Origin of the sequence: Pseudomonas sp. AM4(2022), assembly GCF_036346515.1 — a bacterium.
In the GTDB taxonomy this organism is placed as follows: domain Bacteria; phylum Pseudomonadota; class Gammaproteobacteria; order Pseudomonadales; family Pseudomonadaceae; genus Aquipseudomonas; species Aquipseudomonas paracarnis.
On sequence record NZ_JAOTNW010000027.1, the window covers coordinates 1 to 54,415 of the forward strand.

Genomic DNA, 54,415 nt, shown 5'->3' on the forward strand with positions numbered 1-54,415 from the left:
AATGCCGCTGGGGCCAATGGTCCGATGCAGTGGCGCACCTACCGGGCTGCCGTCCGGCGCAACGGCTTGCAGCATCACGGGCGTGTTGCCGATAGGCACGAACTGCGTACTTTCGAACAGATGCACCAGCGTCAGCCCACCCTGGGCTTTGCATTGAGCGACGGTGCGGCTGGGTTTGTCGGAAGAGATCGGCGCGACCAGTGCGACGTCTTCCCCAACCTTGAACACCTGCTCCACGCTAAGTGCCGAACCACTTAAGAAGCTGTCGGCCCACTTATCAAAGGTATTCAGGCAGGTACGGAAATCCGCGAATACGCGCTCAACCTTCGGCGCTTCGGGATCTATGGGCACCAGCACCAGGTTGGCCAGTACCGAGATCAAGAGACAGCCCCATCCACCAGGGCTTTAACGAACACCGCCATCTGCAATCCCTCGCACTGTTTGATCAGGCGAGGGACTTTGCAGCGGTTGTCAGGTAAAAGAAGTCGGCGTTATGCGCGGAAATAGCGAGGAAGTTTCGTCTTAACCTCAGGTAAACCGAAGCTTGGTCGTAGGAGTCGGATTACAGCTGGAACAGTCTTACAACTTCAACTGCCCAATCGCCTTGCTCAACTCCCCGGCCAACGTCGCCAGTTCATTGCTGGTGGTGGCCGACGCCACGGTTTGATGCACGGTGTTTTCGGTCACATCGCGAATGCTCACCACGGCGCGGTTCATTTCTTCGGCGACATGGCTTTGTTGCTCGGCGGCCACGGCGATCTGGGTGTTGCTTTCGCGCATCTGTGCCACGGCGCCGGTAATTTCAGCCAGCGCGAGGCCGGCTTCCTGGGCCTGTTGCACGCAATCATCGGCCTTGAATGAGCTTTCTTGCATGAAGTCCACCGCGTCGCGGGTGCCGGCTTGCAGCGCCGAGACCATGCGGGTGATTTCGTCGGTGGAGCTTTGCACGCGCTTGGCCAGGTTGCGCACTTCGTCGGCGACCACCGCGAAACCGCGGCCCATTTCCCCGGCGCGGGCGGCTTCGATGGCGGCGTTGAGGGCGAGCAGGTTGGTCTGTTCGGCGATGCTGTGGATCACCCCGACCACGCCGTTGATTTTCTGGCTGTCTTCGGCCAGTTTCTGGATCATTTCGGCGGTCTGCTGTACGCCGCTGGACAGCCCGGCGATCGAACGTTGTACCCGGGTGACCACTGCCTGGCCGCTGCCGGCGAGAGTGTCGGCGGACTGCGACAAGTCACGGGTGGCGCCCGCGTGCTGGGCGATGTGGTAGACGGTGGCGGTCATTTCGTTGATGGCGGTGGCGGCTTGGTCGGTTTCGCTTTGCTGGCCCAGCATGCCGTGTTGCACCTCGTTCATGCTGCTGGCCAGGCGTGCGGCGCCGTCGTCCAGTTGCCGGGCGGTGCGTGCCACGGTATTGACCACGCGCTGGTAGCCGGCTTGCATGGCGTTGAAGGCACAGGCCATCTGGCCGACTTCATCCTTGCAGGCCAACGGCACCCGCGCCGACAGGTCGCCGGTTTTTTCAACGTGCAGCATCACATCCTTGAGGGTGTTGAGCTGGCTGAGCAGGAAGCGGATCAACAACTGCGAGGCGCCGAGCATGGCCAGCATCAGCACTGCCACAGCGACGGCGTAGCGGGCGAAACGTTCATTGAACACTTGGCTCAGGCTCGGCGCGTAGGCGAGGACTGCGACTTGCTGGCCGTCGGCCCGGCTGATCACCTCGGCGCCAATCAGCGGGTTTTCACCGAACAACGGCATGTGGTTGAGTTCAGTCCAGCCGTTGGCAGTGCTCAGGGCGGGCAGATCCTGGGGGATCTGGCCTTTGGAAAATGCGAGCCAGTGCTCACCCGTGGGCAAGGTTCTGTCGGCTGGCCAGGCGCTGAGCAAGCGTCCCTGGGCCTGGGCCGATGCCTGCGACGCCTGGCTGCGCGCCTGTTGTTCAAGCTGTACGGCGTACAGCACCAGCAGCAGGGTGGTGATGAAGGCGACCGCATTGACGGCCCAGAATTTGTATTTGAGCGAGATATTGCTAAGCCAGGCACCCATGGAAGGTTTTCTCTGATAGCGGAAACAGTATTGGCAAGGTGCCATTATTGTGCCGCTATTCAGAAAAGCGCTTTTGACATGGGTCAATGGGCCGCATTAATCGATGGCAGGCAAGCCGAAAAAGCGGCGGGCGCAGGCGGTGCTGTGCAGCGCCAGATCCTCCACCGTTTCGTTACGGTGCAGGGCCACTTCGCGCAGTACTTCGGGCAGGTACGCCGGCTCATTGCGACCATTTTTTGGCTTGGGGCGCAGGGTGCGTGGAAGCAGGTAGGGCGCATCGCTTTCCAGCATCAGACGGCCTCGGGGAATTTCCCTGACCAGCGGATGCAGGTGAGTGCCACGGCGTTCGTCGCAGATCCAACCCGTGATGCCAATGTGCAGATCCAGGTCCAGGTAACTGAACAGTGCTGCCTGTTCACCGGTGAAGCAGTGCACCACGGCGGCTGGCAGGTGGTCGCGGTAGTCTTTGAGGATCTCCAGCAGGCGCTGGTTGGCATCGCGCTCATGGAGAAACACCGGCAGTTGCAACTCGACCGCCAGGGCCAGGTGTTCTTCGAGGACTTTTTCCTGCTGTGGGCGAGGGGAGAAGTCCCGATTGAAATCCAGGCCGCATTCACCCACGGCGCGCACTCGGCTGTCGCCCAGCAAGCTGCGCAGGCGTTGGGCGCTGTCGTTGTTCCAGTCGCTGGCAGAGTGGGGGTGAATGCCGGCGGTGCTGAACAGGCGCTGGCCGCTTTCGTCGAGTTTCACACACAGTTGCAGGGCCTGTTCGCTGCCCTCGACGCTGGTGCCGGTGAGTACCAATTGCTGCACGCCAGCGGCGTAAGCGCGTTCGAGAACGGCCGGGTGCCTCTCGTCGAAACTGGGGTTGGTCAGGTTGACGCCAATATCAATGAGTTGCATGGTGCTATCTCCGCCTGCGGCCGGAAAGCATATCAGAGCTGTAGATTGATAAGAAAAACCAAGAACTACAATGCGTTAACGCTGTCTTTGAACGTCGCAAGCGACATTGTGGTGGGCCGATTGCCTGCCACCGTGGCGCCGTTGCACGCCTTGCCAGCGCATAAAGCGCTCTGTTTCTGACCCCCAGCACTGCGTAATTCGCGCAGGCGCTGGCCAGTTTTCTTTCCGGAGAGCGGATGATCCGACCCTCGGCGTTGCTTATGTTGTGCCTGGCGTTGCTGCTGCCCATGGTGGCGGTCGCGCGTCTTGATGGGCCGTTGCAAGTGGCCAAGCCCGGCAAGGTCCGCGACCTGGCGCAAATTCGCTCCAGCCGCACCCTGCGCGTCTTGGTCAACCAGAGCCGCAACAGTTCCGGTGAAGTGCAGGGCCAGGCCATCGGTGTCGAATACCATCGGTTGCGCGCCTTCGAGCAGTACCTCAACGGCCATGCCCGTGATGGGCAGGCCATCAACCTCAAGATCATCCCCAAGGCCAAGGACCAGTTACTCGGTGCGCTGGCCCGTGGTGAAGGTGACCTGGTGGCGCCCGGTGAGTTGCTGGATGTGAAGGGCGTGCACAAGGTCAGCGCCAGCGCCCCGATTGTCAGCGATGTGCCATTGTGGCTGGTGGGCGTCAAGGGTGAGCGACGCTTTACCAAGCTGGAGCAACTGTCGGGTCGCACGGTGACGCTGACCACCGGTAGTGCGGCGGTGGACGCTATCAGTCAGGTCAATCAAAAGCTGGCCCTGCACAAGCGCCCACCGGTGAAAGTGGAATGGGTTGACCCGAGCCTGGCGGTGGAAGATGTCCTGGAGATGGTGCAGGCCGGGATTTTTCACCTGACGATCGTGGAAAAACCGATTGCCCAACGCTGGTCGAAAATCCTGCCCAAGTTGCGCTTTGACAAGCAGGTCGTCATCAGCGAGCCAGGCGACGAGTTCTGGTTTGTGCGTCAAGACGCGTCGATGCTGCGTGCCAGCATCGATCGGTTTCTCAAGACCTATCACACGCCTTCCGACCAGGATGTGGCATTCCAGCGTATCTATCGACGCCTCTACCAGGTCCGTAACCCATTGGCGCGGGCTGACCGTCAGCGCCTGGAAAAACTGCGCCCGGTTTTGCAAAAACATGCGCGTGAGCAAGGTATGGACTGGCTGAACCTGGCGGCGTTGGCGTTTAAGGAGTCTTCCCTGGACCCAGGCGCACGAAACAGCGGCGGCCCTACCGGTCTGATGCAGATCACGCCGTCGGCGGCCCAACGGGTGGGGGTCAACAATATCGAGACGCTCGACAATAATGTGCAAGCCGGGGCACGTTACCTGGCGATGATCCGACGCAAGTTTTTCGCCAGCCCCAAGCTCAATGAGCGTGAGCGCATGGCCTTTATGCTAGCGGCGTACAACATGGGGCCGGAGCGGGTGCAGGGCATGCGCACCGAGGCCAAGCGCCGTGGGCTTAACCCCAATCAGTGGTTCTTCCAGGTTGAACGCATTGCCATGGAGCAGGTAGGGATGGGCGGCGTCAGCTATGTTAATAGCGTCAACAAGTATTATTTGGCGTTCGATCGGGAGCGCGAGTCTCTGGAGCCGCCTGCGGCTAAAATTGCATCGCGTAAATAATCGAATTTTTAGATGTCGATTAGGCAATATTTCGGCTTTTATCATTGCTTAAACTGATTAATATAGCGGCCAACCAACCCCTACCTGAAAAAGGATTTGCCCCATGAGCCCAATGATTACCCGTGTACTGTCCACTCGCGCCGGCTATGGCCTGACTATTCTGCGCATTTTCGTCGGCATCATCTTCGCTGCCCACGGCTCGCAAAAACTCTTCGGCTGGTTTGGCGGTGGTGGCCTCGCGGGCACCGCACAATGGATGGAAAGTATCGGCCTGGCGCCGGGCACGCTGATGGCGCTGCTGTCGGGCGGTACCGAGTTCTTCGCTGGCCTGGCCCTGATCATCGGTTTGCTGGCTCGCCCTGCTGCATTGGGCCTGACCTTCTTGACGCTGGTGGCTATCTTCTCTGTACACATCCACAACGGGCTGTTCATGGCCAACAACGGATATGAGTTCGCACTGGCACTGCTCGGCGGCGCGCTGGCGGTGTTGCTGGAAGGTGCGGGCAAATTGTCTGTCGACCGCGCGATCACTCACTGATCGTTTAGCAAGCTGCACAAAAGGCCCGCTGATGCGGGCCTTTTCGTTGCCCGGGATTCTTGACACTGCCCCACCGGCTTCTCTAGGATGCTGCTCATGCGCCGATTTAAACAGCTAATTGCGGGGCGCCACTGGGACTCAATGCAGCCCGACAGAAGCACGCTTGCTCACGCAGGGCGTTCTTCGAAATACCGCTAAAGCGCTGGTTCGGTGTTGCCTCTCACCTGCCCGCAGACTTTTGAGGCAGAGACACGACACGATGAATGCACTACGCCCCCTCATACGCCTGGCCCCGATCACCGCGGACCTGACTCAACGCAATCCGAAAATCCTTCTAGGCGGCAAGCACCAGCCGACACTGCTGCGCTATCTGGATGGCTGGCCACGCCGTTCCGGTCGGCCTTCGGCGTTCCTGATCCAGTTTGTTGAGGACGGCGATTCCCTGGCCCGTTTTGCCAGCGACAGTTTCGACCTGGCAGTGATTCAGGCTCCGAGTGCCAGCAACGCCCATGAGGTGATCCACCAACTGACGCGCATTGCCCGGCAAGGGCTGATTGCCCGTCGCTGAGCGACTAGTGAAAGGTTGCCAGTGCGAGGAGCCGACGCTTGCGCTGGTACAGGAACAGTAACCCGGCAATCAGGCACAGCAGTAGCGGTAGAGGCGCGACCATCAGCCCTTTGAGCTGTCGCTCGAAACGCTGCACCGGGGCATAGGCCTGCGCCTTGAGTGCATGCAACTCGATGGGCAACTGCAGGCGCTCCTTGTTGAGTACCTGCAACTGCGTATTGGTATCCACCGCCTGGGTGATAAGCTGCGTGTGCGCTGGGTTCAACTCGCGCCATGCTTGCTCTGTCTGCTCAAGTCGTCGCTGGAGCTCAAGCGAGTTTTTCCGATACGCCTGTGCCGCTTCGTCGCGCATGTGATCCAGCCTGTGCAACGGTTGGCGCATGACACGGGGTCGAATGCGCTTGAGTGCTTCGGGCGCCGCCAGGTTATCCAATGTGTTCAATACAAACTGCGCGTTGCCGTTGCGTGCATGGCTGACCGTGTCCGCGAGCAAGTCGGTGTCGGCCACGACCACCATCTGGATCAGTTCTGCTTTTTGCAGCCCAGGCGGCTGGCCCTTGAAGCCGTCGGGAAACGCTGAGTAAGCGGGCCCTTCAACACGCGCAGCGATCACATGACGCTGCCCTGAAGTCGCCGTTTCATCGATCAGTGAGTCGAATGTCGTCGCCGAGCCAAAGCGTTTTGCATCCAGCAGGGCCGATTGCCGTGAACTCAGTAGAAGCGGGGTCAACAGTGAACGGCTCTTGGGGGCCAGGGAAAGCGCGCCGCTGCTTGAGACCATCACGGCGTCCAGCCCCCAGGCGCTGATATCCGTCGTAGTTATGGCCTGTGATGGAAGGTGTAGCCTGGCCGGGTGCAGTACCCGGGGCATTCCCGGGCCGGGCGTGGCTGATGAGGCATAGAGGTTATCGACCAACAGCTTATCCGCGGGCATATGGATGCCCCACGCGTTTAGCAGCCCCTCCATCCTGGCGTTCTCTGACACGGCGTCAGCGCCCATCTCGCTCACGGGGTCGATAAACATCATCAACTGGGTGCCTTTCAATACCGATTGCTCAATGGCATATAGCGCTCGCTCAGGTAAAGCGTGCGGCTGTACGACCATCAATGTCGCGATGGATGACGGAACCTGGGCGATGTTGGCAGCTAATTCCACCACGTTGAATTGCTCGCGCATCAACGCCAGCAACTCGCTGGCCGGTTTGTTTAACGTCAGTCCCGACAGCAGGCCGATAGTGGCACGCTCAGGGTGCCCCAACTTATAGATCAGGTGGCTGATCTCATATTCAAGTAATGGCTCGTGCTCAGGGCGGAACGCTTCGATGCGTTGGGCGCCCTGGCCAGTGCGGGTGCCGATAAGGCCAAGGAATCCTTGTGTGTCATCAAGCCCAAACAAGCTGGCTTTGTAGGCATCTTCAGAAAAGGGCGCGGGATTAATGATATGTAAATTGATCAGGCCGTTTGCCGCTTTTTCGAACGCCTTGAGCACGTCTTCCACGCGCCGGCCATAACGTTCTAATGCCTGGCTTTTTTGCGGCGCATTGAGGGTATTGAAGTAATACAGATCCAGTGGGCTTTCAAGTGACAGCAGCAGTTGCTGCGCCGCTGGCGATAAGGTGTGGATTTTTTCTTCGGAAAAGTCCCAGCGAACAGTGGGCAGTTTGGGTACCCAGACTAGATTGAATGCCAGAAACAGCAGTGATATGACGAGAAGTGTCATACCTGCACGAAAAGCGGATCCCATCAGTGGTTTTCCTTTTCTCAGCTGTTTTTGTAATTGAGTGTGAGGGTGGTCGCAAACAGAAAAGCAACGATCATGCTGATAAAGTACAGGCTGTCCTGCAGTGTGAGCTTGCCGTTATCCATCGCGCTGAAGCGGGCAATGGGATCCAGGGACATCAAACTGTCGATAATCCATATCGGTGCTTGTTGTTCAAGTGCATCCAGTACTGACGAAAGCCCACTGGCGGTCAGCAACAAGCCGAGCGTGAAAAAGAAAATCAGCAGGCGTTGGTTCGCAAGTACACAGATGAAACAACCGACGGAAAGATAACTTCCCGCCAGTAACCAACTGGCCAGGAATTGTGAGGCGATAACGCTATTGTCAGGCGTGCCCAGATAATTCACGGCAATCACCAGGGGGAAGTTAAGCATCAGCGCAATGCCACAGACAGTCCATGCCGCGATGAATTTTCCGATCACCCGTTCCATCGAGGTGACAGGCAAGGCATTCAGGGTGTCGTAAAAGCTGGCGTTGGATTCATCCGACCACAACTGCGTCGATAAAAGGGGGACCAGCAGGAGATAGAGCCAGGGGTGCAGTTCGAAAAAAGCCTGCAAATCACTGCTGTTTCGCTCCATCCATTGGTTGGAATGCAGTCCCAGCGCTGCGCACAGTGCGAGAAAAACCGCCACGCTCAGGTAAGTGCTGGGGGCGCAGGCATAGCTGGCCAGTTGTCGTTTGAAAATGACAGGTAGCAGTCTCAAGGTGTTACCTCTTGGCTCAGATGGTGAACGACATCGTTCAGGCGACCCGGCTCCAGATTCATTGACGTGATGTTCCAGCCGCGATGGGTGATAAGCGCGTTGATCGAGGGAAAGATGGAATGCCCGGGCATGGCCAGTACCGTCACCTTGCCGGGCGCATGCCGGTCTTCCTCGATGCCTGCGACGCCGGGTAATACGGCCAACGCGAGCAAATCCAGGGGGGCGTCTGCCGCGAGGGTGACGGCCTGGAAGTGCCGGGAGCTGCGCTGTAAGTCGGGCAGCGAGGCATCGGCCACCAGGCGACCACCGGCGATAACCAAGGCACGGGTGCAGACGTCCGCCAGATCCTGGTAATGGCGGGAGGCGATGATGATGGTCATTTCCTCGCTCAGGGACTGGATGAGTGCCCGGAACTTGAGGCGTTGATCAGGACAGAGCCCTTCTGTGGGTTCGTCCAGCAGCAGCAGGCTTGGGGAATGCAGGAGCGCCTGGGCCATTGCCACTCTGCGCTTCAAACCAAGGGAAAGGACGTTGATGGGGCAGTCGAGTACGGGCAGCAGTTCCAGTCGTGCGGCTACCTGCGCCACCTGGCTGCGTTTTTCCATCCCGCTCAAACCGCGAATGGCAGCAATGAAATTGAGCATGTTTTTGACGGACATCGTGTGATGGTCGAGGCCGCCTTGGCGTTGATAGCCAATGACCTTTTTGGCTTGAATTGAGTGGGTATGGGTATTGAAGCCTTGAATAATGATTTGCCCGGCAGTCGGCTTGATCGCCCCGGCGATCAAGCTCAACAGCGTTGTTTTTCCCGCACCACTCTCTCCCAGCAAGCCCACACACTCCTGGCGCTGGGCACAGAAGGACAAGTTACTGATTAGGTGTGTTTTGCCCAACTGTTTTGTCAGGTTGCTTATCTCGATCATGGTTTTACCGAATAAGTTTTGCAGGGCGTGTGAGAGGGGCTGGCTGTAGGGGAAAGTGCTTTAAAAAGGGTACGTTCAATATGAAGGCTTGGGAACGCGAAGTATGATTAATAAGAAGAATCCTACGTTCGGCCCGATAATCCGCTGAAACAATTGTTTTGTTTTGAATACTTATTAATGCCCAGATGTTTATCTGATGTTTATATAAGGTTTTCTCTTTTGTAATGAGGCCTGATTGCCATGATGCTTCTACGTACTCTTGTTCTTGAGCGCAACGATGAAGGGAAGCCCGTTAACGGCGCCTTGTTGTGCGGGTTTGCTGTGACGCAAACGGCGTCCAACTTTCTGGTGTATAGCCTGGATGAGGAAGCAGAGCCCGGTCACTCCAGGGTCTATATCGCGGCACTGCGTAAAAAGATTGACCGGTATTTCCTGGGAGGCGTTGATTCCAAAGAGGACCTGCAATTAGCCATGCAAGTCTTCAAACAGATCCTGACGATGGCAGCGGCAGCCGGCTCGAAGACAACGCCGATTGCCGAACCCCAGGTGCCCTTTCATTTCATTGATTTGAAAGGCTGCCGGTTGCCGCCTGCCAGGCCAGAGGATCATCACTCGGTGATCATCAAGAAAGCTTTGGTCATGAAGGTCATCACCTTGGGCATGTCGGCCCCGGCGTTGCCTGCGATCGAAAGCAGCGCAGTGATCGTGCCGTCCATTCGCTTCTCGTCGCAAATGGTTGCGCCGCCGCGAAATCCGCGCTCAGCCACGACTGCGCCGCAGCCTATGGATGAAGACACCGTTGAAGAACCGGCGCGGTCGCTGGTCGCGATACCGCAGGAGCAGGTTGAGCCTAGTGCGTCTCCTGTTCCTGTTGAACAAGATGACAGTCACTTTGAGCCAAACAACCTGCGGTTGGAGCCACCTGAGCCGGAGCCCGAACCCTTGGACCCGCCTGCCCAGTTGGACCATACCTCTTTGCTCGAAATGGACAGTGCGCTGAGCAATCTGGCCAAAGTTGCCCAGGAACTGACGCAAAAAAAATGCGCGGTCCTAGAGAAGGAGCAAATGCTTGAACAGTGGCAGGCGCGATTGCAACAGCAGCAGAGCCAGTTGGAAGAAAAGGGCCGTGAACTTGAGCAGCGCCATACCTATTTGCAGGAGCAGGGGCTGGAGGTCAGCCAGAAGGCCGAAAAGCTGGCGATGATGATGTTGCAGTTGTCGGGTATGCGCCAGCGTATGCAAGGCACGCTGCTTGAATTGGATCAAGTGCTGGAGGGGCATGGGTAAGGTAATGGGGCGTCGGCCTGGATACTTTCCAGGGTTCATTTATCATCATGCCCAGCCAGCCGCTGCCTGGGCATGATGCCCTGGCGTATCGGCACCATTGGACATTGCCTGGGGATGCAAGCGTTTGAGTACCAAGCTGATTACCAAAGAAGGTCATGAAGCGCTGAAAAAAGAGCTGGATTACCTGTGGCGAGAGAAACGCCCGGATACCACACGCAAAGTGACCTGGGCCGCCTCCCTGGGAGATCGCAGTGAAAATGCGGATTACCAGTACAACAAGAAGCTGTTGCGGGAGATCGACCGACGGGTGCGTTACCTGCGCAAACGCCTGGAAGACATGCGTGTGGTGGAGTACATGCCCGAGCAGGAGGGAAAGGTATTTTTCGGTGCATGGGTCGAAATCGAAAACGAACAGGGCCAGACCAAGCGTTTTCGCATCGTGGGTTATGACGAGATTTATGATCGCATGGATTACATCTCCATCGACTCACCCATGGCACGGGCCCTGCTGCGCAAGGAGGTGGACGACGAGGCAATCGTACAAACCCCCAGCGGAGAGGTGTGCTGGTGGATCACCAAGATCGAATATGTGAAAGCCGCCTGATGGCACGTACCCTTGGCTGGGTGCGTGCCATCCGGGTTTCAACCTTCGCGCAATACGGTCAGCGGGCTGGCATTCAGTGCACGACGCGTGCCGAATACCCCGGCAGCGCCAATCAGCACGGCACCGATCACGGGCAGCAGTAACAACCACGGGTGGGGATGCCACGCCAGGTCAAAGGCATAGCGGTACAGCACCCAGGTCACCAGTTCGGTGCCCAGTGCTGCCAGCAAGCCACTGACCGCCCCCAACAGACCGAATTCGATGCGTCGGGCCTTGACCAGCAACTTGCGTTCGGCACCCAAGGCGCGCAGCAATGCACCTTGGCGGATTCGTTCATCCAGGGTGGCCTGCAGGCCAGAGAACAACACTGCCATGCCCGCCGCGAGTACAAACAACAGCACGTATTCGACCGCCAACGTCACTTGGGCGAGGATGCTGCGCAACTGCTCCAGCAGGGCCTCGACCTGCAGGATAGTGACCGCCGGGAAGGCCCGTGACAGGTCGACGATCTGTTGGTCATGGCCGGGAGCCAGATAGAAGCTGGTGAGGTAGGTCGCGGGCAGATCCTTCAAGGTGCCCGGTTGGAAAATCATGAAGAAGTTGGGCTGGAAGTTATCCCAGTTGATGGTGCGCAGGCTGGTGACCCGCGCTTCACGGTTTTCCCCGCCGATGGTGAACAACAGATGGTCGTTGAGCTTGAGCTTCAAGCTCTCGGCCACTTTGGCTTCCACCGACACGCCAGGAACCCCGTCAGTGGGTTGCGCCGACCACCAGGTACCTGCCGTCAGGACGTTACCCGCTGGCAAGTCGGCTGCCCAAGTCAGGCTCAGGTCACGTTGAGTGGCACGGTCGCCACTGGAGTCCTTGCTGACAATCTCCTGCACGGGTTCGCCATTGATGCTGATCAAGCGCCCCGGCACCACCGGGTAGAGCGGCGCTGCTTGTGCCTGTACGTCCAGCAGGCGGGTGCCAAAGGCATCCTTGTCGGCTGGCAGGATATTCAGGGCGAAGTAGTTGGGCGCATCCTTGGGTAACTGGTTTTGCCAGGTGTCGAGCAATTCTCCCCGCAACAGCGCGATCAACCCCATGGACAACAGGATCAAGCCAAAGGCCAGGGATTGGCCTGCAGCCGCCAACGGGTGACGCAACAACTGGCCCAGGCCCAGGCGCCATGGCAGGGAGGCACGAGCCAGTAACCGCCGCAGGCTCTGCAGCAACAACAGCAGCAAGCCGCCCAGGAGCAGCGCAGCAACTACACCGCCGCCGAGTAACGCGAAGGTCAATACCAGGTCCAGGCTCAGGCGCCACATGATCAGGCCCAAGGCAAACAGCGCCGCGCCGTAGACCATCCAAGTGCTTGAAGGAATAGGCAGCAAATCGCGGCGCAATACCCGCAGCGGCGGTACTCGACCCAGTGCGGCCAGCGGCGGGAGGGCGAAGCCGGCGAGGGCGACCAGCCCGGTGCCAATCCCCGCCACGGCCGGTAGCAACCCGCCCGGCGGTACGTCGGCGGGCAGCAGGTCGTGCAGGAAGTAGAACAGGCCAAATTGCGCCAGCCAGCCGAGCAGGGCGCCGGCCAGGCTCGCCAGCAAGCCCAGTACGCTCAGTTGCAGGCTGAACAGCAGCATGGCTTCCCGGCGCGACAAGCCCAGGCAGCGCAACAACGCGCTGGCATCGAAGCGTCGACTGGCGAAGCGGTTGGCCGACAGTGCCACGGCCACGCCAGCCAGCAGCACGGCCACCAGGCTCGCCATGTTCAGGTAGCGTTCGGCCTTGCCCAGCGCGCCGCCGATCTGTTGGTTGCCATCGCGGGAGTCCTGCAGGCGCTGGTTGGCGGCCAGGCCCGGTTTGACCAGGTCGCGATAGGTTTGCAGCGCTGTGCTGCCTTGTGGCGCACGCCATAGTTCGCGGTAGCTCACCCGACTGCCTGGCTGGACCACACCGGTGGCGTCCAGGTCGGCCAGGTTGATCATGACCCTGGGCGTGAGGCTGTAAAAATTGCCGGCGCGGTCGGGCTCATAGGTCAGGATGCGCGCCAGGCGCAGGGTCTTCATGCCGACATCGATGCTGTCGCCGACTTTCAGGTCCAGCGCTGTCAGCAACCGTGCTTCCACCCAGGCTTCACCAGGTTCGGGACCACCGCCCGGGGTTTGCGTACCGAAGGGCTCGGCGCTGCTTTTAAGCTCGCCGCGCAAGGGGTACTGCTCGTTGACCGCCTTGATGCTGGAGAGTTGGATGCCGTTATCGGTGGCGATAACGCTGGAGAACTCCACGATGCGAGCGTGATCCAGGCCCAGTTCGGTCCCAGATTTGATTTGCTCGGGACGGGCCGGCGAGCTGCCTTCGAGCACCAGGTCGGCGCCGAGGAATTCGGTGGCGCGCAGCAGCATGGCGCCGTTGAGGCGCGCACCAAAGTAGCCGATGGAGGTGCTGGCGGCCACGGCCACCAGCAGGGCAAAGAACAGCACGCGCAATTCGCCGGCGCGGGCATCGCGCAGTAACTGACGCATGGCAAGACTGAACAGACGCAACAGCGGCAAACGTGCCATCAAGGCTCCAGGGGCGCGACCATCAGGCCGGCTTCAAGGCGGATCAGGCGTCGGCAACGGTGGGCCAGGCGCTCGTCATGGGTGACCAGTACCAGGGTCGTACCGCTCTCTTTATTCAACTCGAACAGCAGATCGCTGATGCGCTCGCCAGTATGGCTGTCGAGGTTGCCGGTGGGCTCGTCGGCAAACAGCACGTCCGGTTCGGCGGCAAACGCGCGGGCAATCGCCACTCGTTGCTGTTCGCCACCGGAGAGTTGGCGGGGTGAGTGGGTCAGGCGTTTGCCGAGACCGACGCGCTCCAGCAGATGGGTAGCGCGCTCGCGGGCATCTTTGCGACCGTCAAGTTCCAGCGGCAGCATGACGTTTTCCAACGCGTTGAGACTGTCGAGAAGCTGGAAGGATTGGAATACAAATCCCACATGCTCGGCACGGATGCGCGCGCGCTGATCTTCGTCGAGGGTGCTAAGGGCTTGCCCGGCCAGGGTCACTTCGCCGCTGCTGGGCAGGTCGAGGCCGGCCAGCAGGCCTAATAGTGTAGATTTGCCGGAACCGGAGCTGCCGACGATAGCCAGGCTATCGCCCTTGTTCAGTTCCAGGCTCAGTTCGTGCAGGATAGTCAGTTCACCTTCCGCGCTGGGAACCACTTTGCTAAGGTTTCGCGCGGTGAGAATGCTTGCGCCCATGGAGAATCCGATGCGAGTGTGGTTTTTGAGTGCTGGCCTGGCCTTGATGTGCATGGCCCAGAACGCAGCGGCGGGTACAGTCCTGATCGTTGGCGATAGTATCAGTGCCGGTTTCGGCCTGGATACCCGTAAAGGGTGGGTCGCGTTGCTGGAACAACGGCTCAAGCAGGAGGGTTTTGACGACAAAGTGGTCAATGCTTCCATCAGTGGTGACACCAGTGCAGGAGGCCTCGCGCGGCTGCCCGCGGCGCTTGCAACGCACAAACCGGACGTGGTGGTGATCGAGTTGGGCGGCAACGATGGCTTGCGCGGCCAGCCGCCGGCGCAATTGAAACAAAATCTTGCGTCGATGATTGACCAGTCCAAGGCCGGCGGTGCCAAGGTGCTGCTGCTGGGTATGCAGTTGCCACCCAATTACGGGCCTCGATACACCACCGCATTTGCAAAAGTCTATGGTGCATTGGCCGAGGAAAAAGACATTCCTCTGGTGCCGTTTTTCCTCGAGGGCGTGGGCGGTCATCCAGAGCTGATGCAGGCTGATCAATTGCACCCAGCGGTCGCGGCGCAAGGCAAGTTGCTGGAAAATGTCTGGCCAACGCTGAAACCGCTGTTATGACGCTTTTCTACCGGCAGGCTTTCGGCTAAGGTGGCGCCCCCCCGATTTGGAGCCCTCGATGTCGCGCCCTGCCTGGTCCCTGTTTAACTACCAACTGATCGAGCCGGACGAGCAGCTGGACCTGTTCGCCTGCCAGGAAGTGCGAGTGCATTTGGTGGCGCGTCAATTGGAACTGGGCGGCTCGATCGATCGCACGCTCTGCGGCACTTTATTGCCCGCACAGCCACGCTGGTCATCGGTCAATCGCTCGATTTTCCAAGACCAGCGACTCTGCCCTTTGTGCCGGGCGATTCTCGAATCGCAAAAGCGCGGCACGCCGCCGATCTGGCCGGAGCTGCGCTTCGAGTTATAGAAGCAGCTGCAAGCTTCAAGCTATAAGCTGTAAGCTAGCGGCTGAAAGCTTGTAGCTGGCTTTTAACCTACCCGTCGTCTTGCGAAGGATTTTCCGGATGTTGTCGCGCCTTTCCGTCGTCACCTGCTGCCTGTCTCTTGCTGCGCTTTGTGCGGCGGGTTCGGCGGCGGCCTTGCAGTTGCCCTTGCCTCCGCCCGGTGAGGACATCGTTGGCCAGGTCCAAGTGATCAAGGCCAAGTACGAAGACACCTTTGCCGACCTTGGCACCACCTACGACCTGGGCTATTCGGAAATGGTTGCGGCCAACCCGGGTGTCGATGCCTGGTTGCCGGGTGCGGGCACCGAGATTGTGCTGCCGACACGCTTTATCCTGCCGCCCGGGCCGCGGGAAGGCATTGTGATCAACCTGGCGGAATACCGGCTCTACTACTATCCAAAAGGCCAAGACGTCGTCTACACCTTCCCCCTGGGCATCGGCCGTGAAGGCTGGGGTTCGCCGATCGCCCATACCAGCATCATCGCCAAGACGCCCAACCCGACCTGGACGCCACCGGCCTCGATCAAGGCCGAGCACGCCGCTAACGGTGACCCGCTGCCCAACGTAGTGCCTGCTGGCCCAGACAACCCACTGGGGCCGTTCAAGTTCACCCTGGGCACGCCGGGTTACCTGATCCACGGCTCCAACATGAAATTCGGGATCGGCACGCGTACCAGCCACGGGTGCTTCCGCATGTTCAATAACAACGTGTTGGAAATGGCAGGCATGGTGCCGGTAGGCACGTCAGTGCGCATCATCAATGACGCGTACAAGTTCGGCAGCAGTGGTGGCAAGGTCTACCTTGAGGCCCACACGCCGTTGAATGATGACGGTACGCCATCGGTGGTCGACAAGCACACCGCGGTTATCAATGCGTTGCTCAAGCGCGAAGACCTGTCCAATAACCTGCGCGTCAACTGGGACCAGGTGCGTGATGTGGTCGCCGCCGAGGATGGCTTGCCGACCGAAATTGGTGTGCCAGGCGGCGCACCTGTGGCGTCCAGTACCCCGCTCGATCTTCAATAATAAGCCCGAGCGAATATCCCTGTGGGAGCGGGCTTGCTCGCGAAGACGTCGGCCCGGCAAACATTGATGCTGACTGATCCACCGCTTTCGCGAGCAAGCCCGCTCCCACATGCCAAATCAAAGGCAAAAAAAAGCCGACCCATAAATGGATCGGCTTGATAACAACCCCGAAGGATTATTACTTGCGGCTTGCTTTTTCAAGCATGCGCAGAGCGCGCTCGTTAGCTTCGTCAGCAGTCTGTTGTGCTTTTTGAGCAGCAGCCAGAGCTTCATCAGCTTTACGGTAGGCTTCGTCTGCACGGGCCTGGGAGCGAGCTGCTGCGTCTTCAGTTGCAGTCAGACGAGCTTCGGTTTCTTTGGAGACGCTGCTGCAACCGGTAGCCAGAACTGCGGCCAGAGCCAGAGCAGAGAATTTCAGAACGTTGTTCATCGTGTTCCCCTTCAAGGACTTTCAATTTAATGGCTACTTTCTCAGAGTGAGCTAATAGCCGGCGTACATACTACCCATTACTTGTAGTAAGTAAACTGACGTTGCGCAAGAAGCAAAAAAATTTCTTGTGCCGAATCTATTTTGGCTAATCTTTTGGCGGTTTGTATGAAAACTGTCCAATTTTTTGCACCTCGACGGACATTGGATCCAGGCTGAAAGGGCCGGCCCGCATGTGTTAAGCCTTGTAAATAGATGAAATTTTATATAACGAAGCGGGGCACTTTGGTTACGCTTGGCTTTACTGCGGCGGGTATCTTTTGCGCATCTAGAGGTGACTTTAAGAGCGCCAGTTCGTCTCAAGGTTCAACTGCCGGCAATGTTCAGGCTATCGGTCACCGGTTGATCGAGGCCCTTTCTATATCCACCAGCGGTGGGGAATGACGAGTGCGCCTTGAGCAATTTCAGGATTGGTGCCTACTATTCCCTATGTGCTGGTTGTGAGCGCTCACGGTTTTCTCGTTGTCGAAACCGGCACGGGGTGGCGTAGATGTTCCTTCGCCGGAAAAACATCGGTAAGGTAGGGTCGTTAATTCAGACCCGCGAGGAGTAGTGATGAGCGAGGCGTTGTCCATCCACCATGACCAGGCTGGTCATCAGTTCGAGACCAATGTGGACGGTCATCGTGCCTACCTGACCTACATGGACCTCGGGAAGCAGACCCTGGATATTTATCGCACCTTCGTGCCCAACGCACTGCGGGGGCGAGGCATTGCGGCTGCGTTGACCGAGGAAGCCTTGAAGTTTGCCGAAGAGGCTGGCTACACGGTGATCCCGTCGTGCTCCTATGTCGAACGCTATATGGAGCGTCACCAGCGCCATGCCGCGAAGCTGTAACTGACCAGTTGCCAATAAAAAACGCCGGGCTTAGCCCGGCGTTTTTGTGTGCGCGAAACCGGTACAGACTCAGGTGCGCTTGCGCTGGGGCAACACGTCCTTGAGCTTGGCATGCATGCTGCGCAGGGTGGTTTCGGTGGCGGACCAATCGATACAGGCATCGGTGATCGACACGCCGTACTGCAAGTCGGCCAAATCTTTTGGAATCGCCTGGCAACCCCAGTTCAAATGGCTCTCGACCATCAAGCCGATGATCGACTGGTTACCTTCCAGAATCTGGTTGGCAACGTTCTCCATCACCAACGGCTGCAAGGCAGGGTCTTTGTTGGAGTTGGCGTGGCTGCAGTCGACCATGATGTTTGGCTTGATCTTGGCCTTGTTCAACGCCTGTTCGCACAGCGCGACGCTGACCGAATCATAGTTGGGCTTGCCATTGCCGCCACGCAGCACCACGTGACCGTAGGCGTTGCCCTTGGTCGTCACGATGGACACGCCGCCTTCCTGGTTGATACCCAGGAAACGGTGAGGGCTGGAGACCGATTGCAGCGCATTGATCGCCACGGTCAGACCGCCGTCAGTGCCGTTCTTGAAGCCTACGGCCGAAGACAGGCCGGACGCCATTTCGCGGTGGGTCTGGGATTCGGTGGTGCGTGCCCCGATGGCCGACCAGCTGATCAGGTCCTGCAGGTATTGCGGGGAGATCGGGTCGAGGGCTTCGGTTGCGGTGGGCAGGCCCATTTCAGCCAGGTCCAGCAGTAGCTTGCGACCGATGTGCAAGCCGTCCTGGATCTTGAAGGAGTCGTCGAGGTACGGGTCGTTGATCAAGCCTTTCCAGCCGACGGTGGTACGCGGTTTCTCGAAGTAGACGCGCATGACCAGGTACAAGGTGTCGGACACCTCTGCCGCCAGCACCTTGAGGCGCTCGGCATATTCGTGGGCGGCCTTGAGGTCGTGGATAGAGCAGGGCCCGATCACCACGAAGAGACGGTGGTCGGTGCCGTCGAGAATGTCACGGATGACTTCGCGGCCCTTGGTGACGGTCTGCAGGGCAGCGTCGCTCAGGGGGATTTCGCGCTTGAGCTGATCGGGGGTGATCAGGGTCTCGTTGGATTCAACGTTAAGGTCATTGATCGGTAAATCAGCCATCGTGTTACTCGCCAGGGTCACGGGTGCCGGCCGCCAGCTATCCCCGTGCGGCGGGCACAGCATGATTTGAATGCAGGGGGGAGGAACCTTAGCGCGTAACACGGGCCCGCGACAATGGGCAAAGCCCGGTTTAATCCAGCGCTGGCTGCACAACCGCCTCATGGGAGAACTCGCCGGCATGGCGCGATACCCAGTCACGAGCCATGGCTTCAAGTTGTGCAGGCGTTGGCTCGGCGTCTTCGTGCAGGCGGCAGTAACGCTCGATCTGGCACACTTGCTCGCCCATCCGTGCACCGAACAAGGCGTGTTCGTCGGTAAAGCAAATACCAATGCGATAGCCCTGTTCGACTTTGCGGCACCAGGCGACATAGCCCGGATAACGGGCGCTGGGCCCCAGGGAAGGGATATACAGGTCAACCGCCGTGCCGGCGCGCCAGGCACGCGGCCAATTGCAGGCGACGCCGCCGCGGCCGATAGTGTGCAGGCGTTGGCGGGGCAGTGCGGGAGAGGGACGTTGGATCAACTCGACAGCGACATCATCAGGGTGAGGTAAAAAACGACCCATGTACACGGACTCCGAGCGCCGTCCAGTTGACGGCAATGGCAGCAGTATAGTGAAGGAACTGGAATTGACCGACCTGGATATTGACCAGCAATTGCTGGGATTGCCAGGTATTTCGCTGGTAGTGTTCACCAGTGTCGGTTGTGCCAGTTGCCGCTGGGCACGCCAGCAGTTGCCCGGCTGGCACTTGCCGGTGGACCGCGTGTGCTGGGTGGATGCCGGGCACAACGGCGGTGCGGTGGAACGCTACCAGATCTTTCATTTGCCGGCGTTGTTCCTGGTATGCGAGGGTCAATTCTTTGGGCAATTACAGACACGTCTTACAGCATCCGACCTCGCCGAATGCGTAAACCAGGCGCTCAACCGAACACCAGAGGATTTGCCATGACAGCAGTTGCAGCCCCGTCGCCACGCATTGGCATTATTGGCACCGGTGCCATTGGCGGTTACTACGGACTGATGCTGGCGCGTGCCGGCTTCGATGTGCATTTCCTGTTGCGCAGCGAATATGCCGCGGTGAGCAGGCATGGCCTGCACGTCAACAGTACGGTGCATGGGCAACTGCACCTGCATCCGGTTCAGGCCTATGCCTGCGCCGCTGACATGCCGCCGTGCGACTGGCTATTGGTGGGCACCAAGTCCACCGGTAATGTGGACCTGGCGCCAACCATCGCCCAGGTGGCGGCGCCGGATGCCAAAGTGGTGCTCCTGCAAAACGGCCTCGATGTGGAAGACAGCCTGCGTGAACACCTGCCGCCGTCGCTGCATCTGTTGGGCGGCCTGTGCTACATCGGTGTGCACCGTTCGGCCCCCGGCGTGGTCGAGCATCAGGCGCTGGGACGGGTCAACCTGGGCTATCACAGCGGCACGGCGGCCAACGACGAGGTGCAGCAACAGGCGATTGTCGAAGCCGGCGCCGGGCTGTTTCATCAAGCTGGCATCGAGTCCCAGGCCATGGCCAATGTGCATCTGGCGCGTTGGCACAAGCTGGTCTGGAACGTGCCGTTCAACGGCCTCTCGGTGTTGCTGGGCACGGGCACCACGGCCATGATGGCCGATGAGTCCAGCCGCGAGTTGATCCAGGCGCTGATGGCCGAGGTGGTGCAGGGCGCTCATGCCTGCGGGCATGAAATCCCTGCCAGTTACGCTGGGCAGATGTTCGCCATGACAGAAACCATGGACGACTACCTGCCCAGCATGTATCACGACCACCTGCACAAGCGACCGTTGGAGCTGGCGGCTATCTACGCCCGTCCCTTGGCCGCTGCCAAAGCGGCCGGTTGCGAGCTGCCACGCATGCAGGCGCTGTACCAGGCCTTGAGTTTTATTGATCGGCACAACCGCTGATTGGGGGGAACCATCATGGCGAAGGGATTGGGTGACAAGCTGGTGCTGGCGATTTCCTCACGAGCGCTGTTCGACCTGAGTGACAGCCACAAGGTCTACCTGGCTGAAGGGGTCGAGGCTTACCGCAAATACCAGATCGAGCACGAGGAAGAAACCCTCGAGCCTGGCGATGCCTTCCCGCTGGTCAAGAAGCTGCTGAGCCTGAATGCCAGCCTGGGGCGTGCGCGGGTCGAGGTGGTGTTGGTGTCGCGCAACAGTGCTGATACCGGGTTGCGGGTGTTCAACTCGATTCAGCATTACGGCCTGGATATTTCCCGCGCCGCTTTCGTAGGCGGGCGTAGTCCCTATCCCTATTTGGCCGCCTTCGGTTGTCATCTGTTTCTCTCCACCCACGCTGAAGATGTGCGTAGCGCCCTCGATGCAGGGTTTGCGGCGGCGACGATTCTGTCGGGCGGCGCGCGCCGCGCTTCCAGCGAAGAGCTGCGCATCGCATTCGATGGCGATGCCGTGCTGTTCTCCGATGAGTCCGAGCGCGTCTACCAGGCCGGCGGGCTGGCAGCCTTCCAGGCCAGCGAGCGGGAGTCGGCGCGCCAGCCTTTGCACGGTGGTCCGTTCAAGGGCTTCCTGGCGGCACTGAACCTGTTGCAGCGTGAGTTTGCCGATGAGGCCTGCCCGATTCGCACCGCGCTGGTCACGGCGCGTTCGGCACCGTCCCATGAACGTGTGATCCGCACGTTGCGCGAGTGGGATATCCGCCTGGACGAGTCGCTGTTCCTCGGTGGCCTGGAAAAATCCGCGTTCCTGGAGGCCTTCGCCGCCGATGTGTTTTTCGATGATCAGGCCGGCCATTGCGAGAAAGCCAGGGAGGTGGTGGCCACTGGGCACGTGCCCCATGGCATCAGTAACGAGTTGAGAATCCAGACCGAGAGCTAGCTGCTAAGCTCATTCAATCCCCGCCATCCTGGCAGCCCAGGAGGTTTTATGATTCGTTCGATGCTGTTTGCCACGGACCTCGGTCTGTATGCGCCCTACGTGATGCAACATGCGCTGGCGCTGGCGCGAACGTTCAAGGCTGACTTGTATGTGATCCATGTGGTTGAGCCCATCGGGTTGTTCGCTGAATCGGTGTTGCAGAGCTACCTTGATGAGACTGCCCTGAGCGAATGGCAAAGCAAGGGGTTGAGCACGGTGATGGCGACGATTGAACAACGTGTGCTGGACAGCTTTCGCGAGGAGTGGGGGGAAGGGGAGCAGGACCTGCAATGGATTCGCTCGGTCAAGGTGATCCAGGGGGATCCTTGCGAGGTGATTCTCGACCAGTTGCGAAAACTGTCCGTCGACTTGCTAGTCGTAGGCAGTCATAGCCAGGCAACCGGTGTGGCCGTCCCCCTTGGACGTACCGCCGCACGGGTGTTGCAGTTGTCGCCCGTGCCGGTTTACCTGGTGCCGTCGCTGCAGCGTCGGCGCGGTGACGACAGTTGATCGGTAAAAACGATAAAAAGTTCTAGATTTATCCGTCAAACCTTTAATATAGTTATATACCGTCGCTGATACCCGTGGCGTCTATCTGCTTTGAGGGATTCATATGAAGCTTCAACAACTGCGCTACATCTGGGAAGTGGCGCACCACGACCTCAACGTTTCCGCTACCGCTCAAAGCCTCTATACCTCGCAACCTGGTATCAGCAAGCAGATCCGCCTGCTCGAAGACGAGTTGGGCGTCGAAGTCTTCGCACGCAGCGGCAAACACCTGACTCGCGTCACTCCAGCTGGCGAGCGCATCATCACCACCGCCGGCGAGATCCTGCGTAAAGTCGAAAGCATCAAGCAGATCGCCCAGGAATTCTCCAACGAGAAGAAAGGCACCTTGTCGATCGCCACCACTCACACCCAGGCGCGCTATGCATTGCCGCCGGTGATCCGTGATTTCATCAAGCAATACCCGGACGTAGCCCTGCACATGCACCAGGGTTCGCCGATGCAGATTGCCGAGATGGCCGCTGACGGCACCGTCGATTTTGCCATCGCCACCGAGGCCCTGGAATTGTTCGGCGACCTGGTAATGATGCCCTGCTACCGTTGGAACCGCTGTGTGGTTGTGCCCCAGGGGCACCCTTTGGCCAAGCTGCCGAAGCTGACCCTGGAAGCCTTGGCTGAATACCCGATCGTGACCTACGTGTTCGGCTTTACCGGCCGTTCCAAGCTCGACGAAGCGTTCAGCCATCGCGGCCTCACGCCCAAGGTGGTGTTCACCGCTGCCGATGCCGACGTGATCAAGACCTATGTGCGCCTCGGCCTGGGCGTCGGGATCGTCGCCAAGATGGCGGTCGACACCAACCTGGACAAAGACCTGGTGGTGCTGGATGCCAGCGAATTGTTCGAGTCCAGCGTGACCAAGATTGGTTTCCGCCGCGGTACCTTCCTGCGCGGCTTCATGTGCGACTTCATCGAGAAATTCGCACCGCACCTGACCCGCGAAGTAATGGCCAAGGCGATCCAGTGCCACAACAAGCAAGAGCTGGAAGAGTTGTTCGACGGCGTTGAACTGCCCGTCCACTGACCGCGATGACCTTGTAGGAGCGAGCTTGCTCGCGAAGATCGCCAACGTTAACGCGGGGTGCCAGGTTGTATGCGGCGCCCTTGCATTCCTTCGCGAGCAAGCTCGCTCCTACAGGGGCTGTAGGTTATCTGGCCTCGGTCACCGTAAAGAGCTGCCGAGCGCCGGCCACCAGAATCTCCACCTCTTCATCGATACGCTTGCCTAACAGGCCTTTACCCAACGGCGAGCGCGGCGTGATGACGGTCACCGGTTGCCCGACCACATCCACTTTCAAACCCGCCGCATCCGGCGCCAGAAACAGCCATTGCTGACGACCGTCCTCGTCTTCCAAGCCTACCAGCGTGCCTATCTCTATCCCGCGTTGATCATCGTACGCACGTAGCTGCAGTTGCTGGCACAGCACCAGCGATTGCTTGATCTCCTCCACTCGCCGGGCCTGCCCGGTGGCCAGGTACGAAGCCTCCAGGCCGAGGGTGTCGTATTTGTTTTCGGCAATGTTTTCTTCGTGGGTCGCGGTTTCGTAGGCGGTCTGCGCGGCGCGTTGGACGATGTCGAGGTCGACGGTGAGCTTTTCCAGGATCAACTGGAGCACGGCGTGTTTATTCATGGCGGTATCTGGCATCAATCGCAGAATTGCAGGACATTGGCCCGCGTCTTTTCATTGGGAGCGTTCTGGTCTTGTTGCAGCCAGAACTGGCATTTGGGGTTGGACAGGTTACGCGCGTTGCTTCGGGCCTGTTCCAGAGCCTGTTGTTGTTCCTGTTTATGCAGGTTCTGTTGGTACTGTTCGAACAGGCGGTTCGGTGGCTGCGGCTCAACCATCGCCGGTTGGCCCAATTGCTGAACCGCCTGTGCCACCGGCGCCAGGCTCTGGGGGAATAGGTAGCGAGACGCCAGCCAGGTGGTCAGCGCAATGGCGATAAACCCTAGCCACACGCCTGCGGCAATCGCGATGCAGAGCTTGAACAGCGATAACGGACGGTCAGACATAAGGGCCTCCTGGCAGGCATTGACGGCATGGCGGTGATTGTCGCACAGCCTCCGTGCAGAATAATCGCGATCAAGCCTTCTGCATCCACGCATTTATGCGGACAATCGAACCTTTGATCGATGGAGCCCGGAATGAAAGCCCGCTGGGATATTTTTTGCAGTGTCGTCGACAACTATGGCGACATCGGCGTGACCTGGCGCCTGGCCCGGCAGTTGGTGGTGGAGCATGGCTGTGACGTGCGCTTGTGGGTCGACGACCTGCGGGCTTTCGAGCGCATGTGCCCGGACATTGATGTGCAGGTAAGCCAGCAATGGCAAGAGGGCGTCCAAGTGCGTCACTGGCCGGCCGAATGGCCAGGCGCACACCCGGCGGATGTGGTGATTGCCGCGTTCGCGTGCCAGCTACCGCCTGAGTACATGGACCGCATGGCCGAGTGTGAGCGTGCGCCGTTGTGGATGAACCTGGATTACCTCAGCGCTGAAGACTGGGTGGTGGGCTGTCATCGCTTGCCTTCGGTGAAGTACAAAGGTGTGCAGAAATACTTTTTCTTCCCGGGTTTTCGTCCTGGCACCGGCGGCCTGTTGCGCGAAGCCGGCTTGTTGGAGCGACGCCGGGCATTTCAGCGGGATGATGTTGCGCAGCGACAGTTCCTGCAAAGCCTGGGCGTTGCTCCGACGGCCGGCGCGCGTTTGATGTCGCTGTTTGCCTATGAGAATGACGGGTTGGCCGGCTGGCTGAACGTATTGGCAGCCGATGGACGTGGGACGCACTTGCTGGTGCCGGAAGGGCGCATTCTGGGGGATGTGCAACGCTGGCTGGGGGTGAGCAGTTTGTCGGCGGGAGACATTCAGGTGCGCGGCACGCTGACCGTTCAGGTCATTGCATTCGTGCGTCAGGAGCAATATGACCGATTGCTATGGTGCTGCGAATTCAACGCCGTACGTGGCGAAGACTCGTTCGTGCGTGCCCAGTGGGCGGGGAGGCCATTGCTGTGGCACATCTACCGCCAGGACGAAGACATCCACCTGGACAAGCTCGATGCTTTCCTGGAACTGTACACCGCCGCACTTTCACCGGCCGCCAAAGCTGCCGTCGTCACGCTCTGGCAAGCCTGGAACGCTGATGGCGATATGGCACAGTCCTGGAAAATGCTGCTGGAACATTGGCCCGAGGTCAGCCAGCACGCGCAGAACTGGTGTCTGGAACAAGGCTTGCAGGCCGATCTTGCGACGGCGCTGGTACAGTTTTATGAAAGTTGGATATGATACGCCACCTTGATTTTTGTCAATCCCATCCAAATTTCGGATATACGCAATGAAAACTGGTAAAGAACTGAAACCCGGTACAGTGATCCGTCTCGAAAACGACCCTTGGCTGGTTCAGAAAGCTGAGTTCACCAAGTCTGGTCGTAACAGCGCAATCATGAAGACCAAGCTGAAGAACCTGCTGACCGGTTACAAGACCGAAATCGTCTACAGCGCCGATGACAAACTGGACGATGTGATCCTCGACCGCAAAGAAGCGACCCTGTCCTTCATCAGCGGCGACACCTACACGTTCATGGACACCACTGACTACACCATGTACGAGCTGAACGCCGAAGATATCGAAGCCGTTCTGCCGTTCATTGAAGAAGGCATGGAAGACGTCTGCGAAGCTATCTTCTTCGAAGAGCGCCTGGTTTCCGTAGAGCTGCCGACCACCATCGTGCGTAAGGTTGCTTACACCGAAGGCTCCGCTCGCGGCGACACTTCCGGCAAGGTGATGAAGCCTGCCAAGCTGAGCAACGGTACCGAGCTGCAAGTGGCCGATTTCATCGAAATCGACGACCTGATCGAGATCGACACCCGTGAAGGTGGTTCGTACAAAGGTCGCGCCAAGAAGTAATTCTGGCCCCGGCGATACGAAAAAAGCCCGACCTTGAGTCGGGCTTTTTTGTGGGCGTCTACTTGATCACTTCAAGTGTTGTTTCAACTCATCTGATGCTTGCAGTAAGGCCGAACGTACCGCAGGCACCTGGCTGACCACATTGAGCAAGCCGTAGTCGTGGATCATGCCGTTGTAGCGTACGGCTGTCACCGGTACACCTGCCTGATCCAGCTTGCGGGCATAAGCCTCACCTTCGTCACGCAGCACGTCGGCCTCGGCGGTCTGCACCAGCGCAGGCGGCAAGCCTTTGAGCTGCGCAGTTGTAGCCCGCAATGGTGAAGCATAGATCTCGGCGCGCTGAGTGGCATCGGTGGTGTAGTTGTCCCAGAACCATTTCATCATGTTTTTGGTGAGGAAGTGCCCCTCGGCAAACTGGTTGTAGGAGCCTGTGTCGAAGTTGGCGTCCGTCACCGGCCATAGTAGAAGTTGGAACTTGATGGCTGGCGTGCCCTTATCCTTGGCCATCAGGCTGACCACCGCCGCCATATTACCGCCGACGCTATTGCCTGCCACGGCGAGACGTTTGCCATCAACATTGATCTCCTTGCCGTGTTCAGCGACCCACTTGGTTGCACCGTAGGCCTGGTTGATCGCCACTGGGTAATGCGCTTCCGGTGATGGCGTGTAGTTGACGAATACCGCGACCGCCCCCGAGCCCACTACCAGATCACGTACCAGGCGTTCATGGGTCGGGTAATCCCCTAGCACCCAGCCGCCCCCGTGGAAAAACATAAACACCGGCAAAGTGCCCTTGACCCCGGCCGGTCGCACGATGGTCAGGTCAAGCGGCTGGCCGTCGACTTGAATGGTCTTCTGGCTCACATCCGTCTTGGGCAGGGTCAGCTTCACCCCGGCCTGGGCGCCAGTCAGCACCGCGCGCGCCTCTTGGGGCGTCAGTTGTTCCAGCGGCTTGCCGGTACCCGAATTCAATACATCCAGGAAGGCCTGGGTGTTGTGCTCGATATCACCGTTAGCGGCGAAGGCGCTGGTGATAGACAGGGCAAGCAGGGTGCCGGTGAGCATTTTGCCGATCTTTTTCATGTTTCCTCCTGGGGGTGGTAGTGGTCGTTACACGGCTACGTGCAGGCGCACATCAACGTTGCCGCGAGTAGCGTTGGAGTACGGGCAGACTTGGTGGGCGGCGTCGACCAGGCTTTGCGCATCGTCCTGGGCCAGGCCCGGCAGGCTGATGTGCAGGTCGATGTCCAGGCCGAAACCGCCGGGGATCTGCCCGATGCCTACATGGGCAGTGATTGATACGTCATCCGGGATATTGCGTTGGGTCTGGCTGGCGACGAATTTCAGGGCACCGATAAAGCAGGCCGAGTAGCCGGCAGCGAACAGTTGTTCAGGGTTGGTGGCCTGGCCACCGGCGCCGCCCAATTCCTTCGGGGTGGACAGTTTGACGTCAAGGATGTTGTCGCTGGAAACAGCACGGCCATCACGGCCGCCTGTGGCAGTGGCTACGGCGGTATAGAGAGTTTGCATGGGACTTTCCTCGCGGTTGTTTTGCGCAAAATATTTGCGCGCTAAGTAATTTGTAGCGAATATATTCCGCTAATATTTTGCGCGCAAGTTAAATTTTAAAAAGCCGAATTTTTCCGACTGCCGCGCTTAGGTTGTAAGAAGAAAGTGCTTTATGACGTGAGCAATACGGCTCGGACTATAGGACTAATCTGAGCCGTTTAACTGGAGAGGGGGAGTGATGGCTCCGGGCGGTATTACAGGCTGTCTTGAAGGTTGCCTCTCAGCGCCAGCAGATCGTTTTGCAGCGTGCGCAGTTGTTCGATGTCCAACCCGCTGGCGCCGAGGATGCATTGGGGAACATCCATGGCCTTCCCTCGCAACGCGCGGCCGGCGTCCGTCAGTTCCACTACGACCACCCGCTCATCTTCGCGGCTGCGGGTGCGGCTGAGCAGGCCCTCAGCTTCCAGACGCTTGAGCAGCGGCGTCAGCGAGCCAGGGTCGGTCAGCAGGCGGCTGCTGATTTCGCCGACGGTCAATCCATCCTCTTCCCACAGCACCATCATGGCCAGGTATTGCGGGTAAGTCAGGCCCAGGGCTTGGAGCAGGGGCTTGTAGACCTTGGTCATCAGCAGCGAGGTGGAATGCAGGGCGAAGCACAACTGGTTATCCAGCAGCAGGGATTGGCAGGGGTCAGGGTTTTTGCTCATTGTGGTGCCTCGAAAAAACGTGTCTGTGCTGGAATCTAGCGGGCGAATCTTTAATGCGCCAGATAATTCTATCCAAGTGGTCAGACCAGGCCGCTTTGCAATGCCTGATCCCAGGGCGGCACCGGGCTGAAACGGGATTTGAGGTATTCGAGCAATAATCGGCTACGTGCGTTGGGCTGTTGTTCGAGGCGCAGCGCGTAAATGCCGGCGGTTTCGGGGCTGGGCAAGCCGTTTTCACAAAACAGCGGCAACAGTTCTCCACGCACCAGATATTCACTGGCCAACCAGGTCGGCAGGTGCGCGATGCCCAGCCCGGCCAGTGCGCCCGAAAGCAGCGCCTCGGCGTTATTGGCGCTCATGCGGATGCGCCGGGGGCGATAGGTCGTGCGGCGCCCGTCCAGTTCAAAGCGCCAGGCGAACATCGGCGCCAGGCCATCCCAATCGAGGCCGTCATGCTCGCTCAGTTCCCGAGGATGGGTGGGTGTGCCGCGGGTTTTCAGATAGGTCGGGCTGGCACAGGCAATGCGCACGATGCTCGCCAGGGGTGTAGCGATCCGACGAGTGTCGACGATATGCCCGGCGCGCAGCACCAGGTCTACCTTGCCAAGGTGTGCGCCTTGCATATCGACAAAGCTGTCGATCAAGTGCAGGTGCACATCCAGCCCTGGATACACGTTCAAGAAGTCCGCGATCACCGGCGCCAGGTGGCGGCGACCAAACGCTGCCGGTGCATCTACCCGGATCAACCCTTCCGGCGCATGGCTCAGGGATACCGCTTCGGCCCGCGCCAATTGCAGTTCACTGACAATCCGCCGCGCGCGTTCGGCAAAGGCCAAGCCGGCAGGTGTAGGCACTACCGCGTGGGTGCTGCGCTGGAACAGGCGGCTACCCACTGAACCTTCCAGGCTGTCGATTCGACGCGCTACTGCCGAGGGCGTCAGCGGATGACGTCGTGCGGCGGCGGAAAAGCTGCCGGTTTCCATCACATCGAGAAACAGGCTCAGTTGATCGGTCAGAGTATTGGGGTTCATAGGCGAGCGCTTGTGCGAGATTGGCACAGCCATTGTGCGTTGCTGTGCGTTTCCACGCCAGAGTGGACTGCGTAGCATGCCAATCTTGGGATTTCGGAGGTGTGAGCGGTGTTGGATCTAGTGATGTATCTGCTATTGGGCGCGGCTTTGGGTACGGTGGGCGGGCTGTTTGGTATTGGCGGTGGGCTGATTGCTATCCCAGTGCTCGGCGTGCTGTTCGGCCTGGATCAGCAAATTGCCCAAGGCACCGCGCTGGTCATGGTAGTGCCCAATGTGATGCTCGCCCTGTGGCGCTATCACCAGCGTAATCGCATCGAATTACGCCACGCCTTGCCGCTGGGCGTGATGGGCTTCTGCTTTGCGTGGCTGGGGTCGATCTGGGCGGTGGGGCTGGATGCCGGGGCAATGCGCATCGGCTTTATTGTTTTCCTGGTGGCGTTGTCGGCCTACAACCTATTGCGCATGTTCACCCGCAACGCGCCGCCCACGGCGCAGATGCGCTACTCCTGGCCCTGGCTGGGTGTGTTGGGCGCAGCGTCCGGATCCATGGGCGGATTATTTGGGGTAGGGGGCGCGGTGGTCGCCACACCCGTGCTCACCAGTGTGTTCGGCACCACTCAAGTGGTCGCCCAGGGTTTGTCCCTGGCCTTGGCGCTGCCCAGCACCGGTGTGACCCTGGTCACCTACGCCTGGCACCACGAGGTGGACTGGATGATCGGCCTGCCGCTGGCGGTGGGGGGCCTGCTGAGTATCAGTTGGGGCGTGAAAGTGGCGCATGCCTTGCCGGAACGTCTGTTGCGCGGCCTCTTCTGTGGCTTTTTGGTGGTGTGCGCGGTGATGCTGACCTTTAAAGTTTGAAGCCTTCGACGATGTAGTCCGCCAGGCATTCGGTGATCGGCGAGGTCATCTGCGGGTTACGCAGTAAGCGCAGGTTCATCGACGGTAAAGGCGGGAAGCCTTCGTCGCTGCCGAGTACTCGCAGGTCGTCGGTGACCAGGCTTTCCATACTGACCATCGCCGCCAGGCCCGCACTGACCACTGCCAGGATCGCTGCTCCGTTAGAGCTGTGATAGGCCAGGCGATAATCTCGCCCGGCCGCCTCCAGTGCGGCCCGTGCCCAATGAGTGTACAGGCACTCGTCGCCGGACACCGCCAGGGGCAGGGCATCGTGCTCCTCCACACAAAAGCACGGTGATGCTGCCCACACCATGCGTTCGGTACGCAATAACTCACCCAGATCATTGCCTGGCTCGCGGCTGATCACGGTCAACGCCAGGTCGCGCCGTTGCATCAATACGGTCGATGCTTCGCAGTGCATTTCGATCTGGATCAGTGGGTAGGCTTTGGAAAACTGCTTGAGGATCCCTGGCAGAAAACGCATCACGTAGTCATCCGGCGTGCCAATGCGCACCAACCCCACCATATGCGGCTCGCGCAGGGTATTGAACACTTCGCTGTGCAATTTCAGGATGCGCCGCGCATAACCCAACAGCACCTGGCCTTCGGGCGTGAGCCGTACCTGGCGGCCATCGCGCTCGAACAGTTTGCGCTGCAGCACGTCTTCTTCCAGGCGTTTCATCTGCATGCTGACCGCCGATTGAGTGCGGTTGACCTGCTCGCCGGCGCGGGTGAAACCGCCCTGGTCGGCAATGGCGACGAAGGTGCGCAGCACGTCTGTGTCGATGCTGGGATAGGCGGACAATTGATCAATCTCCGAGATGTAATGCATAAGAAACATTCGTTGGATTGATCATAATGCCCGGCACACACTGTCGTCATCCCCACTGGAGGGCGAGAAGATGAAAGGTCAAAAAGGTTTCATATCGACGGATAAATGGCCATTTGCCGGGCTGTTTCATACGTTCGCGCGTTGGCAGTTGTTGCATCAGGAGCGCCAGATGCTGGCGACCTTGAGCGATGAAGCACTCAAGGACATCGGGCTCAACCGCGCCGATGTCGCGCAGGAAAGCCACCGGCATTTCTGGGAAGACCCGCTGCGAAAATAAGCCAGAATGCAGTAGGGTAGGGGGCGAGCTTCTATGGAGATTGCCATGCCCGCCGCCCTGTGTTTTTCACTCAAGCAAGCTCGACGCATGGCGCTGGCGGCCCAGGGGTTTTCCGGGCGCCAGGCGCCTGCACAGATAAAGGCCGCGCACCTCAACCGCCTGATCGAACGCCTGGGCGTTTTACAGATCGACTCGGTCAATGCGCTGGTGCGTTCCCATTACCTGCCCGTGTTTTCCCGCTTGGGCCATTATTCCCCGTCGATCCTTGAGCAGGCCGCCTGGAGCCAGGGGCGGCGACGCTCACTGTTCGAATACTGGGGGCATGAGGCGTCGCTGCTGCCCATGGCGCTGTACCCGCTGATGGGTTGGCGCATGGAGCGCGCCCGGCAAGGGCGGGGGATTTATGCGCAAATGGCACGTTTTGGCCGTGAACAGCAGGCGACGATTCAACGCGTGTTGCGCACCGTCGAACAGCAGGGCGCCTTGGGGGCGGGTAGCTTGTCGACCCGCGAGGAGCGTGCCGGGCCCTGGTGGGACTGGAGTGATGAAAAGCACGCGCTGGAATGGCTGTTCGCCGCTGGCTTGGTCACGGTTGCCGGTCGTCGAGGGTTTGAGCGGCTGTATGATTTGCCCGAGCGCGTTATTCCCGCCGAGCGGCTCAAGGTTTCCATGAGTGAGGATCAAGCGCAGCGCGGCTTGCTGTTGCACAGTGCGACGGCGCTGGGTGTCGCCACCGAAAAGGACCTGCGCGATTATTATCGCCTCGACCCCGCCGACAGCCGCAACCGCTTGGCCGAGCTGGTCGAGGATGGGCAACTGCTGGCTTGCCAGGTGCGGGGCTGGAAACAACCAGCGTACTGCCCGGCGGCGCCGAAGCTGCCGCGCACAGTGCCGGTCAGTGCATTGTTGTCGCCGTTCGATTCGCTGATATGGGAGCGCAGTCGCACCGAGCGCCTGTTCGACTTTCGCTATCGGCTGGAGATCTACACCCCGCAAGAAAAACGCGTGTATGGCTATTACGTACTGCCGTTTCTCCACAACGAACGCATTGCCGCGCGCGTCGACCTGCGGGCCGAGCGTGCCCATGGGCGCCTGGCCGTGCATGCCGTACATGAGGAAGAGCCGGGGCTGGATGAGGAAGGCATGCTGGCGCTGGCGCTGAACCTGCGCAAAATGGCCGACTGGCTAGGGCTGGAACAGGTCCAGCTCAATTGCCAGCGACCCAGTGCTGCCCGATTGAGGGCTGCGATGCTTAACTGGGATGTCATCCTTTAAGGCCCTATCGCGGGCAAGCCCGGCTCCCACAGAGAAACGCGTTCAAATGTGGGAGCCGGGCTTGCCCGCGATGGCGTCATCCCAGTCGATAAAGCGTCAGCGTTTGACCTGTTTCAAGGTCTCGGCAATCAGAAACGCCAGCTCCAGCGACTGATCAGCATTCATCCGGGGGTCGCAATGGGTGTGATAGCGGTCTGACAGGCCATCTTCGGTGATCGGCCGTGCGCCGCCGATGCATTCGGTGACGTTCTGCCCGGTCATCTCGATATGGATCCCGCCAGCATAGGTGCCTTCTGCCTGGTGCACCTGGAAGAAATCCTTCACTTCGCCAAGGATCTGCGCAAAGTCGCGGGTCTTGTAGCCACTGCTGGCCTTGATGGTATTGCCGTGCATTGGATCGCAACTCCACAGCACTTGCTTGCCCTCGCGCTGCACGGCGCCGATCAGGTTGGGCAGATGGTCGCCGACCTTGCCTGCACCCATGCGGGCGATGAGGTTGAGGCGGCCGGGGTCGTTATCCGGGTTGAGGATGTCGATCAGGCGGATCAGGTCGTCCGGGTTCATGCTCGGTCCGACTTTCACGCCGATCGGGTTGTTCACCCCGCGCAGGAACTCGACATGGGCGCCGTCCAACTGACGGGTGCGGTCGCCGATCCACAGCATATGCGCCGAGCAGTCGTAGTAGTCGTTGGTCAGGCTGTCGCGGCGCACGAAGGCTTGTTCATAGTTGAGCAGCAACGCTTCGTGGGCGGTGAAGAAGCTGGTCTCGCGCAATTGTGGAGAGCTGTCCATGCCACAAGCGCGCATGAAGGCCAGGGTTTCGTCGATGCGGTCGGCCAGTTGGCTGTACTTTTCAGCGAGGGCGGAGTTGGCGATGAAATCCAGGTTCCACTTGTGCACTTGGTGCAGGTCGGCAAAACCGCCCTGGGCAAAGGCGCGCAGCAGGTTGAGGGTGGCGGTGGACTGGTGGTAGGACTGCAACAGGCGGTCTGGGTCTGGCACGCGGCTTTTTTCGTCGAAGCCGATGCCGTTGACGATATCGCCACGATAGGCGGGCAGGGTGATGCCGTCGATGGTTTCATCGTTGGCCGAACGTGGCTTGGCGAACTGGCCGGCCATGCGCCCGACTTTCACCACCGGGCAACCGGCAGCGAAGGTCATGACGATGGCCATCTGCAGCAGCACCTTGAAGGTGTCGCGTATTTTTGCGGCGGAAAACTCGGCAAAGCTTTCGGCGCAATCACCGCCTTGCAGCAAGAATGCGCGGCCCTGGGTCACTTCGGCAAACTGACGGCGCAATTCGCGCGCCTCCCCGGCAAATACCAGAGGCGGGTAGCTCGCCAGGCTTTGCTCCACTTGCAGCAAGTGTGCAGCGTTCGGGTATTGGGGTTGCTGCTGGATCGGCAGGGCTCGCCAGCTATCGGGGCTCCAGGGTTGGCTCATCATGAACTCGTTTGTGGGTGGATGTTGGGGCGTCAATGTTAGCAGCAATTAGTGCGTGACCTGTGGCTGCCGCTTGGCCGACAATCGCGCCTTTGTCGTGCGGTAGACCCTTTTAGGAGTAGTGATGAGCGAGGAGCGTGTCGAGCGCCTGCTGGCCGAAGTCCATGATGAATTCGGCATGATCCGTGTGCTTGAAGTGGCCGATTACCGTTTTCTCGAATTTGGCGACGCCATCGAGCAAAGCTGTGTGTTCACCGCTGATCCGAGCTGGCTGGAGTACGACTACACCCGCGCGATGCTGATCGGCGCGTTGTGCCATGAGCAGGCGGAAAGTGCGTTGTTCCTGGGTCTGGGCGCGGGCACGTTGACCCAGGCGTGCCTCAAGTTCCTGGCGCTGGAAGATGTCGAAGCCATTGAGCTGCGCCCTGATGTGCCGCGCCTGGCCATCGAATATCTGGGGCTGGATGACGACCCGCGCTTGTACATCCGCATTGGTGACGCGTTGCAATTGCTCGACAGTGCCGAATCGGCCGATCTGATTTTCGTCGACCTCTACACCGATGTCGGCCCGGGCGTGGGGCATCTGGCCTGGACCTTCCTGGAAAACTGTCAGAAGAAACTCAACCCCGGCGGCTGGCTGGTGATCAACCAGTGGGCCACCGATGATGGCAAGCCGTTGGGGGCGGCGTTGCTGCGTGGGTTGTACCACCGGCATTACTGGGAGCTGCCGGTGAAGGAGGGCAATGTGATTCTATTGGTGCCTTCGGAGCTGGATCAGGTGCTGGACCTGGATGCCCTGTCCGTCCGCGCCGAAGCCTTGGCGCCGCGATTGGGGTACTCGTTGCAGCCGTTGATCAAGGCGATTCGGCCGGCAACTTAGTTGCCAGTTCGGACGCTTTCGCGGGCAAGCCCGCTCCCACAGGGGATTGCATTTCAACAGAGAATGCAATTCAACTGTGGGAGCGGGCTTGCCCGCGAAGAGGCCCTCACTGCCGACCGCTAATTCAGTTCGTTCAAATCCCCTTGAACACCCCCGGCCGCTTCTCGATCATCGCCCGAACACCCTCCTTGGCATCCTCACTGTTGAGCAGTTTATCCACCATAGGCGGCAGCGCGGCGGCTGCGACGGCCTCACCCTCCATACGCGCCAGCCGCGCCGACATCAACGTGGCCTGCACACCCAGCGGCGCCTGGCGCGCAATGCGGTTGGCCAATTCAAGGGCGCGGGGCAATAGGTCTTCACTGGCCATTACTTCCTGCACCAATCCCAGGCGCAGAGCTTCATGGGCATCGAATTCGTCGCCGGTGAGTAGCCAGCGCATTGCATTGCCCCAGCCGGCAATCTGATGAAAGCGCAATGTCGCGCCGCCAAACGGAAAGATCCCGCGTTGCACCTCCATCTGGGCAAAGCGGGTATTGCTGGCGCAGAGGTTGATATCCGCCGCCAGCATCAACTCGATACCAATGGTCAGGCAGTACCCCTGCGCCGCGACGATCACCGGCTTGCTCACGCGTGGGCCGGCAAACACCCCCCACGGGTCGCACCCTCCCAGCGGCGGTTGCCAGCCACCCGCCATCACGCTGCTGACATTGGCCAGGTCCAGCCCGGCCGTGAAGTGGTCGCCATGGGCAAACACCACGGCCACCCGTGCGTCATCGTTTCGATCAAATTCGCCATAGGCCAGGCTCAGCGCATTGAGCAAATCCAGGTCGAAGGCGTTGCGCTTGGCCACACGGTCCAGGCCCAGCAATAGAACATGACCCTCAAGTGCGCGGCTGACACGGCTACTGCTGGCTTGATTCATGGGGTGTGCCCTCGGGGCGCGGGTAGGGTTTCAGACCAAAGGGTCTCAATGGGTGGGTGAACCGTTTAAGCTTGATGACCAACAGGGCCGGGCCTTTGAAAAATAGACCCTGGCGCACGGATCTGCAAAGCGCGTGACGCAGCGCGGTTTATCGGTGCCTGGCGATAAAAAAAGCTCCCTTTTTCAGCTATTTCCGGTATAGTGCGCGCCGGCCTTTAACCGGGCCGCGTTTAGGTAGCGCAATTCCCCGAAGTCAGCTTCGGCTGCACGTCCGCACAGCGGACTCTTCCTTGACGAATCTTTTTCATTCATTCGTTTTCGCAAATCCCCGCCGACAAAGCAGCCAGGGCGACTCTTGAGTCTCAACACGGCATGCGCAGCTTTGGAGCATGGGTCTTTGCGGATGCACTTAGAGGCAGACCCATGACCCAGGAAACCGGCGGCTTCGCCGCTTTTAATCTTAACCCGAATATTCTTGCAGCCGTCGCAGCGACCGGCTACGAAGAACCTTCGGCGATTCAGCAGCAATCGATCCCGATCATCATGGCCGGTAAGGACATGATTGGCCAGGCGCAAACCGGTACCGGTAAAACCGCCGCGTTCGCCCTGCCTATTCTGCACTGCATCGATCCTGCCAAGCGCGAGCCGCAAGCCCTGATCCTGGCGCCAACCCGTGAGTTGGCGCTGCAAGTAGCAACCGCCTTTGAAACCTACGCCAAGCAAATGCCGGGTGTAACTGTTGTGGCCGTTTACGGCGGCGCGCCTATGGGCCCACAACTCAAGGCAATCCGTAATGGCGCACAGATCGTTGTCGCCACTCCGGGCCGTCTGTGCGACCACCTGCGTCGTGACGAAAAAGTCCTGTCGACCGTGAACCACCTGGTTCTGGACGAAGCTGACGAAATGTTGAAGCTGGGCTTCATGGATGACCTGGAAGTCATCTTCAAGGCACTGCCCGCGACCCGTCAGACCGTGTTGTTTTCGGCTACCCTGCCGCAGTCCATCCGTGCCATTGCCGAACGCCACCTGCGCGATCCGGAGCACGTGAAGATCCAGACCAAGACCCAGACCGTTACCGCGATCGAACAGGCTCACCTGTTGGTTCACGCTGACCAGAAGACCTCGGCTGTATTGAGCCTGCTGGAAGTCGAAGACTTCGACGCCCTGATCATGTTCGTGCGCACCAAGCAAGCGACCCTGGACCTGGCCAGCGCCCTGGAAGCCAAAGGCTACAAAGCCGCTGCGCTGAACGGTGACATTGCCCAGAACCAGCGTGAGCGCGTGATCGACTCCCTCAAGGATGGCCGTCTGGACATCGTTGTGGCGACCGACGTTGCCGCCCGTGGCCTCGACGTTCCACGTATCACCCACGTGTTCAACGTTGACATGCCTTACGATCCAGAGTCCTACGTTCACCGTATCGGCCGTACCGGCCGTGCCGGTCGCGAAGGTCGTGCATTGCTGCTGGTGACTCCGCGTGAGCGCCGCATGCTGCAAGTGATCGAGCGTGTTACCGGCCAGAAAGTTGCCGAAGTCCGCCTGCCGGATGCCCAGGCCGTTCTCGATGCACGCATCAAGAAACTGACCAACAGCCTGGCGCCACTGGTGGCTGACGCTGAATCGACCCACGGCGACCTGCTGGACCGCCTGACCGCCGATATCGGTTGCACCCCGCGTGCCCTGGCTGCAGCTCTGCTGCGCAAAGCTACCAATGGTCAGGCCCTGACCCTGGCAGCCATCGAAAAAGAACGTCCACTGGTTCCGAACAGCGCGCCACGCGGTGATCGTCCAGAGCGTTCCGGTGACCGTCCAGACCGTGGTGACCGCGAGCGTCGCGCTCCAGTGCCATTGGCTGAAGGCCGTGCTCGTTGCCGTACCGCGCTGGGTGCGCGTGATGGTATCGCTGCCAAGAACCTGCTGGGCGCTATCCTCAACGAGGGTGGCCTGGCACGTGAAGCTATCGGTCGCATCCAGGTGCGTGACAGCTTCTCCCTGGTGGAGCTGCCGGAAGACGGCCTGGAAAAACTGCTGGCCAAGCTCAAAGACACTCGCGTTGCCGGTAAGCAGCTCAAGCTGCGTCGCTACCGCGAAGATTGATCCGCCCTTGGGCTGATTGATCGCACATAAAAAATCCCCGACTGGTTCGGGGATTTTTTTTGCCTGATGTTTTAGTTTCCGATGCGATCAGCTGTGGGAGCAGGCAAGCCAGCTCCCACAGGTATAACGGTGTCAGCCAAAGCGATAGATATCCATGCCTAGGGCGCCCAGTGTGAAGCCCTGGTGCGCTACGCTGAAATCTGCGCCCGCACCCCGCGCAAAGTACAGCGGCAGCAAATGCTCATCGCTGGGATGGCTGCGCACGGCATGTGGCGCCTGGCGTCGATAGTCATGCAAGGCGGCGTCGTCATTGGTCGCCAGTTTGTCGACCACCCAGTCGCGAAACTCCAGCGCCCACGGTGTGATCGTTTCCGGCCCTGCGCGCCAGTCCAGTTCGCCCAGGTTATGGGTGATGCTGCCGGAACCAATCAGCAGCACACCCTGTTCGCGCAGGCTGGCGAGCGCATGCCCCACGCGGGTTTGCAGGGCGGGCCCCAGGCGGCTGGGCAGCGAGACTTGCACCACTGGGATGTCCGCTGCTGGGTACATCAGCGACAGCGGGACCCAAGTGCCGTGGTCGAAGGGGCGTTGCTCGTCAATACGTGCAGCCAGACCGTCGGCGTGCAGCAGCTCGACGATCTCACTGGCCAGGTGTGGGTCACCCGGCGCTGGGTATTGCACCGCAAACAGCTCGCGAGGGAAGCCGCCGAAGTCGTGCCAGGTTTCGGGTGCAGCACCGCCGCTGACCAGCAGTTCCGGGCTTTCCCAATGCGCCGACACCACTACAATGGCTTTGGGGCGTGGTAGCTCGGCAGCCAGGCGCTGTAGCGCGGGACCACTGGCGCCGGGTTGCAAGGCCAGCATGGGCGAGCCATGGGAGATAAACAGGCTGGGGAGCATGAGCGGGTCCTGAGGGTTAAGATAAAGCCATCTTCAATCAGATCATTGATCTAAATCTAATATAAGTTTTAGCGCCTTTTGATCGAATTTTCGGAGTGATTCATGCAGCCTGAATTTTGGCAGGACCGCTGGGCGAGCAATCAGATCGGTTTCCATCAGCGCGAGGTCAATCCCTACTTGCAACGGCACTGGCCCGTGTTGGGGTTGCCCGAGGGGGCAAAGGTGCTGGTGCCGTTGTGTGGCAAAAGCCTGGACTTGGTATGGCTCGAGAGCCAGGGGTACCCGGTAATGGGCGTGGAGCTGTCGGAGCAGGCGGTTGAGGCGTTCTTCAGCGAGCAGGGGCTGGTGCCGCACGTCAGTCATAAGGGCGCCTTCAAGGTCTACCAGGCGGGCCTGATCGAACTGTGGTGTGGCGATTTCTTCAGCCTGGATGCGCAGGCGCTGGTCGGTTGCCGCGGCGTATATGATCGCGCCGCGTTGATCGCATTGCCGCCGCTGATGCGTGCGCAATACGCCGAGCACCTGAATGCCTTGCTGCCGTCAGGCTGCCAGGGGTTGCTGATTACTCTCGATTACGACCAGGCGCAGAAGGCCGGCCCACCCTTTGCTGTTTCGGACGAGGAAGTGCAGGTGCTGCTGGGACCGCATTGGGCGTTGGAGCCGCTGGAGGAGCGGGACATCCTGGGGGAGAGCTGGAAGTTCGTGCAGGACGGTGTTACTCGCCTTGAAGAGCGTGCTTATCGGCTGGCCAGGCGCTAAAAGGGCTTTTTCTTTTGTAGGAGCGAGGGACGCCTAGTTCTTGCTCGCGAAAGACGTCAACGATGACGCGTGCTTGCTGAATGAACGCGGCGCCTGCGAGTTTTTCGCGAGCAAGCTCGCTCCTACAGAGAGCGGTGAAATCAGCGGGCACAAAAAAGGGGCGATCACATCGCCCCTTGTCGAGTCATCCGGCTATCAGCCGCGGCGACGCAATGCGTCAATCCGCTCTTCCAGCGGCGGGTGGCTCATGAACAGGCGAGCCAGGCCCTGCTTGATGCCACCGTTGATGCCGAACGCGGTCAGGCTGTCGGGCATATGTACCGGCAGGCCCTGTTCGGAGCGCAAGCGTTGCAGTGCGCCGATCATGGCGCTGGTGCCCGCCAGGCGTGCGCCGGCCTCGTCGGCGCGGAACTCGCGTTTGCGCGAGAACCACATCACGATGGCGCTGGCCAGGAAGCCCAGGACCAACTCGGCGAAAATGGTCGCCACGAAGTAGGCAATGCCGCGGCCTTCTTCGTTCTTGAAGATGACCTTGTCGACGAAGTTGCCGATGATCCGCGCGAAGAACATCACGAAGGTGTTCACCACGCCCTGTACCAGCGCCAGGGTGACCATGTCGCCGTTGGCCACGTGACCGATCTCGTGGGCCAGCACCGCCTTGACTTCGTCGGGCGAGAACCGCTCCAGCAGGCCCTGGCTCACGGCCACCAGCGCGTCGTTCTTGTTCCAGCCGGTCGCAAAGGCGTTAGCCTCGTAAGCCGGAAAGATCCCCACTTCGGGCATTTTGATGCCGGCTTCTTGAGACAACTGCTCCACGGTTTGCATCAGCCATTGTTCATGGCGAGTGCGGGGTTGAGTGATGATCTGGGTGCTGGTGCTCATCTTCGCCATCCACTTGGAGATGAACAGCGAGAACAGCGAACCGGCAAAACCAAAGACCGCACAGAAAATAAGCAGCTGATTGAGGTTCAGATCAACCCCATTGGCCGCCATGAACCCGTTGAAGCCAAAAAGGCTCAGGGTGACGCTGGCAATCAGTACGACCGCCAGGTTAGTGGCCAAGAACAGCAGGATGCGCATCATGGTTGTAGAATTCTCCTCATGCTTAATATGTCGCTCACTGCGGGGTATATAAGGTGCAGCATGGGGTGATTCAACCGGGGGACTATTTCAAACTGTGTCCTACGCCTCGGGCGTAGGGCCTTGAAGGGATTTTCCGACCTGTATTGTCAGCCTTGATCAACCCGATGCTACCTCGCCGCCCCGTGATTATAGGGGGTACGTCATCGGCAGAGGCTAAATGAAGTACAACCGCAAGTAAGTGACGCAGAAGTGTTGCCAGATAATCGCTGTACGACCCCAAGTGAGTCGTACAGCGTCAATGGCCTTACTGGCGATAGGACTTCAGGAAGTTGCCGATGCGACCAATGGCCATTTCCAGGTCATCCACGCGTGGCAAGGTCACTACGCGAAAGTGATCCGGCCACGGCCAGTTGAAGGCGGTACCTTGCACGACCAGCAGCTTTTCCGACAGCAGCAGGTCGAGCACGAACTTCTCATCGTTGAGGATCGGGCAGACTTTCGGGTCGATCCGCGGGAACGCATAGAGCGCACCCATGGGCTTCACACAGCTCACACCCGGGATAGCGTTGAGCAACTCCCAGGTGCGGTTACGCTGCTCCAGCAGGCGGCCTTGAGGCAAGACCAGGTCATTGATGCTCTGGTACCCGCCGAGGGCGGTCTGGATCGCGTGCTGGCTCGGTACGTTGGCGCACAGGCGCATGTTGGCCAGCATGTCGATGCCTTCAATGTAGCTTTGCGCATTGTGCTTGGGCCCGGAGATGGCGATCCAGCCGGAGCGGAAGCCCGCCACGCGGTAGGACTTGGACAGGCCATTGAAGGTCAGGCACAGCAGGTCCGGAGCCAGGGAGGCGGTGCAGATATGCACGGCGTCATCGTAGAGGATCTTGTCGTAGATCTCGTCGGAGAACACCACCAGGTTGTGCTGGCGCGCCAGTTCCAGCATGCCCAGCAACACTTCCCTGGAGTACACGGCGCCGGTGGGGTTGTTCGGGTTGATGATCACCAGGGCCTTGGTATTGGGAGTGATCTTGGCCTTGATGTCGGCCAGGTCCGGGAACCAGTCGGCGCCCTCATCACACAGGTAATGCACCGGGTGGCCGCCCGCCAGGGTCACGGCGGCGGTCCACAGCGGGTAATCCGGTGCTGGCACCAGGACTTCATCGCCGTTGTTGAGCAACGCCTGCATAGACATCACGATCAGCTCGGACACACCGTTGCCCAGGTAGATGTCCTCGATGCCGACACCTTCGACCTGCTTCTGCTGGTAGTACTGCATCACCGCCTTGCGCGCGCTGAACAGGCCTTTGGAATCGCTGTAGCCCTGGGCGGTCGGCAGGTTGCGGATCACATCCTGGAGGATTTCATCCGGCGCTTCGAAACCAAACGGTGCCGGGTTGCCAATGTTCAGCTTGAGGATGCGATGGCCTTCCTCTTCCAGGCGTTTGGCGTGCTTGAGCACCGGGCCGCGAATGTCATAGCAGACGTTGGCGAGCTTGTTCGATTTGCTGACCTGCATGGCGATGTGATCCTGAAAATGAACGATCCCGACGGCGTAGGCACTACCGTAGGGTGAAGCCTGCACAGCCCGCACCCATAAATACGTTTGAATGCCGATGGCGCGGGTGCCAGACTGGCGTTTTGAAGAGGCGCAATCATACGTGCCGCCTGATCCATGGAAAAGACACAGATCAGGGTTTTTCAGTTGCCGAGGTGTACCGATGGACAAGTTGCAGAAAACTGTAGATGAATGGAAGGCGATGCTCGATCCGGAGCAGTACAACGTGTGCCGTCTCAAGGGTACCGAGCGACCGTTCAGCGGCAAGTACAACGCCACCACGACCGACGGCGTGTACCACTGCATCTGCTGCAACGAGCCGCTGTTCGATTCCAGGGCCAAGTTTGATTCCGGCTGCGGCTGGCCCAGCTTCTATGAGCCGATTGCCGACAGCGCGATGGTCGAGATCCGCGATGTCAGCCACGGCATGATTCGTACCGAAGTCACCTGTGCCAAGTGTGACGCACACCTGGGGCATGTGTTCCCGGACGGCCCTGCGCCGACGGGCCTGCGCTACTGCATCAACTCGGTATGCCTGGAGCTGGTGCCGCGCTAGGCTTGCATAGTTCCTGTAGGAGCGAGCTTGCTCGCGAAAAACGTCAACGATAACGCGGGTTTCCTGAATGAACGCGGCGCCTGATAGTTTTTCGCGAGCAAGCTCGCTCCTACAAATAAGGCTCTTCTTTCCCTGAATTGAGGCATTGCCATGAGCGACTCCCTGCTGAGCATCCCTTGCACCACCATCAAGGGTGAACAAAAGACCTTGGCCGATTTTGCCGGCAAGGCCATTTTGGTGGTCAACACCGCCAGCAAATGCGGCTTCACCCCGCAGTACAAGGGCCTCGAGCAGCTTTGGCAGCAATACAAGGACCAGGGCCTAGTGGTGCTCGGCTTTCCCTGCAACCAGTTCGGCAAGCAGGAACCGGGCAACGAAGGCGCGATATCCGAGTTCTGCGAGCTGAACTTCGGCGTCAGTTTTCCGCTGTTCAAGAAAATCGACGTCAATGGCAGTGATGCCCACCCGTTGTTCGTGCAGTTGAAAAAACAGGCCCCGGGGCTACTGGGTTCCAAGAACATCAAGTGGAACTTCACCAAGTTCCTCATCGGCCGTGATGGCCAGCAGGTCAAGCGCTTTGCGCCAACCACCAAGCCCCAGGACTTGACCCAGGAGATCGAAGCCCTGCTCAAATAAGCATTGCGGGTACCCCTCAGAGGCTGGTGGTCTTCGGTACCCACAGTTCCAGCAAGGCGTTGAGTTCTTCCCGGCGAAACGGCTTGGCCAGGTAATCGTTCATTCCCGCGGCCCGGCAACGCTCGCGTTCTTCGGCCATCGCGTTGGCGGTCAAGGCCACGATGGGCAAGTCCGGCCACCGCCCGCTGCGGCGAATTTGTCGGCTGGCCTCATACCCATCCATCACGGGCATGTTGCAGTCCATCAGCACCATATCGAAGCGCTGATCCTCCAGCAGCTTGAGGGCTTCGCCACCGTGGGCCGCGACGATCACCTCGCACCCGAGCTTGCTGAGCATGCGCTTGGCCACCAGTTGGTTGACCGCGTTGTCCTCCACCAGCAGGATGCGCGCGCGGTGCGCAAGCGGTGCGGCTTCTATCTGCACCGGATCGAGGACCAGTTGCGCGTCGCTGCGCAGGTTGCGTTGCAGGATCTGGTACAGCGCGTTGCGGCTCAACGGGCGGGCTTGTTGCTGCAGCGGCGCCAGGGCCGCGACTTCAGCGCTGGGCAAAAAGTTGCCGTAGGCGGTGACCAGCAGAATCGGCGCGCTGATGCCCGGGCGCAAGCGGAACAGGCATTCAGGGCAGTCGGTGATCAACAGGTCCGGCGCCAGCCCGCTCAGATCATCGTCCTGGGAATAGCAGCGCGGCGTCAGCCCCCAAGAGGGCAGCAGGGTGGTGAGCAGCTCCGTCAGCCCGCCGCCGGCGTTGGTGATGGCGACCACCTCGCCGGTGAGCGGCGCATAGCGTGTGGCAGGCAAATGCGCAGGCAGTGGGAGGTCGGCGCAGAACTGGCTGCCAAAGCCCACCTCCGAGCTGATACTCAAGCGACCTTGCATCGCTTCGCACAGGTTATGGGTCAACGCCAGGCCTAATCCCGTTCCACCAAACTGGCGGGTGATGCCAGCGCCGGCCTGGGTGAACGGTTGGAAAATTTTCACCTGGGCTTCCTGGGCGATGCCAATGCCGGTGTCGCACACTTCGATGCTGACCCGGCCTGCCGAGGCGCGCAGGCGCACGTCGACGCGGCCAAAGCGGGTGAACTTCAAGGCATTGGAGAGCAAGTTGCTGACGATTTGCCGCACACGGGTTGGGTCGCCGATCACCTGGGCGGGAAATTGCGGGTCGACCAGGCAGGTCAGCTCCACACTCGGTGCAGCGTTTTGCGACAGCAGGTTGGCGGTGTCCTCCACCAGGGAGCCCAGGTCGAACGGGATATGCTCCAGCTCCAGTTGCCCTGCGTCGAATTTGGACAGGTCGAGGATATCGTTGAGTAACTCCACCAGCACTTTACCTGAGTCATGGGCAATGGACAGTTGCTGGCGCTGTTCGGCGGTCAGCGGGCTGTCCAGTGACAGGGCAATCATGCCCAGCAGCCCATTGAGTGGCGTGCGGATTTCATGGCTCATATTGGCCAGGAATGCCGCCCGCGCCTGGGCCATGCCCAACGCCGTCATTTTCGCCGCCTCCAGTTCATCGTTGGACTGGCTCAAGCGTTGGTTGCTGGCCTTGAGTTCAAGGGTGCGCGCCGAAACGATATTTTCCAGTTGCCCCAGGTACTCCGTGAGGCGGTCTTCGGCGTGGCGCCGTTGCTGGATCTCGGTTTCCATGTTTTCAAATTGCTGGTTGGCGACGTTGACCAGCACGCCGATTTCATCGTGCTCATGCCCCGCAGGGCAGTCCAGCCGCGCCTGTTTGCGTGTGCTCAGTTCTCGAATAATGCGCACCAGCGGTTGGGTGAGCATCACGTAGAACAGGCCCAGCAGAATCCCGGTGAGCAGCAGGCTGCGGGCGAAGCCGTTGAGCAGCGTGATCTCGGCGCGATGCAGGAAACGGCTGCCAAAGGCATAGGTATCGACGTCCAGGCGTAGCACACCCAGGGAGTCGTTGGGCATATGGCTGAGAAACAGCCGGTCTTCGAACTGGCGATTGGCCCCAAACAGAAAATCGCTGACGGGCCGATAGTTGCTTTCTTTGCGCGGGCGATTGACGTCGGCCAGCACCACGCCGTTGTTGTCGATCAACTGCGCGCGGATGATGGCAGGGGAGTGCAGCAGGCCCAGGGTCAGTTCCTGGGCGAGTTCGGCATCGATGTTGTAGGCGATGCGTGACGCCGGGTTATGGCTGATTTCAATCAGTGAGCGTATTTCACGGTTGATGGATGCGTCTTCACTGGCATAATCAATACCGATTTGGATCAGGCTGAGCAAGGTTCCCAACACGAAACCGACCAGCACAGTCAATCTGGCTTGTTTATAAGACAAGCGGTGGGCGAACTTGATATCCATCGAGTGTTGAACCACTTAGCGTTTCCCTTCGCCCGGCAAGCATAGCTGAACATCCACAAGCTTTGGCTTGCCCGGCATGAATCGTTTGTTTGATGCAGCCCATGCAGTGTGCCGCAGGGTTGCCAATACGCCATCTTTTGCAAGAACTTGCCAGAGGAATAGCTGTGGATTCTCGATTGAATGCCTTTCTTGAGCGTGCCGATGCGGTGCTGGCTCGCCTGGAACCGCTGTTACCCGCACCGCGCCAAGCGATCGACTGGAACCAATGCCTCGCCGCCCGTTGGCAGCGCGAAGGCCGCAGTGGTTTTCTATTGCCGCTGGAGGTGAGTCTGGACATGCGCCTGTCGGACCTGATCGGTGTCGACAAGCAACGTGAGCAACTGGCGCGCAACACCCAACAGTTCCTCGACGGTTTGCCCGCCAACCATGCGCTGTTGTGGGGTTCGCGTGGCACCGGCAAGTCTTCCATGGTGCGTGCCTTGCTCGCCCAGCACGCCAAGGCGGGCCTGCGCTTGATCGAGATCGAGCGTGACCACCTGGCGGACCTGCCGCGGGTGGTCGAGCAACTGATCAAGCTACCACAACGCTTTATTTTGTTTTGTGATGATCTGTCGTTCGAAGCCGGTGAAGGCGACTATCGCGTGCTCAAAAGCGTGCTCGATGGCTCCCTGGAACAGGCGCCGGAAAACGTGCTGCTGTATGCCACGTCCAACCGCCGCCACCTGGTGCCGGAAAACCAGAGCGACAATGACAACTGGAAACGCGTGGATGGCGAGTTGCACCCCAGCGAGGCGGTTGAAGACAAGATTGCCTTGTCGGATCGTTTTGGTTTGTGGCTGTCTTTCTACCCGTTTAGCCAGGAGCATTTCCTGGATGTGGTGGAGCACTGGATCGGCGAGTTGGCCAGCAAGGCCGGCTTGCAGTGGCAGCGCGATGAACAGCTTGATGTCCTCGCGGTACGCTGGGCCACTGGGCGCGGCAACCGCAATGGCCGGTGTGCCTATCAATTCGCCCGCTACTGGGTGGGTCTCAAATTGCTGGAACGTCAACCATGATCGATCTACAACAGGCCGGCAGCGGCCTTGATGGCTATGCCATGCTGTGCGCGCAACTGGAGTCGCTGTTGGCTGATGAGCGCGATTTTATTGCCAACAGTGCGCAGTTTTCCGCGTTCCTGTTCAACCAGCTGGATGACTTGAACTGGGCGGGTTTTTACCTCAATCGCAATGAAGAGCTGGTGCTTGGGCCATTTCAGGGGCAGATCGCCTGTGTGCGCATTCCATTCGGTCGTGGCGTGTGTGGTGCGGCTGCGGCAACGCGGCAAACCCAGCGCGTGGAGGATGTGCACGCGTTCCCAGGCCATATTGCCTGTGACAGCGCTTCGAACAGTGAATTGGTGGTGCCCTTGGTCAAGGACGGTCAATTGATTGGCGTCCTGGACCTCGACAGCCCCTCGCTGGCCCGGTTTACCCCCCAGGACCAAGTGGGGATCGAGCGGTTGGCGGCGATTTTCCTGCGATTGACCGACTGCTGAAGCGGCGGGTGCTTATGCCGGTAGCGCAAGGAGCGCGTTTGCTCGTTCCTTGGGCTACCGGCCGTTGCGCTTATTGGCCTGGCAGCTCATCCAGTTGAACTTGCAACATCTTTTCCAATTCCTGCATGAGTTGTTCCAGGGCCTTGATGCCACTTTCGATCACGGCCCACTCCTCATTGCGAGAGCAGGTTTGCTCCAAGGCTTCGCATTGCGCCGCCAATGAGTGGGCTTGCACGATACGGGCCGCGCCTTTGATCTTGTGAGCTTGCTCAATGATGTCTGAGGGCTGCGCGTGTCGATCCAGCAGTTCGATAAGCAGCTGGCGGTCGTGAAGGCTGCTGCTCAGCAGTTCCTCCAGCAAGCGTCGACTCAAGTGGGGATCACCGCCGGTCAGCGCTTCCAGGCATTCGAGGTCCAGCCGTGGGTGCACGGGTTTAGGGACGATGTGTGTCAGTTGGCGCTCCAACACGGTAAGGCTGATGGGCTTGAACAGGCAGTCATCCATGCCGGCTTGCACGCACCGTTGCTTTTCCTCTGGCTGGGCGTTGGCGGTAAAGCCCAGTACCACGCAGGGCACCAATTGTTCGCGCTGCTCATACTCACGGATTGAGCGACTCAGTTCATAGCCATTCATGATGGGCATGTTGCAGTCGGCAATCACCAGGTCGAAATGCTCTTTACGCCAAGCCTGGAACCCCGCCGCACCGTGCTCGGCAGCGGTGAATTTATGGCCCAGGTAGCCCAGCTGCTGGCACATCAGCAGGCGGTTCGCCGGGTGATCGTCGACCACCAGTACGTTAAGCACCAGCGCGGTAGCCGGCTTTTGCGGCGTGTGGTCACCTACCGGCCGGACCGCTTGCAAGCGGGGCATGCTCAGGTTGACGTGCACCTGGGTGCCCACCATGGGCACGCTGCTTAGGCTCAGTTGGCCGCCCATCATCGCGCACAGGCTGCGGCAGATCACCAGCCCCAGGCCCGCACCACTGCGGGCCAGTTGCCCGGAATTGTCTGCTTGCGCAAAGGGTTCGAACAGGCGCAGTTGGTCCTCCCGGCTGATGCCGATGCCGGTGTCTTCCACCACCAGTTTCAGCTCGATCTGCTCCGGTGCCTGGGTAGGCTGCAGTTCAACCTTGATCTTGACCTGTCCCTGTTCGGTGAACTTGATCGCGTTGCTCACAAGGTTCGAGAGCACCTGCTTGAAGCGCAGCGGGTCTATCAGCACCTCGATATCGTTCAGGTCGGGCTTGAACTCCAGCAGCAGGCTGAGGGTTTTTTGCCGTGCGAGACCATCGAACACGCGCACCACAGATTCAATGACCTCCCGCAGGTTCACGCGCTCCGGCGCCAGGCTGAGGCGGCCCGACTCGATACGCGCGATGTCGAGGATGTCACCGATCAGCTCCAGCAGGTCTCTGGCCGAGTTGTACGCCACTTCGATTGCCGGACGGTCAAGGTGCCCTTGGTCGGCGCGCTTGAGCGTCAGTTCGAGCATGCCGATCACGGCGTTCATCGGGGTGCGAATCTCGTGGCTCATGGTGGCCAGGAACGTGCTCTTGGCGCGGTTGGCCTCGTCGGCACGCTCCTTGGCGGCGCGTAGTTCATCGAATAGCTGGCGTCGGTCACTGATATCGATCCAGCCACCGATGATGCCCTGGACTTCACCCGTGGAGTCGCGGTAGGGCAGGATCCAGTGGTAGATGGTCAGTTTCCTGTCGTGGATATGCAGGCTGCGATCGAGGATCAGCGGGTTGCCCTCGGCCACCACGCGCAGATAATCAGCATGGTACTGGGCTGCCTCCGACTCCAGGGCCATGCTCATCTGGGTCACGCCTTTGCCGATCACGTCTTCGCGCTTGACGTCGAACACCTGCAGGTAGCTGTCGTTGCAGGTCTGCAGCAGGCCATTGCGGTCGCGCACGTAGATCGGATGCGGCGTCTCATTGACCAGCGCGCGCATGAACTCGAACTGATCGTTGAGGGCGCGTTCGGCCATTTTTCGATGCTTGATCTGGCGCCGCATGTAGGCGTTCCAGGCCAAGGAAATCAACAGCAACAGGCCGGTGCCGATGATGATGCGCGCGATCAACTGATGGTAGTTTCGCCAGTAACTGTCGGACGCGGCAGTGTAGCCACGCCAGCGGCTGTTGATCACGCCCATTTCATCCGGGGCAATGCTGAGCAGGGCCTTGTCGAGGATCGAGCTCAATTCCGTGGCTTGGCGCGAGGTGGCCAGAGTGAACGTTGCGGGGGTGGTGCCAATGCTGGCGCTGATTTGCAAGCGGTCCTGGAAAACCTGGGAAGACAGGAAGTAGTTGGCGATCACCAGGGTGTTCACGGCCCCATCCACTTGTCCCTGTGCGAGCAGCTCGGATGCTCTGAATGTATCATTGGTTTCCACCAGGTGAATCTCAGGAAAGTCCTTGCTCAAGGTTGCGGCCAAGGGGTTACCCTGGGTTATCGCCAGGCGTTTTCCGGCCATTTGCTCCATGTTCGATGGCGCTCCTGGCTCTTTGCGCGTCAACAGCACATAGGAGTTTTCGAGGTAAGGGCGGCTGAAATTAAGTTGTGAGTCTCGTTCGTTGCTGGGAACGATGGCCCCGATCATATCGACTTTCTGGGTCGCGACCTGGTCGATCATCGCGTTGACATCGCGCCCACGCTGTACCGAAAAACGCAGGCCGGTGCGTAGGCGGATCAATTCCAGCAGGTCGGCGGTGATCCCGCGAAAGTTGCCGTCCGCATCGAAGAATGTCAGTGGCGCGAAGGTTTCGTTGACGATGACCGTCACCACCGGGTGGTCTTTGAGCCAACGCTCTTCGCGCTGGGTCAGTTGCAGTTTCTTGTCGGTCAGCAGGATATCGCTGCCGGCGCTCCAACGCTTGGCGATGCTCTCTCGTTCATTGATGGGCACCGAAGCCAGCGCTGAATCGACAATGCTCAAGAGCATCCGGTTGTCCTGACGCGTGGCAAAGCTGAAACCATAAGCTTCATGCTTGCCGAAGTTGGCCATGCGAATGTTTTTGAGGTAGCCCTTGTTGATCATGTAATGGGTGGAAATGGTGTCACCGAGAAACACATCCGCCTGGTCGAAGGCCACCGCATTCAAGGCATTCTGATAAGAGGGGTAGGCGCGGATGATCGCCTTGGGGTACAGCTTTTCCACCTCATTGAGCGGCAGGTAGTGATAGACAAGGCTCAGGCGCAGCCCGTCGAGGCCTTCACTGAGGCTGCGGGTTTCTCCCTCGCGTGTGACCAGGACTGGCTGGTCTACCGCATAGGGTTCGGAGAGGATCAGATTCGGCGTCGCAGCCTCAAAGCCATTGGAGGAGCCCAGCAAGTCAATTTCCCCGGCTTCCAGGGCGCGAATGGCAGCCGCCCGGGACGGGTAGCGCATCACAGTGATGGGCAGGGAGAGTGCCTTGGCCAGCAATCCCGCGTAATCGGCGGTAAGGCCTTCATAATCATGGCCGCTGGAAGTGAGGTCAAAGGGTGGGTAGTCAGGGCTGGATGTACCCAGCGTTAGTTCACGTTTGTTATGCAGCCACTGGCGCTGGGCCTTGTCAAAATGAGTGTCCAGTTGTACAGCTCCCGCACGACTCAAGAGGGTGAAGCGTTCCGGGCTGGTTTGGTGCTCCGCCAGCACAGTTGTGCTGAAGTACAAACCGGCACTTAATATAATCAGATAGTCCTTTATACGCCTGGGCATCCGCTTTCTCACACTAGCGCGTTTCGTTTTGCCATCTCGATGAGGTCGACCAAGGATTTGGCTTGGAGTTTTTGCATTAATCTTTTCTTATAAGTACTGACGGTCTTGTTACTCAAGAACATACCTTTGGCGATTTCCTTGTTAGTGCGGCCTTGTGCAAACAGTTGCAGGACCATTAGCTCCCGGTCGTTGACGGTCTTGAACAGTTCCAGCTCTTGAGCATCCATGCCTTCCGTTCCGGGGCCATTCAAGGCCTGGCTGGGGAAGTAGTTGTAGCCGGACAGCACCGCGCGGATGGCGCTCAGCAACTCGCTCAGGTCACCCTCCTTGCACACATACCCCTCTGCCCCCGAGCGCATGCACCGCGTGGCAAACAACGTCGGGCATTGAGCCGTGAGGACCAGGGTTTTCATCGAGGTGTTCATGGCGTTGAACCGGCAGAGCACCTCAAGGCCGTCAAGTTTCGGGATGCTGATGTCGAGAATCACCAGATCTGGGAGGCATTCACGCACCATCTGTATGGCATCGCACCCGTTATCTGTTTCGCCGACGACTTTGTAACCTTCATGTTCCAGCAACATTCGAATGGCAAGCCGGATAACGGGATGGTCGTCGATAATAAAAACTGAGTTCATAGTCACATTCCATGCAGGTGCAGATAAAGCGGGCACATTAGCTCAGAAGGTGAGTGCGCAGTATGAAGCTCGCAAGGAGTAGATGCAGAACAGGAAAGTTCCTACATTTAAAAAGGTATAGACCTACAAGTTGTTAGGTAATCGTGACAAGGCATGTGAGCGTTTCGAGGCCGATCATGACAAGACGCAAGGCTGGGGAATTTACGGCGGGCCTCGTATCGCTTTTCGTTGAAAGGGATGTTTAAAATCCTACATGAGGGGGTCGAAAGTTAAGCCGATTAATTTTTCAAGATCATCTTTGTTCAACGGTTTTGGCAAATAGCCAAGGAGGGGGAGACTTCGTTGCGCGGCTTGTGTCGTCAGGTTGACCAGTTCTGGCGTAGGTAAGCCGCTCAACAGGATGGCGCTGCTGATGAAGCGCCGGCGGCTGGCGATTTCCACCAGTTCAAGCCCGGGCAGGTCTGGCAGGCATTGGTCGCATAACATCAGGTCGAAAGGGTGTTCGGACTGGCTCATCGCGCGTATGGCCTGCTCGGCGTTTTCCACCGCGGTCAGTTGGTCGAAGCCGAAGCTTTTGAGCAGGCACTGGGTGGCCAGGAGTTGAAAGGGGTGATCCTCCACCAAAAGAATACGAAGAGAATAGCTGGGCATAAAGAGCACACAGTAAGGCAAGCGTCGATGGGGGCGGTAGGAATGACTCGGCGGGTCCGTTGGGAGCGCGCGTGATTATTCTTCGGGTGCCTGTACGAATTCGATCAGGCCGCTCTGTTCCCGTCGTAGGGCAATTCGCTTCAGGGAACAGGCTGCTTGATGAAGTCGTTATTGGGGGCCGGAGCGCCCGGTCATTTCCCGTGCCATTTCGGTGGCGTAGCTGTCGGTCATACCGGCGATGAAGTCGATCATCCGCAGGAACGAGGCGTGCAGTGACCAGGCGGGGTCTGGCGCGCTATTGCCTAGCAGGTCGAGAATGCGCCGGTTCTTGAATGACGGGGTGCGCCCGCCATGTTGTTCAAGGGCCGCGCCGCAGAAAGCGTTCAGCAGGATTTCCAGGGTGGTGTAGGCCCCGATTTCATGCAACGTCTTGCGTTTGTCCTGGAAGATTTTCTTGCGCGCCATGTCCTTGGCATCCAGCACGCAGCGCTTTGCCGGGCCGTGCATGTGCTCCACCAGATCCCCCGGCAGCGTGCCGGCCAACAGGGCGTCCTGTTGTTCGACAAACGCCTGCGCCGCTGCGTTGGTCAGGTGCTCGATGGCTTTGCCGCGCAGGATCGCCAGCTTACGGCGGCGCGAGTCCATTGGCCCCAGTTGGCGATAGGTTTGTGGCAGGTCATCGCCGACCAGGTCCAGTAGCAGTGACTCGACTTCGGCGTACTCCAGCAACTCCATTTCCAGGCCGTCTTCCAGGTCGATCAACGCATAGCAGATGTCGTCGGCGGCCTCCATCAGATACACGAGCGGGTGACGCGCCCAGCGTTGTTCCTCCAGCTGGGGCAGCCCCAGCTTGTGGGCGATCTGCTCAAGAATCGGCAGCTCGCTCTGATAGCAGCCGAACTTGTGTTTCTTGTAGCCCAGCGAGTCGGCGTGGCGGGCGGTCCAGGGGTATTTGAGGTAAGTGCCCAAGGTGGCGTAGGTCAGCCGCGTGCCGCCGTCGAACTGATGGTATTCAAGTTGGGTGAGTACCCGAAAGCCCTGGGCATTGCCTTCGAAGTTAAGGAAGTCATTGCGTTCGGCGCTGCTCATGTCATCCAGCCAGCCGCGCCCGGCGGCCTGCTGGAACCAGTGGCGAATGGCGTCTTCGCCAGAGTGCCCGAACGGTGGGTTGCCGATGTCATGGGCCAGGCAGGCCGATTGCACCACCATGCCCAGGTCGCTAGGGTCGCACCAGTCGGGCAGGGCGCCGCGCAGGGTTTCGCCTACGCGCATGCCCAGGGAGCGCCCCACGCAGCTGACTTCCAGCGAATGGGTCAGGCGGGTGTGGATATGGTCGTTGCTCGTCACTGGATGCACTTGGGTCTTGCGTCCCAGGCGCCGGAACGCGCCGGAGAAAATAATGCGGTCGTGATCTTTGTGAAAGGGACTGCGGCCCAGTTCTTCAGGGCTGTGCAGGGTTTTTCCAAGACGTTCGCGGGTCAGCAGGGTGGGCCAATCCAAGGCGCAGGCTCTCCGTAAGGTGAATGACAGTGCCAGCTTCCCTGTTCGGCCTTTATGGGGCAAGCGAATCCAGCGGCCGGCCGTGCCGGTATCAATTAACAGTCAGCGCAAAAAACCGCAATGACCAGCAGGTGTCTGGTCATTGCGGTCATCGGCTCACAAGGGTCAGCTTTTGCGCGAAGCGCCTTGCATGGCCAACTTGATCAGCGGGATTAACCCGGCACCCAGCCGCACCAGGCGCGTAATACTGCTGATACTGCCGCCCTTGGCGCCCTTGCCGGTAAAAAAGCCCATCAGCGTGACCGCCGCCACGCCCCACAACGGCGCGTGCTTGATGCCCAGGCTGTCCTGCCAGTTGTGGCGCATGTTGCGCATTTTGTGCAGGGGCGCCATGAGTTGTTGGGACTCATGACGGATTTCCTGGCGGTGCATTTCCATGCGCAGGCGGATCAAGGCTTTGCGCATTTCCCGGCGTGACGTGTTTTGCGGGATCTCAGTCATGCTCATGGCAGCAGGCGCTCCCGGTCATTGGCCAGTTCTTCGAGCGTGGCGTGGAAGGGCGTGGACTCATCGAACACCGCCGCCTTCAAGCGCACGCCGCAGA

Annotated in this window: 56 protein-coding genes (1 of these 56 cut by a window edge); 26 read left to right on the top strand and 30 right to left on the bottom strand. The window is 59.5% G+C overall.

Annotation, left to right across the window (positions count from 1 at the left end; all coding sequences use genetic code 11):
* From ODQ19_RS24960 to ODQ19_RS24970, 3 genes are all read right to left on the bottom strand, one after another.
* Positions 1–381: hypothetical protein (locus ODQ19_RS24960; protein WP_330211503.1), on the bottom strand; the 381-nt coding region annotated here is incomplete at its 3' end.
* 198 nt (positions 382–579) lie between these two features.
* On the bottom strand, positions 580–2,049 hold the full coding sequence (locus ODQ19_RS24965; RefSeq protein WP_330211504.1) for a methyl-accepting chemotaxis protein: 1,470 nt from the start codon (positions 2,047–2,049) through the stop codon (positions 580–582).
* A gap of 96 nt (positions 2,050–2,145) precedes the next feature.
* Positions 2,146–2,952 carry a TatD family hydrolase gene (locus ODQ19_RS24970; protein ID WP_116665639.1) on the bottom strand — a complete coding sequence of 269 codons (807 nt, stop codon included), beginning with the start codon at positions 2,950–2,952 and terminating at the stop codon, positions 2,146–2,148.
* Between the two features lie 236 nt (positions 2,953–3,188).
* On the opposite strand from ODQ19_RS24970, the gene ODQ19_RS24975 reads away from it, so the two are divergent.
* From ODQ19_RS24975 to ODQ19_RS24985, 3 genes are all read left to right on the top strand, one after another.
* A complete protein-coding gene (locus tag ODQ19_RS24975; protein ID WP_330211505.1) occupies positions 3,189–4,610 on the top strand; it encodes a transglycosylase SLT domain-containing protein in 1,422 nt (473 codons plus the stop codon).
* Between the two features lie 103 nt (positions 4,611–4,713).
* Positions 4,714–5,148, top strand: coding sequence for a DoxX family protein (locus ODQ19_RS24980; protein ID WP_073523419.1), 435 nt, complete (start codon positions 4,714–4,716; stop codon positions 5,146–5,148).
* A 259-nt stretch (positions 5,149–5,407) separates the two neighbouring features.
* Positions 5,408–5,716, top strand: coding sequence for a hypothetical protein (locus tag ODQ19_RS24985; protein ID WP_003189853.1), 309 nt, complete (start codon positions 5,408–5,410; stop codon positions 5,714–5,716).
* A gap of 4 nt (positions 5,717–5,720) precedes the next feature.
* Here ODQ19_RS24985 and ODQ19_RS24990 read toward each other — a convergent pair whose 3' ends face one another.
* From ODQ19_RS24990 to ODQ19_RS25000, 3 genes are read right to left on the bottom strand one after another with little or no spacing between them, the layout of a single operon-like run.
* The gene (locus ODQ19_RS24990; RefSeq protein WP_330211506.1) at positions 5,721–7,460 is read right to left on the bottom strand and encodes a Gldg family protein; all 1,740 of its coding nucleotides are present in this window, start codon (positions 7,458–7,460) and stop codon (positions 5,721–5,723) included.
* Between the two features lie 17 nt (positions 7,461–7,477).
* Positions 7,478–8,203, bottom strand: coding sequence for an ABC transporter permease (locus ODQ19_RS24995; RefSeq protein ID WP_330211507.1), 726 nt, complete (start codon positions 8,201–8,203; stop codon positions 7,478–7,480).
* Entirely contained in the window at positions 8,200–9,126 is a 927-nt protein-coding gene (locus tag ODQ19_RS25000) for an ABC transporter ATP-binding protein (protein ID WP_116665635.1), read from the bottom strand. Before ODQ19_RS25000 ends, ODQ19_RS24995 begins: the two co-directional genes overlap by 4 nt.
* Positions 9,127–9,366: 240 nt before the next feature.
* Here ODQ19_RS25000 and ODQ19_RS25005 point away from each other — a divergent pair, with 240 nt between their 5' ends.
* Together ODQ19_RS25005 and greB are read left to right on the top strand one after the other, a co-directional pair.
* Positions 9,367–10,413: a hypothetical protein gene (locus tag ODQ19_RS25005; protein WP_330211508.1), complete on the top strand. Its 1,047-nt coding sequence runs from the start codon at positions 9,367–9,369 to the stop codon at positions 10,411–10,413.
* Positions 10,414–10,537: 124 nt separating this feature from the next.
* Positions 10,538–11,017 carry a transcription elongation factor GreB gene (gene greB / locus ODQ19_RS25010; protein ID WP_116665641.1) on the top strand — a complete coding sequence of 160 codons (480 nt, stop codon included), beginning with the start codon at positions 10,538–10,540 and terminating at the stop codon, positions 11,015–11,017.
* 38 nt (positions 11,018–11,055) lie between these two features.
* Here greB and ODQ19_RS25015 read toward each other — a convergent pair whose 3' ends face one another.
* Together ODQ19_RS25015 and ODQ19_RS25020 are read right to left on the bottom strand one after the other, a co-directional pair.
* Positions 11,056–13,566 (bottom strand): ABC transporter permease, encoded by a 2,511-nt coding sequence (locus ODQ19_RS25015; RefSeq protein WP_330211509.1) that lies wholly within the window; start codon positions 13,564–13,566, stop codon positions 11,056–11,058.
* Positions 13,566–14,249 carry an ABC transporter ATP-binding protein gene (locus ODQ19_RS25020; protein ID WP_116665465.1) on the bottom strand — a complete coding sequence of 228 codons (684 nt, stop codon included), beginning with the start codon at positions 14,247–14,249 and terminating at the stop codon, positions 13,566–13,568. The genes ODQ19_RS25015 and ODQ19_RS25020 overlap by 1 nt, the downstream gene beginning before the upstream one ends.
* A gap of 10 nt (positions 14,250–14,259) precedes the next feature.
* Between ODQ19_RS25020 and ODQ19_RS25025 the strand changes: the two genes are divergently transcribed.
* The 3 genes from ODQ19_RS25025 to ODQ19_RS25035 all read left to right on the top strand — a co-directional run bounded on the left by ODQ19_RS25025 (position 14,260) and on the right by ODQ19_RS25035 (position 16,280).
* Positions 14,260–14,865, top strand: coding sequence for an arylesterase (locus tag ODQ19_RS25025; protein WP_165861593.1), 606 nt, complete (start codon positions 14,260–14,262; stop codon positions 14,863–14,865).
* 58 nt (positions 14,866–14,923) lie between these two features.
* Positions 14,924–15,217, top strand: a complete 294-nt coding sequence (locus ODQ19_RS25030; RefSeq protein ID WP_003189866.1) for a hypothetical protein — start codon at positions 14,924–14,926, stop codon at positions 15,215–15,217.
* Positions 15,218–15,314: 97 nt separating this feature from the next.
* Positions 15,315–16,280, top strand: a complete 966-nt coding sequence (locus tag ODQ19_RS25035) for a L,D-transpeptidase family protein (RefSeq protein ID WP_116665467.1) — start codon at positions 15,315–15,317, stop codon at positions 16,278–16,280.
* Between the two features lie 178 nt (positions 16,281–16,458).
* On the opposite strand, the gene oprI is transcribed toward ODQ19_RS25035, so the two are convergent.
* Entirely contained in the window at positions 16,459–16,710 is a 252-nt protein-coding gene (gene oprI, locus ODQ19_RS25040; protein WP_003172710.1) for an outer membrane lipoprotei OprI, read from the bottom strand.
* Positions 16,711–17,322: 612 nt separating this feature from the next.
* On the opposite strand from oprI, the gene ODQ19_RS25045 reads away from it, so the two are divergent.
* Positions 17,323–17,604 carry a GNAT family N-acetyltransferase gene (locus tag ODQ19_RS25045; protein WP_003189869.1) on the top strand — a complete coding sequence of 94 codons (282 nt, stop codon included), beginning with the start codon at positions 17,323–17,325 and terminating at the stop codon, positions 17,602–17,604.
* A gap of 69 nt (positions 17,605–17,673) precedes the next feature.
* Here ODQ19_RS25045 and ODQ19_RS25050 read toward each other — a convergent pair whose 3' ends face one another.
* The gene (locus ODQ19_RS25050) at positions 17,674–18,750 is read right to left on the bottom strand and encodes a 3-deoxy-7-phosphoheptulonate synthase (RefSeq protein WP_003189871.1); all 1,077 of its coding nucleotides are present in this window, start codon (positions 18,748–18,750) and stop codon (positions 17,674–17,676) included.
* A gap of 130 nt (positions 18,751–18,880) precedes the next feature.
* Positions 18,881–19,315, bottom strand: coding sequence for a PilZ domain-containing protein (locus ODQ19_RS25055; RefSeq protein WP_116665468.1), 435 nt, complete (start codon positions 19,313–19,315; stop codon positions 18,881–18,883).
* Here ODQ19_RS25055 and ODQ19_RS25060 point away from each other — a divergent pair.
* From ODQ19_RS25060 to cysB, 5 genes are all read left to right on the top strand, one after another.
* Complete coding sequence (locus ODQ19_RS25060; RefSeq protein ID WP_116665469.1) at positions 19,314–19,700, top strand: thioredoxin; 387 nt, start codon at positions 19,314–19,316, stop codon at positions 19,698–19,700. The genes ODQ19_RS25055 and ODQ19_RS25060 overlap by 2 nt on opposite strands.
* Complete coding sequence (locus tag ODQ19_RS25065) at positions 19,697–20,659, top strand: putative 2-dehydropantoate 2-reductase (protein ID WP_330211510.1); 963 nt, start codon at positions 19,697–19,699, stop codon at positions 20,657–20,659. The genes ODQ19_RS25060 and ODQ19_RS25065 overlap by 4 nt, the downstream gene beginning before the upstream one ends.
* Positions 20,660–20,674: 15 nt before the next feature.
* Positions 20,675–21,592 carry a 5'-nucleotidase gene (locus ODQ19_RS25070; RefSeq protein ID WP_330211511.1) on the top strand — a complete coding sequence of 306 codons (918 nt, stop codon included), beginning with the start codon at positions 20,675–20,677 and terminating at the stop codon, positions 21,590–21,592.
* Between the two features lie 48 nt (positions 21,593–21,640).
* Positions 21,641–22,141, top strand: a complete 501-nt coding sequence (locus ODQ19_RS25075) for a universal stress protein (RefSeq protein WP_330211512.1) — start codon at positions 21,641–21,643, stop codon at positions 22,139–22,141.
* Between the two features lie 103 nt (positions 22,142–22,244).
* Entirely contained in the window at positions 22,245–23,219 is a 975-nt protein-coding gene (cysB, locus tag ODQ19_RS25080) for an HTH-type transcriptional regulator CysB (protein WP_003189876.1), read from the top strand.
* Positions 23,220–23,343: 124 nt separating this feature from the next.
* Here cysB and ODQ19_RS25085 read toward each other — a convergent pair whose 3' ends face one another.
* Both ODQ19_RS25085 and ODQ19_RS25090 read right to left on the bottom strand, forming a co-directional pair.
* Positions 23,344–23,826 (bottom strand): GreA/GreB family elongation factor, encoded by a 483-nt coding sequence (locus ODQ19_RS25085; RefSeq protein WP_330211513.1) that lies wholly within the window; start codon positions 23,824–23,826, stop codon positions 23,344–23,346.
* Between the two features lie 14 nt (positions 23,827–23,840).
* Complete coding sequence (locus ODQ19_RS25090; RefSeq protein ID WP_003189878.1) at positions 23,841–24,209, bottom strand: hypothetical protein; 369 nt, start codon at positions 24,207–24,209, stop codon at positions 23,841–23,843.
* Between the two features lie 132 nt (positions 24,210–24,341).
* On the opposite strand from ODQ19_RS25090, the gene earP reads away from it, so the two are divergent.
* Together earP and ODQ19_RS25100 are read left to right on the top strand one after the other, a co-directional pair.
* Positions 24,342–25,475 (top strand): elongation factor P maturation arginine rhamnosyltransferase EarP, encoded by a 1,134-nt coding sequence (gene earP / locus ODQ19_RS25095; protein WP_330211514.1) that lies wholly within the window; start codon positions 24,342–24,344, stop codon positions 25,473–25,475.
* A gap of 49 nt (positions 25,476–25,524) precedes the next feature.
* The gene (locus ODQ19_RS25100) at positions 25,525–26,097 is read left to right on the top strand and encodes an elongation factor P (RefSeq protein WP_003172723.1); all 573 of its coding nucleotides are present in this window, start codon (positions 25,525–25,527) and stop codon (positions 26,095–26,097) included.
* Positions 26,098–26,163: 66 nt separating this feature from the next.
* Here the strand turns inward: ODQ19_RS25100 and ODQ19_RS25105 are convergent, their stop codons facing one another.
* The 4 genes from ODQ19_RS25105 to ODQ19_RS25120 all read right to left on the bottom strand — a co-directional run bounded on the left by ODQ19_RS25105 (position 26,164) and on the right by ODQ19_RS25120 (position 29,344).
* Positions 26,164–27,180 (bottom strand): alpha/beta hydrolase, encoded by a 1,017-nt coding sequence (locus ODQ19_RS25105; RefSeq protein ID WP_116665474.1) that lies wholly within the window; start codon positions 27,178–27,180, stop codon positions 26,164–26,166.
* A gap of 27 nt (positions 27,181–27,207) precedes the next feature.
* Positions 27,208–27,627: an organic hydroperoxide resistance protein gene (locus tag ODQ19_RS25110; protein ID WP_003189884.1), complete on the bottom strand. Its 420-nt coding sequence runs from the start codon at positions 27,625–27,627 to the stop codon at positions 27,208–27,210.
* Positions 27,628–27,860: 233 nt separating this feature from the next.
* Positions 27,861–28,313 carry a MarR family winged helix-turn-helix transcriptional regulator gene (locus ODQ19_RS25115; protein WP_003189887.1) on the bottom strand — a complete coding sequence of 151 codons (453 nt, stop codon included), beginning with the start codon at positions 28,311–28,313 and terminating at the stop codon, positions 27,861–27,863.
* Positions 28,314–28,393: 80 nt separating this feature from the next.
* On the bottom strand, positions 28,394–29,344 hold the full coding sequence (locus ODQ19_RS25120; protein ID WP_330211515.1) for a LysR family transcriptional regulator: 951 nt from the start codon (positions 29,342–29,344) through the stop codon (positions 28,394–28,396).
* Between the two features lie 108 nt (positions 29,345–29,452).
* Here ODQ19_RS25120 and ODQ19_RS25125 point away from each other — a divergent pair, with 108 nt between their 5' ends.
* On the top strand, positions 29,453–30,202 hold the full coding sequence (locus tag ODQ19_RS25125; RefSeq protein WP_330211516.1) for a sulfite exporter TauE/SafE family protein: 750 nt from the start codon (positions 29,453–29,455) through the stop codon (positions 30,200–30,202).
* Here the strand turns inward: ODQ19_RS25125 and ODQ19_RS25130 are convergent.
* A complete protein-coding gene (locus ODQ19_RS25130) occupies positions 30,192–31,073 on the bottom strand; it encodes a LysR family transcriptional regulator (RefSeq protein ID WP_014717672.1) in 882 nt (293 codons plus the stop codon). The genes ODQ19_RS25125 and ODQ19_RS25130 overlap by 11 nt on opposite strands.
* A gap of 70 nt (positions 31,074–31,143) precedes the next feature.
* Here ODQ19_RS25130 and ODQ19_RS25135 point away from each other — a divergent pair, with 70 nt between their 5' ends.
* Both ODQ19_RS25135 and ODQ19_RS25140 read left to right on the top strand, forming a co-directional pair.
* A complete protein-coding gene (locus tag ODQ19_RS25135) occupies positions 31,144–31,350 on the top strand; it encodes a DUF1127 domain-containing protein (protein WP_116665477.1) in 207 nt (68 codons plus the stop codon).
* A gap of 45 nt (positions 31,351–31,395) precedes the next feature.
* Complete coding sequence (locus ODQ19_RS25140; RefSeq protein WP_330211517.1) at positions 31,396–32,625, top strand: winged helix-turn-helix domain-containing protein; 1,230 nt, start codon at positions 31,396–31,398, stop codon at positions 32,623–32,625.
* Between the two features lie 96 nt (positions 32,626–32,721).
* Here ODQ19_RS25140 and ODQ19_RS25145 read toward each other — a convergent pair whose 3' ends face one another.
* A complete protein-coding gene (locus ODQ19_RS25145) occupies positions 32,722–34,068 on the bottom strand; it encodes a class II 3-deoxy-7-phosphoheptulonate synthase (RefSeq protein WP_330211518.1) in 1,347 nt (448 codons plus the stop codon).
* Positions 34,069–34,192: 124 nt separating this feature from the next.
* Between ODQ19_RS25145 and ODQ19_RS25150 the strand changes: the two genes are divergently transcribed.
* Positions 34,193–34,948 carry a spermidine synthase gene (locus ODQ19_RS25150; RefSeq protein WP_330211519.1) on the top strand — a complete coding sequence of 252 codons (756 nt, stop codon included), beginning with the start codon at positions 34,193–34,195 and terminating at the stop codon, positions 34,946–34,948.
* Between the two features lie 133 nt (positions 34,949–35,081).
* On the opposite strand, the gene ODQ19_RS25155 is transcribed toward ODQ19_RS25150, so the two are convergent.
* Entirely contained in the window at positions 35,082–35,873 is a 792-nt protein-coding gene (locus ODQ19_RS25155) for a crotonase/enoyl-CoA hydratase family protein (RefSeq protein WP_116665481.1), read from the bottom strand.
* A 423-nt stretch (positions 35,874–36,296) separates the two neighbouring features.
* On the opposite strand from ODQ19_RS25155, the gene ODQ19_RS25160 reads away from it, so the two are divergent.
* Positions 36,297–37,970 carry a DEAD/DEAH box helicase gene (locus ODQ19_RS25160; protein WP_014717677.1) on the top strand — a complete coding sequence of 558 codons (1,674 nt, stop codon included), beginning with the start codon at positions 36,297–36,299 and terminating at the stop codon, positions 37,968–37,970.
* A gap of 132 nt (positions 37,971–38,102) precedes the next feature.
* On the opposite strand, the gene ODQ19_RS25165 is transcribed toward ODQ19_RS25160, so the two are convergent.
* Positions 38,103–38,870 carry a DODA-type extradiol aromatic ring-opening family dioxygenase gene (locus ODQ19_RS25165; protein WP_330211520.1) on the bottom strand — a complete coding sequence of 256 codons (768 nt, stop codon included), beginning with the start codon at positions 38,868–38,870 and terminating at the stop codon, positions 38,103–38,105.
* A gap of 102 nt (positions 38,871–38,972) precedes the next feature.
* On the opposite strand from ODQ19_RS25165, the gene ODQ19_RS25170 reads away from it, so the two are divergent.
* Entirely contained in the window at positions 38,973–39,629 is a 657-nt protein-coding gene (locus ODQ19_RS25170) for a thiopurine S-methyltransferase (protein ID WP_330211521.1), read from the top strand.
* A gap of 195 nt (positions 39,630–39,824) precedes the next feature.
* Here the strand turns inward: ODQ19_RS25170 and htpX are convergent, their stop codons facing one another.
* Positions 39,825–40,712, bottom strand: coding sequence for a protease HtpX (gene htpX, locus ODQ19_RS25175; protein ID WP_003189904.1), 888 nt, complete (start codon positions 40,710–40,712; stop codon positions 39,825–39,827).
* Positions 40,713–41,016: 304 nt separating this feature from the next.
* On the bottom strand, positions 41,017–42,228 hold the full coding sequence (locus ODQ19_RS25180; protein WP_003209058.1) for a pyridoxal phosphate-dependent aminotransferase: 1,212 nt from the start codon (positions 42,226–42,228) through the stop codon (positions 41,017–41,019).
* A gap of 202 nt (positions 42,229–42,430) precedes the next feature.
* Here ODQ19_RS25180 and msrB point away from each other — a divergent pair, with 202 nt between their 5' ends.
* The gene (msrB, locus tag ODQ19_RS25185; RefSeq protein ID WP_330211522.1) at positions 42,431–42,823 is read left to right on the top strand and encodes a peptide-methionine (R)-S-oxide reductase MsrB; all 393 of its coding nucleotides are present in this window, start codon (positions 42,431–42,433) and stop codon (positions 42,821–42,823) included.
* Positions 42,824–42,973: 150 nt separating this feature from the next.
* Entirely contained in the window at positions 42,974–43,459 is a 486-nt protein-coding gene (locus tag ODQ19_RS25190; protein ID WP_014717681.1) for a glutathione peroxidase, read from the top strand.
* A 16-nt stretch (positions 43,460–43,475) separates the two neighbouring features.
* On the opposite strand, the gene ODQ19_RS25195 is transcribed toward ODQ19_RS25190, so the two are convergent.
* Positions 43,476–45,785, bottom strand: coding sequence for a hybrid sensor histidine kinase/response regulator (locus ODQ19_RS25195; RefSeq protein WP_330211528.1), 2,310 nt, complete (start codon positions 45,783–45,785; stop codon positions 43,476–43,478).
* A gap of 164 nt (positions 45,786–45,949) precedes the next feature.
* Between ODQ19_RS25195 and ODQ19_RS25200 the strand changes: the two genes are divergently transcribed.
* Together ODQ19_RS25200 and ODQ19_RS25205 are read left to right on the top strand one after the other, a co-directional pair.
* On the top strand, positions 45,950–46,840 hold the full coding sequence (locus ODQ19_RS25200) for an ATP-binding protein (RefSeq protein WP_116665487.1): 891 nt from the start codon (positions 45,950–45,952) through the stop codon (positions 46,838–46,840).
* Entirely contained in the window at positions 46,837–47,319 is a 483-nt protein-coding gene (locus ODQ19_RS25205; RefSeq protein WP_014717684.1) for a GAF domain-containing protein, read from the top strand. The genes ODQ19_RS25200 and ODQ19_RS25205 overlap by 4 nt, the downstream gene beginning before the upstream one ends.
* A 70-nt stretch (positions 47,320–47,389) precedes the next feature.
* On the opposite strand, the gene ODQ19_RS25210 is transcribed toward ODQ19_RS25205, so the two are convergent.
* The 6 genes from ODQ19_RS25210 to ODQ19_RS25235 form a co-directional block, all read right to left on the bottom strand.
* Positions 47,390–51,025 carry a transporter substrate-binding domain-containing protein gene (locus tag ODQ19_RS25210; RefSeq protein ID WP_116665488.1) on the bottom strand — a complete coding sequence of 1,212 codons (3,636 nt, stop codon included), beginning with the start codon at positions 51,023–51,025 and terminating at the stop codon, positions 47,390–47,392.
* 8 nt (positions 51,026–51,033) lie between these two features.
* Complete coding sequence (locus tag ODQ19_RS25215) at positions 51,034–51,660, bottom strand: response regulator transcription factor (RefSeq protein ID WP_116665489.1); 627 nt, start codon at positions 51,658–51,660, stop codon at positions 51,034–51,036.
* Positions 51,661–51,909: 249 nt separating this feature from the next.
* Positions 51,910–52,311, bottom strand: a complete 402-nt coding sequence (locus ODQ19_RS25220) for a response regulator (protein WP_116665490.1) — start codon at positions 52,309–52,311, stop codon at positions 51,910–51,912.
* A 168-nt stretch (positions 52,312–52,479) separates the two neighbouring features.
* The gene (locus ODQ19_RS25225) at positions 52,480–53,811 is read right to left on the bottom strand and encodes a deoxyguanosinetriphosphate triphosphohydrolase (RefSeq protein WP_116665491.1); all 1,332 of its coding nucleotides are present in this window, start codon (positions 53,809–53,811) and stop codon (positions 52,480–52,482) included.
* A gap of 165 nt (positions 53,812–53,976) precedes the next feature.
* Entirely contained in the window at positions 53,977–54,318 is a 342-nt protein-coding gene (locus tag ODQ19_RS25230) for a hypothetical protein (protein ID WP_014717689.1), read from the bottom strand.
* A protein-coding gene (locus ODQ19_RS25235) for a phage holin family protein (RefSeq protein ID WP_005786473.1) crosses the window boundary here: on the bottom strand, positions 54,315–54,415 show its 3' portion. 304 nt of this gene lie beyond the right edge of the window; only the last 101 of its 405 coding nucleotides appear in the window; its start codon lies off the right edge, out of view; it ends in the stop codon at positions 54,315–54,317. Before ODQ19_RS25235 ends, ODQ19_RS25230 begins: the two co-directional genes overlap by 4 nt.

What these genes read in the sequence shown, in the direction of transcription:
- ODQ19_RS25195 (WP_330211528.1), bottom strand. Translation starts at nt 45,785, where the DNA reads ATGGATATCAAGTTCGCCCACCGCTTGTCTTATAAACAAGCCAGATTG.
- ODQ19_RS24990 (WP_330211506.1), bottom strand. Translation starts at nt 7,460, where the DNA reads ATGGGATCCGCTTTTCGTGCAGGTATGACACTTCTCGTCATATCACTG.
- ODQ19_RS25115 (WP_003189887.1), bottom strand. Translation starts at nt 28,313, where the DNA reads ATGAGCAAAAACCCTGACCCCTGCCAATCCCTGCTGCTGGATAACCAG.
- ODQ19_RS25035 (WP_116665467.1), top strand. Translation starts at nt 15,315, where the DNA reads ATGTTGTCGCGCCTTTCCGTCGTCACCTGCTGCCTGTCTCTTGCTGCG.
- ODQ19_RS25110 (WP_003189884.1), bottom strand. Translation starts at nt 27,627, where the DNA reads ATGCAAACTCTCTATACCGCCGTAGCCACTGCCACAGGCGGCCGTGAT.
- ODQ19_RS25030 (WP_003189866.1), top strand. Translation starts at nt 14,924, where the DNA reads ATGTCGCGCCCTGCCTGGTCCCTGTTTAACTACCAACTGATCGAGCCG.
- htpX (WP_003189904.1), bottom strand. Translation starts at nt 40,712, where the DNA reads ATGATGCGCATCCTGCTGTTCTTGGCCACTAACCTGGCGGTCGTACTG.
- ODQ19_RS25070 (WP_330211511.1), top strand. Translation starts at nt 20,675, where the DNA reads ATGGCGAAGGGATTGGGTGACAAGCTGGTGCTGGCGATTTCCTCACGA.
- oprI (WP_003172710.1), bottom strand. Translation starts at nt 16,710, where the DNA reads ATGAACAACGTTCTGAAATTCTCTGCTCTGGCTCTGGCCGCAGTTCTG.
- ODQ19_RS25045 (WP_003189869.1), top strand. Translation starts at nt 17,323, where the DNA reads ATGAGCGAGGCGTTGTCCATCCACCATGACCAGGCTGGTCATCAGTTC.
- ODQ19_RS25190 (WP_014717681.1), top strand. Translation starts at nt 42,974, where the DNA reads ATGAGCGACTCCCTGCTGAGCATCCCTTGCACCACCATCAAGGGTGAA.
- ODQ19_RS25145 (WP_330211518.1), bottom strand. Translation starts at nt 34,068, where the DNA reads ATGAGCCAACCCTGGAGCCCCGATAGCTGGCGAGCCCTGCCGATCCAG.
- ODQ19_RS25050 (WP_003189871.1), bottom strand. Translation starts at nt 18,750, where the DNA reads ATGGCTGATTTACCGATCAATGACCTTAACGTTGAATCCAACGAGACC.
- ODQ19_RS25075 (WP_330211512.1), top strand. Translation starts at nt 21,641, where the DNA reads ATGATTCGTTCGATGCTGTTTGCCACGGACCTCGGTCTGTATGCGCCC.
- msrB (WP_330211522.1), top strand. Translation starts at nt 42,431, where the DNA reads ATGGACAAGTTGCAGAAAACTGTAGATGAATGGAAGGCGATGCTCGAT.
- ODQ19_RS25120 (WP_330211515.1), bottom strand. Translation starts at nt 29,344, where the DNA reads ATGAACCCCAATACTCTGACCGATCAACTGAGCCTGTTTCTCGATGTG.
- ODQ19_RS24985 (WP_003189853.1), top strand. Translation starts at nt 5,408, where the DNA reads ATGAATGCACTACGCCCCCTCATACGCCTGGCCCCGATCACCGCGGAC.
- ODQ19_RS25130 (WP_014717672.1), bottom strand. Translation starts at nt 31,073, where the DNA reads ATGCATTACATCTCGGAGATTGATCAATTGTCCGCCTATCCCAGCATC.
- cysB (WP_003189876.1), top strand. Translation starts at nt 22,245, where the DNA reads ATGAAGCTTCAACAACTGCGCTACATCTGGGAAGTGGCGCACCACGAC.
- ODQ19_RS25015 (WP_330211509.1), bottom strand. Translation starts at nt 13,566, where the DNA reads ATGGCACGTTTGCCGCTGTTGCGTCTGTTCAGTCTTGCCATGCGTCAG.
- ODQ19_RS25205 (WP_014717684.1), top strand. Translation starts at nt 46,837, where the DNA reads ATGATCGATCTACAACAGGCCGGCAGCGGCCTTGATGGCTATGCCATG.
- ODQ19_RS25170 (WP_330211521.1), top strand. Translation starts at nt 38,973, where the DNA reads ATGCAGCCTGAATTTTGGCAGGACCGCTGGGCGAGCAATCAGATCGGT.
- ODQ19_RS25020 (WP_116665465.1), bottom strand. Translation starts at nt 14,249, where the DNA reads ATGGGCGCAAGCATTCTCACCGCGCGAAACCTTAGCAAAGTGGTTCCC.
- ODQ19_RS25085 (WP_330211513.1), bottom strand. Translation starts at nt 23,826, where the DNA reads ATGAATAAACACGCCGTGCTCCAGTTGATCCTGGAAAAGCTCACCGTC.
- ODQ19_RS25025 (WP_165861593.1), top strand. Translation starts at nt 14,260, where the DNA reads ATGCGAGTGTGGTTTTTGAGTGCTGGCCTGGCCTTGATGTGCATGGCC.
- ODQ19_RS25005 (WP_330211508.1), top strand. Translation starts at nt 9,367, where the DNA reads ATGATGCTTCTACGTACTCTTGTTCTTGAGCGCAACGATGAAGGGAAG.
- ODQ19_RS24980 (WP_073523419.1), top strand. Translation starts at nt 4,714, where the DNA reads ATGAGCCCAATGATTACCCGTGTACTGTCCACTCGCGCCGGCTATGGC.
- ODQ19_RS25230 (WP_014717689.1), bottom strand. Translation starts at nt 54,318, where the DNA reads ATGAGCATGACTGAGATCCCGCAAAACACGTCACGCCGGGAAATGCGC.
- ODQ19_RS24970 (WP_116665639.1), bottom strand. Translation starts at nt 2,952, where the DNA reads ATGCAACTCATTGATATTGGCGTCAACCTGACCAACCCCAGTTTCGAC.
- ODQ19_RS25065 (WP_330211510.1), top strand. Translation starts at nt 19,697, where the DNA reads ATGACAGCAGTTGCAGCCCCGTCGCCACGCATTGGCATTATTGGCACC.
- ODQ19_RS25160 (WP_014717677.1), top strand. Translation starts at nt 36,297, where the DNA reads ATGACCCAGGAAACCGGCGGCTTCGCCGCTTTTAATCTTAACCCGAAT.
- ODQ19_RS25055 (WP_116665468.1), bottom strand. Translation starts at nt 19,315, where the DNA reads ATGGGTCGTTTTTTACCTCACCCTGATGATGTCGCTGTCGAGTTGATC.
- ODQ19_RS25060 (WP_116665469.1), top strand. Translation starts at nt 19,314, where the DNA reads ATGTACACGGACTCCGAGCGCCGTCCAGTTGACGGCAATGGCAGCAGT.
- ODQ19_RS25100 (WP_003172723.1), top strand. Translation starts at nt 25,525, where the DNA reads ATGAAAACTGGTAAAGAACTGAAACCCGGTACAGTGATCCGTCTCGAA.
- ODQ19_RS25155 (WP_116665481.1), bottom strand. Translation starts at nt 35,873, where the DNA reads ATGAATCAAGCCAGCAGTAGCCGTGTCAGCCGCGCACTTGAGGGTCAT.
- ODQ19_RS25215 (WP_116665489.1), bottom strand. Translation starts at nt 51,660, where the DNA reads ATGAACTCAGTTTTTATTATCGACGACCATCCCGTTATCCGGCTTGCC.
- ODQ19_RS25105 (WP_116665474.1), bottom strand. Translation starts at nt 27,180, where the DNA reads ATGAAAAAGATCGGCAAAATGCTCACCGGCACCCTGCTTGCCCTGTCT.
- ODQ19_RS25165 (WP_330211520.1), bottom strand. Translation starts at nt 38,870, where the DNA reads ATGCTCCCCAGCCTGTTTATCTCCCATGGCTCGCCCATGCTGGCCTTG.
- ODQ19_RS25210 (WP_116665488.1), bottom strand. Translation starts at nt 51,025, where the DNA reads ATGCCCAGGCGTATAAAGGACTATCTGATTATATTAAGTGCCGGTTTG.
- ODQ19_RS24965 (WP_330211504.1), bottom strand. Translation starts at nt 2,049, where the DNA reads ATGGGTGCCTGGCTTAGCAATATCTCGCTCAAATACAAATTCTGGGCC.
- ODQ19_RS25000 (WP_116665635.1), bottom strand. Translation starts at nt 9,126, where the DNA reads ATGATCGAGATAAGCAACCTGACAAAACAGTTGGGCAAAACACACCTA.
- ODQ19_RS25140 (WP_330211517.1), top strand. Translation starts at nt 31,396, where the DNA reads ATGCCCGCCGCCCTGTGTTTTTCACTCAAGCAAGCTCGACGCATGGCG.
- ODQ19_RS24975 (WP_330211505.1), top strand. Translation starts at nt 3,189, where the DNA reads ATGATCCGACCCTCGGCGTTGCTTATGTTGTGCCTGGCGTTGCTGCTG.
- ODQ19_RS25135 (WP_116665477.1), top strand. Translation starts at nt 31,144, where the DNA reads ATGAAAGGTCAAAAAGGTTTCATATCGACGGATAAATGGCCATTTGCC.
- ODQ19_RS25150 (WP_330211519.1), top strand. Translation starts at nt 34,193, where the DNA reads ATGAGCGAGGAGCGTGTCGAGCGCCTGCTGGCCGAAGTCCATGATGAA.
- earP (WP_330211514.1), top strand. Translation starts at nt 24,342, where the DNA reads ATGAAAGCCCGCTGGGATATTTTTTGCAGTGTCGTCGACAACTATGGC.
- ODQ19_RS25180 (WP_003209058.1), bottom strand. Translation starts at nt 42,228, where the DNA reads ATGCAGGTCAGCAAATCGAACAAGCTCGCCAACGTCTGCTATGACATT.
- ODQ19_RS25090 (WP_003189878.1), bottom strand. Translation starts at nt 24,209, where the DNA reads ATGTCTGACCGTCCGTTATCGCTGTTCAAGCTCTGCATCGCGATTGCC.
- ODQ19_RS25220 (WP_116665490.1), bottom strand. Translation starts at nt 52,311, where the DNA reads ATGCCCAGCTATTCTCTTCGTATTCTTTTGGTGGAGGATCACCCCTTT.